Consider the following 54,926-nt stretch of genomic DNA (forward strand, 5'->3'; position numbering starts at 1 on the left):
TTGCCGTATCGGGGCTGCATCACCACCTGGTCCGGGAGGGAACCCGGACCAGGGTCAGCCTTCTGCTTGAATCGGGGGAACCGCGGGAAACACATCACTTAGCGGTCCTGCTGGGCTACGGCGCAAGCGCCGTCAATCCTTACCTGGTTTTTGAGACGCTGGAAGACATGTCCCGCCGGGGGATGCTGACCGGTATAACACCCAAGGAGGCACTGAAGAATTACATCAAGGCGGCTATTAAGGGCGTGGTCAAGGTTGCGTCCAAGATGGGTATTTCCACGATCCAGAGCTACTGCGGAGCCCAGATTTTTGAGGCCGTCGGGATTCACCAGTCGGTAATCGACAAATATTTTACCTGGACTGCTTCACGGGTGGGCGGAGTCGGGCTGGCTGAAATTGCCAATGAGGCGGCACTCCGCCACCGGAGGGCCTTCTCGCCCGGCTGTGACAACACGCTGGATAGCGGCTCGGCTTACCAGTGGCGGCATGACGGCGAGGAGCATATGTTCAATCCGGAAACTATTGCTTTGTTGCAGCAGGCCTGCCGCAATAATGACTTTCAATTATTTAAGCGGTACTCGGCGCTGATCGACAGCCAGAAAAACGCGCTGCGCAAGTATTTAGACTTTAAGACAAACCGGACGCCCGTGCCGGTAGAGGAAGTCGAACCGGTGGAGTCCATCTGCCGGCGCTTCAAGACCGGGGCGATGTCGTTTGGTTCTATCAGTAAAGAGGCACATGAGTGTTTGGCCGTAGCCATGAACCGCATCGGGGGCAAGAGTAATACGGGCGAGGGCGGGGAAGATCCGGCCCGCTTCAAGCCCCTGCCAAACGGGGATTCCCTGCGCAGCGCCATCAAGCAGGTGGCCTCAGGCAGGTTCGGCGTTACCAGTGAATACCTGGTCAATGCGGATGAACTCCAGATCAAGATGGCCCAGGGGGCAAAACCCGGTGAGGGCGGCCAGCTTCCGGGGCGCAAGGTGTATCCCTGGGTTGCCAAGGTCAGGGGGACCACGGCCGGGGTGGGCCTGATTTCACCCCCGCCGCACCATGACATTTATTCGATTGAAGACCTGGCGGAATTGATTCACGACTTGAAGAACGCCAATCCAAAGGCCAGGATCAACGTTAAGCTTGTTTCGGAAGTAGGCGTGGGCACAATTGCCGCGGGAGTATCCAAGGGAAGGGCCGATGTCGTTTTGATCAGCGGCTACGACGGCGGCACGGGGGCTTCGCCCAGAACGAGCACCACTCATGCCGGCCTGCCCTGGGAATTGGGTTTGGCCGAGACGCATCAAACACTGGTGCTGAATAATTTACGCGACAGAATTGTTGTGGAAACGGACGGCAAGCTGATGACCGGCCGGGACGTGGTCATCGCCACGCTGCTCGGCGCTGAGGAATACGGGTTTGCCACGGCTCCGCTGGTTGTCATGGGCTGCATCATGATGCGGGTTTGCAACCTGGACACCTGCCCGGTCGGCATAGCAACCCAAAACCCGGAATTGCGCAAGAATTTCCAGGGCGACCCGCAGCATGTAGTCAACTTTATGCGGTTTATCGCCCGGGAAATGCGGGAAATCATGGCGGCACTCGGTTTCCGGACAGTCAACGAAATGGTTGGCCGCACCGACGTGCTGGAGCTGAAGAAAGGTATTGAGCACTGGAAAGCGAAGGGACTGGACCTGTCTGCCCTGCTCTGGCGGCCTGATGTTGCGGAAAGCGTCGGGAGGTACTGCCAAACTGAACAATATCACGGGTTGGAGAAATCTCTGGACAGACAGGAGCTGTTAAGAATATGCGAGCCGGCCCTGGAGCGCGGGGAGCCGGTTGAGGCCAGGCTGCCCATATTAAACACCAACCGGGTGGTAGGCGCCATCCTGGGCCATGAAGTGACCAAGCGCTACGGCGGAGAGGGCCTGCCCGAGGATACAATCCGCCTTTGCTTTGATGGTTCCGCCGGGCAGAGTTTTGGCGCTTTTGTTTCCAGGGGAATTACCCTCACCCTGGCGGGAGATGCCAACGATTACTTCGGCAAAGGCCTTTCGGGCGGCAAGCTGGTTGTTTTTCCGCCGGCAAAGGCGACCTTTGCGCCGGAAGAAAATATCGTTGTCGGCAATGTGGCCTTTTACGGCGCGACGTCAGGAGAGGCATACATCCGGGGCGTGGCCGGTGAAAGATTCTGCGTCAGGAACAGCGGTGTAAAAGCCGTTGTCGAAGGGGTAGGCGACCATGGATGTGAATACATGACCGGCGGCCGTGTGGTCGTGCTTGGTGCGACCGGCAGGAACTTCGCGGCCGGCATGTCGGGCGGGGTTGCCTATGTGCTTGACGAAGACGGAACGTTCCCGGAGCGCTGCAACTACGAAATGGTAATTCTTGAAACCCTGGAAAATGCCGGCGAAATTGCCGAGGTTAAAGAAATGATGCAAAGGCATTTAAAATATACCCAAAGCGAAAAGGCCCGGGTGGTTCTGGATAAATGGGATGAAATGCTGCCGAAATTCGTCAAGGTCATTCCGAAAGATTACCAGCGCATGCTCGCGGCCATTGACCGGGCATATCAGATGGGCCTTGGCGGTGATGAAGCCATTATGGTCGCTTTTGAAGAAAATCTAAAAGACGTGTCGCGGGTCAGCGGGAACTAACCGATGAGGAGGAGAACCATGGGTAAGCCGACGGGATTTATGGAATATCAGAGGGAACTCCCGGCCGACCGCGCTCCATTGGAGCGCATTAATGACTGGGAAGAACTTCACTGCCTTTTTGCGGAGGAAAAATTAAGGATTCAGGGAGCGCGCTGCATGGGTTGCGGCACACCCTTCTGCCATAGCGGAACCGTGATCAGCGGTATGATTTCCGGTTGCCCCAACCATAATTTGATCCCCGAATGGAATGATCTGGTCTCCCGGGGCCTGTGGAAAGAAGCGTTAGTACGGCTGTTAAAAACAAATAACTTTCCGGAGTTTACCGGCAGGGTTTGCCCGGCCCTTTGCGAGGGCGCTTGTGCCGCCGGGTTATACAGCGCCCCGGTCACGACGAAAAATATCGAGAATGCCATTATTGAGCGTGCCTATGAAGAGGGATGGATAGTCCCTTGCCCGCCTTCTGTCAGGACCGGTAAAAAAGTTGCCGTGATTGGTTCCGGTCCTGCCGGCCTGGCCTGCGCGGACCAGCTCAACAAAGCCGGCCATTGGGTTACCGTTTTTGAGCGCGCCGACCGGGTGGGCGGGCTATTGATGTACGGCATCCCCAATATGAAGCTGGACAAAAAGATTGTGCAGCGGCGCGTTGATTTGATGGCGGCGGAAGGGGTTTCCTTTGCAACCGGCACGGAAGCGGGCAAGGACTATCCCGCGGAAAAGCTCCTGCAAGAATTCGACGCGGCGGTGCTTTGCGGCGGATCAACAAAACCGCGCGATCTGCCGATTGAGGGCCGGAACCTGAAGGGAATACACTTTGCGGTGGAATTTTTGGGCGCGAATACCAAGAGCCTGCTGGATTCCGGCCTTGCCGACGGAAAGCATATCTCCGCCGCGGGCAAAGACGTTATCGTAATTGGCGGCGGCGATACCGGCACGGATTGTGTCGGCACCTCCTTGCGCCACAAATGCAATAGTGTCAACCAGCTTGAGATTATGCCGGCGTTGCCCCTCGAACGTGCCGCCAACAACCCCTGGCCTCAGTTCCCGCGGGTATTTAAGGTTGATTACGGCCAGGCGGAAGCGGAGGCTCTTTACGGAGCCGATCCCCGGCATTTCTGCATTACGGCGCAAAAGTTTGCCGGAGATGAGCATGGGCAGGTCAAAGAAGTGCATACCATTCAGGTTGAGTGGATCAAGGATGATCAAGGCCGCCTTACGCCGAGGGAAATTCCCGGTACCGGGAAAGTATGGCCCGCCCAATTGGTGCTGTTGGCCATGGGGTTTACCGGTCCGGAAAACACCCTGCTCGACCAGCTCGGCGTCGAGCGCGACAAGTTTACCAACGCCAAGGCTGAATACGGCAAATTTGCCACCAATGTCAAAGGAGTATTTGCCGCCGGCGACATGCGCCGGGGTCAAAGCCTCGTGATCTGGGCAATCAATGAAGGGCGCGGCGCGGCGCGCGAGTGTGACCGCTACCTGATGGGCTCTACCATGCCGAAATGATCAGTAGAAGGAATCAGAAGTAAGGAGTCAGAATAAAAGATAGTAATTTGAGCAGGGATGATCAGATTTACCCTGCTTTTTTGTCAAGAAAAGTATACGACCGTGCTATAAACCGCATCCAGTGCTCAGAACCGCTCCGGATAAACACCCGATCCGGCAAGTCAAGCCTTTTCGAGCACGTGTTGAATGATAAGAATAATTGTTAATTTAAGTTAACAGGAGGGAATGGTTATGAATATTAGTTTTAACAGCAAAGCCGCTAGTTATGAACAGAACGCCCTTGTGCAAAAAACGGCTTCGGAGGTTTTGCTGGGTTTAATGTCGATTAAAGATGGCGAAGATGTGCTTGATTTAGGCTGCGGGTCCGGTAGCGTGACCAGGAAAATAGCCCTCCTCACAAGGGGCATGGTGGTGGGCATAGATAATTCCGACGGTATGATTAATGAAGCGGTTCGCAACAACTGCGGTCAGACAAATCTAAGCTATCTTGTTAAAGATGCCGGATGCCTAGGGTTTATTAATCAATTTGATGTTATTTTCTGTAACTCTGTTTTTCAGTGGTTTCAAAATCCCAAAAAGGTCTTGGAACAGTGCTATACAGCACTAAAGTCAGGAGGCCGAATGGGTATACAAGCTCCTGCCACTGCAAAGTATTGTCCTACCTTTGTGGCTGCTGAAGCAAAGGTCCGTACTGATTCGGCCACCAGGGAAACATTCAGTTGTTTTAACAGGCCGTGGTTTTTTGGGGACAGCGCTGAGGAATACAGGCAAATTTTTGAGGATTGCGGATTTAACGTCGTAAAATGTGAATTAATAGAGGAGTCAAATAAGTATTCAGCTGACCAGGTATATAAAATTTACCAGTCAGGTGCCGAAAACGGTTTTTTGAATCAATCCTTTTATACAGTTCCGCTAACAGACGCATATATTGAAACCTTTCGAATGTTGGTTAAAGAAGCTATAAAAGAACAATCAGATGAATTCGGCATGGTGGATTTAAAATTTATTCGAATATACCTGGTTGCAAAAAGAATTATTTAGGTCAGAGGGGTATTTTTACTCTCAATTTGCGTGCGTTCAATCAAGCAAGAGCTGTTTTTCAGTCTTCCCTGTCAAACGGGTTTTGAGCCGTTACGTTCCCATAGACCTGTCCGCTATTTAAATCTTCCGTCCAAAGGATGGTGCAGCCGGTTTTACAAGCGCTGTTTACAATCATTGCATCCCAGAAAGAAATACCGTACTTTTGCTGAAAATAAACGGCTTCAATTACATCCCCGACATCAGGGGCATGGTGAGTCCATTCACCCAAATCGGAGATAATCTTTAATGCTATCTCAAACGGCAAGGGAATTGGCACTTTTTTTGTCACCGTCACGTAGAATTCCTGCAAAACTTGTATGCTAACACATCCCATGTGGTTTTCCCAAAGATTGGTTATTAGTTTCCGGGCCAGGTTTTGTTTTGCCCCATTTCCTCTATCGTACGCATATACAAAAATATTCGTGTCAACGAATTGGCGTCCCTCATTTGCGTTCATGCAGATCCTCCCTGGACCATGAGGCTTTGCCCTTATATACTAAATCGAATCCTTTCTTCATGAGTTCCATTTGGTTGGTTTTTGCTTTTTGATAAGCGTCGTCCTTTGCAACTATATCTTCCAGATGCCGTGACAATAATCCGGAAACCGATGTGTTTTTTTCCACCGCTATATGTTTGACTTTCTTCAATATCTTCTTGGGAATGGATAGAGTAATATTCTGGTACTCCATCTCAATCACCTCCACATAATCAAGTATATCACGTGGATAAGTGGAAGACAATAGAGCTTGTGGAGATATCACCGTAATAAAAGGTAGTTCAGTGATTGTTTATTTTAGAATGGCATTTTCTTGACATGCTTTAATGCATTTGATAATCTTTAAAATGTATAAAATATCATAAAAATAAAGGAAGAACAAAAATATGGATAATTATGAGTTGATTGTAAACTTTTTTAAAGCTGCAGATAAGCCGGTCAGCGCAGGCCAAATAGCAGCTGCGACAGGTATCGAGAAAAAAGAGGTTGATAAAATTATGAAAAAGCTTAAAAAAGAGGAAAAGATAGCTTCTCCGAAGAATTGTTATTGGGAAATTAAAAAGTAAGCTGTTTACTAAAACCTGCCGGACATTTTTATAATAAAATGATAAACTAAAGGATAACCTGCCAATGAAGGCAGGTTAATTTATGGTTAATTTATGGGGTCAGCCCTTGACATTGGACAACTTTATATGCTAAGAGGCTGTCTGAGAATTACATATTGACATGCGAACACCCAACATGTTGATATATAATGATGCTGTCATAACAGCATGTAGTTAAAATTGGGATTACCTGTTAATACTTAGACAGGCTGCTAGCGGTTATTGTATTTTAATAATAAGGTTCTAGTTGTATGATCGCGCCATTATTTATTACTGTGAAAAGTTAAATTTATGCGTTTGTCCAATGTCAAGGGCTGACCCCCTCCGAGGTGGTAAGATGAGCTATAACATTGTAATTATAGGAGCCGGTCCGGGCGGCTATGTCGCCGCGATCCGGGCGGCCCGGTTGGGCGCCAAAGTCGCCGTTGTGGAAAAGGACGAAGTGGGCGGCACCTGCTTGAACCGGGGGTGCATTCCGACTAAAACACTGGCGTGCGGCGCCGAATTGCTGAATAACATCCGCCGCGCGGCGGAATTCGGTATTGCCACGGGAGAAGTAATGGTTGATTTCAGCCGCTTGATGGAGCGGAAAAATAAAGTTGTGGCGCAGCTGGTTGCGGGAGTCAATTATCTAATAAAGAAGAATAAAATAGATCTGATCAGGGGCACGGCCCGCCTGCAGGCTCCGGGTAAGGTCAGGGTGGCGGCGGCAGGCGGCGGAGAAATAATTTTAACAGCGGAGAATATTGTTATCGCTACTGGAACCGAGCCTGCGCTAATCACGGCTTTGGGTTACGACGGGGAGTTGGTGCTCACCTCAAATGAGGCGTTAAACGTCGCCGCTATTCCGGAAAAAATGCTGGTTATCGGCGGCGGGGTGATTGGCTGTGAGTTCGCCTGTATCTTCAATACTCTGGGCTCGAAAGTAACCGTGCTGGAAGTCATGCCCGCCATCTTGCCGGCACTAGATCGGGAAGCGGCTAAGACGATGCAGGGACTGCTGAAGCGGCAGGGTATCACTGTTAAAACCAAGGCGCATATTCTGGAAGTGAAGAAGTCTGCCGGAACCGTTGCCGCCGTGTTGGAATCGGGTGAAGAGATTGCTGCCGACAGGGCGCTTATTTCCATCGGCAGGACGATGAACTCCGGCGGTTTGGGGCTGGAAGAAGCTGGTGTAGCCGTGGGTGGGCGCGGTGAGGTTATTGTTAACGATAAACTTGAAACCAGCGTTCCCGGCATTTACGCGATTGGCGACATCACCGGCAAAATCCAGCTTGCCCACGTTGCTTCCGCCCAGGGAGTGGTCGCGGTTGACAATATTTTAGGCCGTCCCCGCGAGATGGACTACCGGGTAATACCCAATTGCATTTTTACCCACCCGGAAGTTGCTGGTGTCGGCTTGACTACCCAAGAGGCGCAAGAAAAAGGAATCAATGTTAAGTCCGGTAAATTTTCCTTTATCGCCAGCGGCAAAGCGCAAGCTATGGGTGAAACAAGCGGGTTTGTGAAAATCCTTGCCGACCCGGATAATGACCGGGTGCTTGGTGTTCATATTGTCGGGCCGCGCGCCACTGACCTGATTGCGGAAGCCGCTCTGGCTGTCAAGATGGGTATCACGGTTCAGCAGCTGACAGAAACCGTTCACGCTCACCCGACATTATCCGAGGCCGTGCTGGAAGCCGCCGAAGCCGTACACGGCATGAGCATACACACGTAAAGACAGGAGTCAGGAGATAGGAGTCAGGAGTCAGAATAATTTTTCGGTGCAACTCAAGGGTTTAAAAACCTTAAAGGAATGCAAGAAATTCCTACTGACTACTGACTACTGACTGCTTGAAGGAGTGTCCTATATGACCCGTCGGTGCCGGATCCTGTATCTGGGACTATATGATTACGCCAAAGCGTACACCCTGCAAAAGAAGCTGGTCAAAGAGCGAATCGCCGGGAAAATCCCTGACACGCTCTTATTGCTGAGCCACCCGCCGGTCTATACGATTGGCCGGAGCGGGTCCAGGGAGCATATCCTGGCGCCGGACGATGTGCTGGAGCGTGAGGGTATCAAAGTATTTGAAACCGACCGGGGCGGCGGTATTACTTACCACGGTCCCGGCCAGCTTGTCGGCTATCCCATCTTAAATTTAAGGCGGCACGGAAGCGATCTCCATAAGTTGCTGCGCATGTACGAAGAGGTGTTCATCCGGGTCCTGGCGGAGTACGGGGTCAAGGCAAACCGCCTGGACAGGTATCCCGGGGTTTGGGTGGGTCAGGATAAGATATGCGCCGTCGGGATTGGGGTCAGCAAATGGGTCAGTTATCATGGCTGGGCTTTTAATATCAATCCGGACATGAAGTATTTCAGCTATATTACTCCCTGCGGCATTCGGGATAAGGGAGTGACTTCTTTAACCGGACTACTTGGCCGGGATATCCCGGAATTTGAAATTATGGCAACGGCCGCGGGGCATTTCGGGGATGTGTTTAAGCTCCGGATTGAAGCCGGTTGTGCGGCGGCCGAAATGATTGAGGTGGTGGGAATATGACCGTGACCGGGCGTTATCCGCCCTGGCTGCGCAAGACAATAGTCGCTTCCGCTAAAGTGGCGCATACCAGGGAGTTGTTGTCCGGGCTGCATCTGCATACTGTCTGCCAGGGGGCGCGGTGCCCCAACCAGGCGGAATGTTTTTCCCGGAAAGTCGCCACCTTTATGATCCTGGGGGACACCTGCACGCGTGGATGCGCCTTTTGCGCCGTGCGCAAGGGGACGCCGGCGGCGCCGGACGCGGGCGAGCCGGAGCGGGTGGCGGAAGCGGCGGCCAGGCTTAATTTGAAACATGTGGTGGTTACATCGGTAACCCGGGACGACTTGCCGGACGGCGGCGCGGGGTATTTTGCCGCCACCGTCGGGTTTATTAGAAAGATAACGCCGGACGCCGCTGTTGAGGTGCTCACCCCTGATTTTCAGGGCAGACCGGAGGCGATTGCCGAAGTGGCCGCCGCCGGGCCGGATGTTTTTAACCATAATGTTGAAACGGTGCCCAGGCTCTATCCCTCGGTAAGGCCGCAGGCTGATTTTACAAGGTCGGTAAATTTTCTGGGAAAAATTAAAGATCTGGCGCCTGGCATCACCACCAAGTCCGGCCTGATGGTTGGTTTGGGCGAGAGCAGGGAAGAAGTTCTGGAAACAATGCGCGTACTGCGCTTGGCAGGCTGCGACATCCTCACCATCGGGCAATATCTTCGCCCTTCGGACATTCAACTGCCGGTTGCGGAATATGTCCTGCCGGAAACGTATGATTTTTACGTTGAAAAGGGGCTGTCCATGGGGTTCGGGGAAGTGGTGGCGGGCCCATGGGTGCGCAGTTCTTACCAGGCCGGTGAAGTATATAATAATTATAGTTTAAAAAACCAGGCAAGGGATTCATAAAGTATAATAAGGAGGGTTATCATTTGGAAGTCAGGTTGCCGTTTCTCGCCGAAGGTGTTGAGGAATGCGTCGTTACTTTTTGGCACGTGGCGGAAGGCGACACGGTGGAAGAAGATGATGATCTGGCTGAAATGCAGACTAGCAAGGCGATTTTCAATGTGCCTTCTCCCGCTGGCGGAACAATTAAGGAAATCCTGGTAAGTGAGGGTGACGTGGTTAAGGTAGGAGATACTCTTTGCATTATCGAGTTAGTCAGGTAATGAAACATCTGAAGTAACAGAAATACCGGAAAAGGCCTTTATAATTCTCATAAAAGAAAAAGGCATGGCATTATGTACGTGTTAATAGGGACATAATGTGAACCGTGGGCAGTTTTAGCGAGGCAGACAGCAGATTAAGCTGACTGCCTTTGCTGTCGCAAGCGCGGTCAATAGCCATCACTTTTTAAGTAATTCTTCAGTACTTGCAAACTTGCCATTTCCTTGAAGACTGCAAAAAATTGTTGTATACTGGCGACATAAAGTTTCTTTATTTTATGACTGACTAACTATATATTAATACCACCCGTAAAAAGCTTTGCTCAAAAGGAGGGGATGACCGTACCAAAGGCAAAAGAATACAATACCAAAAGCCTGTACTTTCCGGGCCGGATAACGAAGGCTCTGGACGGTATATGCAGTTATCCCTTAACCGTTATCGAAGCGCCCATGGGCTACGGCAAAACCACCGCCGTGCGGGAATACCTGCGCAACGCCGGAGCGGACACCTTGTGGCAGGAAGTCCCCGCCGGCGGCGACGGGTTTTGGGAGGGCTTCGCGGGGCTTTTCCGAGAATTTGACAGCGAGCGCTCCCAAAGCCTTATTCACCTGCGCTTCCCGGACAACGCGAAAACCGCGCGGGAAGCGGTAAAGCTCATCCGTGACATCAACCTGCCGGAAAACACCGTGCTGCTCGTCGATGATTATCAAAATATCAACATCCCCGGCGCAAACGGCTTTTTCGAGCAGCTTGCCGAAAGCAGAATCGAGCGCCTGCATATCGTCCTCGTCACCCGCGCCGCAAGATTTAACCGGCTTCACGAGCTTGCGCTAAAAGGCGTCCTGTGCCATATCGCAAAAGAAACCTTCGAGTTTGCCCCGCAGGAAATCGCAGCGTATTACAGGGCCTGCGGGGTGCATTTGAGCGAGAGCGAGGCGGCGAGGCTTCATACCGACACCGAAGGCTGGATCAGCGACCTCTACCTGATCATGCTCGAATATATCGCCAAAGGCGAATACACCCCGACCGACAGCATCAACAATCTTATCGAAAAGGCGGTATACAACCCCCTGCCTGAGGATGCGCGGGAATTCCTCGTCGCCATGAGCGTATTCGAGGCCTTTACCTTAAAGCAGGCGGCATTTATATGGGGCAAAAATGCTGGTATGATTTTGGACGGGCTTTGCGAAAACAATACCTTCGTCACTTACGACGGCAGGCCCAAGGTCTATCATATCCATACCCTTTTCACGGAGTTCTTGAATGACCGGCTCGAAGAAAAAGAAACGAACTACCGCCGGAAGCTTTACGCAAAGGCGGCGCGGTGGTTTATGGAAATCTGCGACTACGCTGCCGCCCGCCGCTTTTTTTACGAGTGCGGGGACTTCGACGGTCTGCTCGAAACGCTCGAAAAGGACAAGACTGTCTATTATTCCGCGGGCAGCCGCGAGCTGTTCATCAAATACATGGCCGAATGCCCGCAGGAGATCAAGGCGCGGCACCACTACGCGCTGCTCGTCTACGCCATGCACCTGTTTGTCCACAAGGAGCTTGAGCTGTTCCGCAAAACCTGCGGCGAACTGAGCGAAAACATCGAAAAGGATAAGTGCTTGGACTCCGCGGCGAAAAACCGCCTGCTCGGCGAGTTCGAGCTTTTACAGAGCTTCGCGGAGTTCAACGACCTCAAAAAAGTGTCCGGGCGGTACAAAAAAGCCTGGGCATATCTCAACCAGCCCACCTCCGTCTACGATTCCGGAATCAATTCCACCTTCGGCTCGCCATCGGTGCTGAGCCTGTATTACCGCGAGAGCGGCAGGCTCTCGGAGCATATCGCCGACCTTAAAAACGCCATGCCCTACTTTACCCGCCTGACGAGCGGGCAGGGCTCGGGCGCGGAGGACGTGATGGAAGCCGAAAACCTCTTCAACCGGGGCGACTTCGACAATGCCGCGGTTGCCGCGCAGAAGGCGCTGTTGAAAGCCCGCGACGGCAGGGACGAGAGCATCGCCTATGCCGCGCAGTATTTCCAGACGCTCATCGACTTCATGAAGGGCGACCTTGCGGGGGTGATAAGCCGCATAAACGAAATGCAGGGAATTCTGGACGAGGTCGCGGACGACGCTTTCATCCACACGGTTGAAATCTGCACCGGCTGCATCTACGCCTACCTCGACCAGCCGGGCAGAATCCCCGGGCGGCTCAAGGAATTCGACACGGCCAGCCCGCGCCTGCGCTTCCCCGCTTACCCCTTCTTCAACGTCATGTACGGCAGGCTGCTCCTCATCAAAGGCGAATACCTGAAGCTCATCGGCAGCGCCGAGCATTTTATATCCGTGTCCTCGGTGTTTTCCAACCTGCTCGGGTATATCTCACCTACATCTACCTCGCGGCGGCGTACCGCAGGATATACAGAGAGGATGAAGCGCTGGAGAGCCTCCAAAAGGCTCTCGGCATCGCCATGCCGGACAAACAGTACATGCTCTTTGCCGAAAACGCCGACTACATCGCCCCGCTGCTTGAAACCGTCGCCGCGCGGGGAGCGTACCGCGAGGAAATCCGCGAGATATTAAGGCTCGCCGAAACCTTCGCCAAAAGCAAGGACGGGATGATAAAGCTGTATTTCACAGAAGAAAAGCCCGCGCTCACCCCGCGCGAGCTTGAGATAGCGCGCCTCGCCGCCGGGGGGCTGAACAACACGGAAATAGGCAAACGGCTTTTCATATCGCCCAACACGGTGAAATCGGCCCTAAAAAGCGTCTACGCAAAACTGTCCATCAGCGGCAGGGAACTGCTGAAACAAAATTTGCCGCCCGTGTAGGGGCGGCCACCCCTCCCGTCATTGCGAGGAGTGCAGCAAGCCTGTCGCGAGCGTAGCGTGGCGGAAGCAATCCAGAAAGGAGACCCTAATGCAGAAAAAATGCGGCTATGTGTACATCCTTTTCAGCAAAAGGAACGGTACGTTATATACGGGAGTAACAACTGATTTGATCAGACGTGTTTACGAGCATAAAAACAAGATGCATGAGGGGTTCACCCAAAAATACGGAGTTGATAAGTTAGGTTATTATGAGGTTTTTGACCGTATTACTGACGCCATTGAAAGAGAAAAACAGATTAAAGCAGGTTCGAGGAAGAATAAATTGCAATTGATTGAAAAAGACAATCCCGAATGGGTTGATTTATATGGGCAAATCGTCGATCTGGATTGCCACGGGGCTAAAGCCCCTCGCAATGACGGCTGAACGGCTCGCACGGCATTAATAAGTCACCCTAAAAACTCTTTATATAAACCTGTCCAGTAAAATGTCCTCAAAGTTCCTTCTGCCGTCAATAACCGCAAGTACCCACACCTTGTCGTTTTCAAGTTTGTAAATAATCCGCCAGGGCGGGCTGATTAATTCCCTGTATGTTAAAATGCTGAAATACTTTAGTTCCGGGACAATTCTCCCTCTCTGGGGCATAGACTGCAAATCGGCGGCTTTTTGTCTGATCGCCCGGTAATTTTTTTTTGCCCTGTCTTCACTGTCGGCTGCGATATAGTCAATGATTCTTTTTAAATCCTGTTGGGCTGTTTGGGTCCAGAATACATGATATATTTGATTATTCATGATTTATGCCCAGGTCGCTGTCCAGGGCCGCGAAAAATTCATCCTGAGAAGTTATTTTTTCGTCGATAATATCCCGTTCCCCCTGGGCCAGCAGCTTTAACATACCCAAAGCTTTTTTCATATGTTCATAGGATTCCGTGTCCAGCAGTACAGCCCTGGCCTCCCCGTTTTGCGTGACGTATACCGGCCTGCGGCTCTCGTTCACCTGAGCCAGAATCTCCGCGGCATTGGCCTTGATGTAGGAAATAGGCCTGATATCCTCTTTGATATTCATTTCTTATTACCCCCTGTACAAATATAGTACTAAATTAAGACCTTGCCGTCAATAAAAACTACCCGGTGGGTAGTATACATCCATAAAAAACCACTATACCATTTAGGTAAAGTGGTTTTTTATTTTTTAAAGGAGGGACAGGCCATGGTCAGTATCAGAAGCGTCACACCCCAAAGCGGTCGCCGCCTGGAGGTGCTGTTTGACAACGGCCACAGCGTGACGCTTGACTTCACCAGCAGGCTGCGCACCGTGCGCTTCGGCCGGTTTAAGGACGAGGAGTTTTTCAAACAGGCTGCCACCGACGGCGACTTTGTGCGCTGGAACAGACTAATCGAAATTTCCGCCAACGAGGTCTTCCAGTTGGCGCAAAAGGAGTGGAATGTAAATGTGGAAAAGCACGCTTAAAAGAAAGGCATTATCCCTGTTACTGGCGGCGGTAATGGTGCGTCACTGTTCCCTCCAACATGCTGACCGGCCTCAGAAATATGGACGGACGAAAGGCGGAGGTTGTCATCAGCGAGGGCGACAAGTCCAAGCTTCCGCCGGGCATACAAAACAAGATAGGCGACAAGCCGCTTATCCAGCTCACGCTTCTCATCGACGGCAAGCAGACCGACTGGAAGAACAGCGGAGCGCCGGTGACGGTATCCATACCGTATAAGCCGACGCCGCAGGAGCTTAGAAACCCGCAGGGCATCGTAGTCTGGTACATCGACGGCGACGGCAGGGCGGTCAGCGTCCCGAACGGAAAATATGACCCGAGAACAGGCATGGTGACCTTCACGACGACGCATTTCAGCGATTATGCGGTTGCTTATAATCCCGTTGAGTTTGGCGATGTGGCGGAGGGCGCGTGGTATTACGGCGCGGTGTCCTTCATCGCGGCGCGGGAAATAACCAACGGCACCGGCGGCGGCAATTACAGTCCCGAAGCCGGGCTGACGCGCGGCGAGTTCATCGTCCTGATGATGCGCGCTTACGGCATCGACCCCGACGAAAACCCGGCCGGCAACTTCGCGGACGCGGGCGACACCTACTACACCGGCTACCTCGCTGCGGCAAAGCGGCTGGGTATCTCGGCGGGCGTCGGGAGCAACCTGTATGCGCCGGATAATCAAATCACCCGTCAGGAGATGTTCACCCTGCTGTATAACGCGCTGAAGGTCATCGAACAGCTCCCCGAAGGAATTTTGGGTAAGGCGCTGACCGACTTCGCGGACAGCGGCGATGTGGCTGCATGGGCGACGGAGGCTATGACGCTGCTTGTCGAAACCGGAACCGTATCCGGCAGCGGCGGCAGGCTTAACCCCACCGGCACGACAACCCGCGCTGAAATGGCGCAGGTGCTGTATAATTTGCTGGGGAAGTAAAAGACATTCGAAAGTAAAAAACATTCAAATGGGAAGACAGGCCGCGGGTCAATTCGCTCAGCCTGTTTTCTCTATATCGTTAGCTACGGGGTCAGCCCTTGACATTGGACAGCTTTGCGGACATGTCCGCAAAGCTGTCCAATGTCAAGGGCTGACCCCGGCCCGTATTGTCAAGAAAAGAAGCCACAATCTGTGACTTCTTTCTTTTCCGTATCAGTTTGGGGTATGGTTCAACAAGTTGCCCTGTTAAACCGTGCCTTTCGTGCCGTGCCTTTACGTAGTTTTAAGCGCGTTGATGTTATTACGGCTTAATATTGGGGGCGGAATTCACCGCCAGCGTTTTCTGCGGTTGCATACCGCCGAAGGCGTGGGCCGGGTTCTCTTCGACGTCGTAAAGCGGGTTTGTCATCAGTCCGGTGTATGCCGTGATGCCGTGTTCGTTCAAATCCAGTCCTTCGAATTCTTCCTGGGCGGATACCCGGACACCGACGGTTTTCTTCAATAGGGTAAACACCAGATAAGTGGCGGTGAAAGCCCATACCGATACTGACAGCACGCCGAGCGCCTGAACGCCCAGGAACTCGGCGCCGCCGCCGTAAAACAGGCCGCCCTGCTGAGCAAACAGGCCTACCGCAAGGACTCCCCAGGTGCCGCCCGCCCCGTGAACGGCGATGGCGCCCACCGGATCGTCGGCCTTGATTTTGTCAAAGAAGCTCACAGCCAGCACTACCAGTACCCCGGCCACCCCACCGATGATCACCGCGCTGGCCGGCTGCACATAAGCTGTCCCGGCCGTGATGGCGGCAAGTCCTGCCAACGCCCCGTTCATAGCCATGCTGGGGTCGGCTTTACCGTATTTAAACATGGTGAACAGGATACCGGCGGTACCGCCCGCCGCCGCGGCCAGGTTGGTGGTCAGGGCGATGCGGGCTATATTCATGTCCAGTCCGGAGAGGGAACTGCCCGGATTGAATCCGAACCAGCCGAACCACAGAATAAAGGTGCCCAAAAAGGCCAGGTGCAAGTTGTGAGCGGGCAAAACATTTAAAGTGCCGTCTTTGTTATATTTCCCCGTGCGCGGGCCGAGCACCAGCACGGCTGCAAGAGCGCTCCAGCCGCCTACGGCGTGCACAACCGCCGATCCGGCAAAGTCCAGCATCCCGAGTTTTCCCAACCAGCCGTTGACCCCCCACACCCAGTGGCCGGCGATAGGATAAATCAAGGCGGTTGCCACCGCGGTATAGATAATGTAAGGGCCGTATTTCATCCGCTCGGCGACCGCGCCGGAAACGATCGAGGCCATGGCCATGGCAAAGGCCGCCTGGAACAGCCAGTAAGCGTAGATGGGTATTCTCAGTTGAATGTGGCTCAAGTCCCCGCCGATCAAAAACCCGCTGCTTCCGAAAACGCCGGCCCGGTCCAGGCCGTACATTATGCCGAAGCCTATCGCCCAGTAACTGAGCATCCCGATTGTACTGTCGGTGAAAACCTTCATCACAATGTTCATTGAGTTCTTGGCGCGGATAAAACCTGCTTCCAGGAAGGCGAAACCGCCTTCCATAAAGAAGACCAGGGCTGCGCAGAGCAGTACCCATATGGTATCCACGCCGGACGCCAGATCCTGTATATTGATTTCAGCCATTGGTTTCTACCCCTCCCATTTCTTCCATGAAAATTTGCCATCGGCGGCCCACAGGCTTGCAACGCGGCGCCTGTTCCAACTCTCCCGAAAAAAATAAAAACGCTCTTTAAGACCGGTTATTATTCATACCGGTCAAAAAGAGCACCTTCGCCCTATTCAACATCCCTGTTGAATATAATTTGCGTGTGTATACCTTATATCGCGGCAGCGGCTTTCTCTTTGCCTATGGCGCGCCGCCATTTATCCACGACATCATGCTTGTGCGCGCCTGCGGATTCCTCAGCCAGGTCCAATAAAACTCTTAAATCATTGATATTAATCAGGAATACTTCGTGAGTTCCCGGTTGTTTGCACTGGTGGAAAATGCCTCTTAATTTGCTAATACGGCAGCTTGAACAATGCTGACGGGTAAGCAGACAGTTATCGCAGCATTTTTCAAACAAGCCTTCAATTTTTTTAAAATCGTCATCATCCATCAAGATAGTTCCAAACCTCCCATAAAAATAAAAACGCCCCAAATAGACATTTCAAGGGCGTCGTTGACCTTGTTTTTTTATAGCGCGTCTTGGCCTGATTCGCCGGTACGGATGCGAAAAGCGTTTTCCACAGGTAAAATAAAAATCTTTCCGTCACCGATTGCGCCTGTATATGCTGCTTCTTTGATCATGCTCACTACGTCTTCGGCCTGATAGTCACTGATAACAATCTCCAGCTTGATTTTCGGCAACAGGTTGATGCTGTATTCATTGCCGCGATATACGCCAACCCTGCCTTTCTGCAATCCGCAGCCTACTACCTGGCTTACGGTCAAACCGTGGATGTTGTACTTGCCTAGAGCGTCTTTAACTTCCTCGAGCTTTTCCGGGCGGATAACGGCTTCGATTTTTTTCACAAAACAACCTCCTTGTTGTTTTTTTGCTAAAGTAAAAGGTGTCTCAAATGCCATAAATCTCATAGCATTTAAGGACACCTTTGGCCTCAACTCGATACATCAGCGTATCTTACTATCATGTTTATCTTAAGTTATTTTAACCCGGCGGTGTATTTTTGGCAAGGGGATATATCCGTAAAAATTGCCGCTACATCACTTGCTGGTATAGATTGTCCAGGTTAATCACTTGAAGTTTTTTCCGGGTGACTTTGATTAAATTGCTCTCCTGCAATTCAGCGAGCACTTTTGTCATCGTTTCCCTGGATATTCCGACAAGCTTGGCGAGTTCCGCGTGAGTCAACTGCAGGGATATGTTGATTTCCCCTTCTTCCGGCCGGCCGTATACTTTGGCCAGGCTGATTAAGTTGTAGATCACCCGGGAACGGGCGTTTAAAAATACCAGTTCCTCAATTTGTCTGTTTGCCTGCTTTAACCTGTTTGATAAAATTTCAATAATTTTCACGGATATTTTTGGTGTTTCCATTAACAAGGACCGGAAGTTAACTTTTGGTATCACCAGTACGGTAGTATGTTCAAGTGTTTCAGCCGTGGCCGTGCGCAGGCCGAGGCCGAAAAGGGTCATTTCTCCCAAGATGTCGCCTTCGCTTAATATTGCCAGCGTTTTTTCCCTACCGTCTTTGTGCAGCTTTGAAACCTTGACATGACCGGAAGTGACGATATATATGCCGTCGGTTTCTTCCCCCTCGACGAATATGGTTGTTCCTTTGGGGTAAGTCCGCTTGGCGATCCACTTTACCACCCGGTCCAATTCACTCTGCTCCAGACCCTCGAAAATTGATATTTTATTTAAATTGATCATAATGACCTCCGGAACTTTCCGTAGCTATATAATAACATAAAATCCATTTGAAATCTTTAAGCTAACTTTATACCGGCTTTGTTTATCAGTTTAAGAAAGAAAGACTTTTATGCTTTATTTATGGTATAATATGTGCTATGAATGCTTTTATAATCTTATAAAGCTTACTTTTATACAGCATTCACATTGTTCATATTATCGGGCGGGAGGGTTGAATTTGAGACATACTCTGGCAGTGTTGGTAACCAATAAACCGGGCGTCCTGGCCCGGATATCCGGACTGCTCAGCAGGAGGGTATTTAACATTGAGAGTATCGCCGCCGGATATACCGAAGAGCTCGGAGTTACACGCATTACTATTGTTATCCAGGGAGATGATTATATCCTGGATCAGGTGATGAAGCAGTTGTCAAAGCTGGTCGACGTTATTAAGATAGTTGAACTGAAGTATGAAGACTCGGTAGCCCGCGAGCTCGCTTTAATCAAGGTGAATGTCGCAGTCGACCGCAGGTCTGACATAATCAATCTTGTTTCAGTGTTCCGGGCCAATATAATTGACGTGGGCAAGGTTACTATGATTATCGAGATACTGGGTGATGAGAATAAAATAAACGCGTTTTGCGCGGCGCTGGAGGACTACGGTATTGTGGAGATGGTGCGCACCGGGAAAGTTGCCCTGCTGCGCGGTCACGACGCGGTGAAATACTGATATTTTTAAGAGTCGGTAGCCCAAAATAAGAGAATTAGATAATGGTTTGCAGCGCCCCAAAATGCCGAATTCCGACTCCTGAATTCTGAATACTTTAACTATTACCGCTTCATGAAGGAGGTCCGGTTGGTGCCACGGGTCAAGAAAATTATAGTCAGTTTGCCCGATCCGCTTCTGGCCGAAGTGGACCGGATCGCAGCCGCCGAGCAGATCAGCCGGAGCGATGTTGTTGGCGAGGCCGTGAAGCTTTACATTGAAGACTGGAGAAGGCGGTTGTTCATTGAGCAAATGAAAAAAGGATACATTGAAATGGCTAATATAAACCTCGCGCTTGCCATTGAGCATTATCGCTTGGAATCAGAAGTAACCCAAAAGTTCGAACTACCGGGGACGGAGGTAAAGTGAGTCATGCTGATCCGCCGGGGTGATATTTTTTATGCCGATCTGAGTCCGGTTGTCGGCTCGGAACAGGGGGGGACAAGGCCGGTGCTGATAATACAAAATAACATTGGCAACCAGTACAGCCCTACCACTATTGTTGCCGCGATCACGTCCCAAATCGCCAAGGCCAAGCTTCCGACACACGTTGAGATGCCGTCTCACCCGGGTGGCATGGGGAAGAATTCAGTAATACTGCTGGAACAAATCAGGACTATAGACAAAAGCAGGCTTCTGGAAAAGATAACGTCTCTTGACAGCGAGATGATGATTAAAGTAAAACAGGCTGTGGAAATAAGTCTCGGTTTGTTGGATTTATAAAAAAGAATTTCCATAGGAGGATGTTTTTTTTTAACAAAAAGGGGTGACGGTCAGGTGCTGGCTGTTGCAGGCGGCATGATTATTACCATGGCGGGGCGCGTAATAGATAGAGGAACCCTCCTGGTAGATAAAGGCAAAATATTCGGAATTGAGCAAGGGATGGTAATTCCCCGGGGCGCGGATAGCGTTGACGCGACGGGAAAAGTGGTTATGCCCGGAATGATTGACGCGCACAGTCACCTCGGCATTGTTGAAGAGATATACCGGGAAGAAGGGGATGACTGTAACGAAAGCACCGACCCGGTCACTCCGCACTTGCGCGCCATCGACGCAGTCAACCCGGCTGATCTGGGATTTCGCGACGCTCTCGCGGGAGGGGTCACTACTGTTGTGACAGGACCCGGCAGCGCCAATATCATCGGTGGTGAAATGGCGGCGGTAAAGACGTACGGTACTGTGATAGATGATATGATCGTCCGCTTCCCGGCCGGTTTAAAGGCCGCTTTAGGTGAAAATCCCAAACGCAGCTACGGGCGTGAAAAGAAAACGCCCGCCACCCGCATGGCTTCCGCGGCTATTTTGAGAGAAGCGCTGGCGCGCGGACAGGAATACCTAAAGAAGTCTGCTGCCGGCGGTGCCGGAAATGCGGCAGCTGTCGAGAAAGACCTGAAGATGGAGGCGCTGGCCAGGGTGCTGAAACGGGAGATTCCTCTGCGGGTACACGCCCACCGCGCCGATGATATCATGACCGCGGTCCGCATCGCCCGGGAATTTCAGGTGGAGTTGGTTGTCGAACACTGTACCGAGGGCCATATTGTAGCGCGGAAACTGGCAGAGCTGGGGGTTCCCGCCGTCATTGGACCGGTGATCACAAACCGGGCCAAAGTAGAAATGCAGGGACTGACTCTGCAAACGGCCAGAGTGCTCTCAGAGGCCGGTGTACTGTTTGCCATAATGACCGACCACCCGGTCGTGCCCATTCAGTTCCTGGCAATATCCGCCGCCATGACTGTTAAAGGCGGTTTGACCGTGGACGCCGCTCTGCGGGCGGTTACTATTAACGCCGCGAAGATATTGAAGCTGGACCACCGCCTGGGTAGTTTGGAACCGGGAAAAGACGCTGATTTTATCGTATTGGACCGGCATCCCTTTGACTTTCTTTGCCGTGTGGAAAAAGTCTTTATAAACGGGGTAAAGGTTTATTCAATTGTATAGAAGTTTCTCACCGGAGAACAAAATGTTGGTTAAATTGATAAATTATTAAAGAAACAAGAGAAACTTCTTCAGAAATATTGCAATTAGTTGTCGAAATGATATAATTGAATTATTAAACTGAATTGCTATATAATGTAAATTTATTGTCGGGAGGTGATTGAAATGCAGCAAGAGCCGTTAAATGTTCTAATTGTTGACGATCAGGCCGGGGTGCGTTATTTGCTTGAAATTGTTGTTCAGGATTCAGGTCATCGGGCTTATACAGCTAGTAATGGACTTGAAGCAGTTGAATTGGCTCGTTCTATCCGTCCCGATTTAGTCTTTATGGATGTACGGATGCCCTTGATGGGGGGGCTGGAGGCTTTGGAAAAAATAAAAGCGCTGGCCCCCGAAACAAACGTGGTGATCATGACTGCGTTCAGTTCGGAACAAACGGTGTCGCAAGCTATGAAAAAGGGAGCGCTTACCTGCATCGGCAAACCGTTTGACGTGGACGAGCTAAAAGAATTCCTGCAGAGATTTGACAGGAATTGCCCAACTTTTGGTAAGACCGCGGCAAGCGGTTGAATAATTTCAATATTGTTTATTTCCTTCCGATAGCGGGAGGGGTTTTTTGTTTTTTGGGCAAACTTTTTGTTATAATGAAAAGTATAAAATGTCAGTATCTGTTATAATATTTAATGTTTAACCCTGGTCGGGGTAGAGGCGTTAAAGATATCGGGGTGAAAGTGTTGCTTGCAATTAAGACTACAACACCGGAAGAAACCGCCTGTGTCGGGGAAAAGCTAGGCGCCTTGCTGCGCGCGGGTGACGTGGTTTGTCTGAACGGTGACCTTGGGGCCGGAAAAACCCGGTTTGCCCAGGGAGTGGCCCGCGGCATGGAGGTCGCCGGGCCGGTGACCAGCCCCACTTTTACCCTCATAAATGAGTATCAGGGCCGGCTGCCTCTGTATCATATGGATTTTTACCGCCTGGAAGACGCGCTGGCATTAGAAGATCTGGGTTATGAAGAATATTTTTACGGCAATGGCGCGACGGTAATAGAGTGGGCGGAGCGCGTGGCTGAACTGCTCCCGGAAGTAAGACTGGATGTCTTCATTGACAGGATTGACAGGAGTCCGGAGAGTGAGGACGTCAGAAAGATCACTTTTGTTCCATATGGGGAGGGCATGACAGGCTTGATTGAGGAGTTGATGGACCTTGTATGTGCTGGGGATTGAATCTGCCACTCCGGTGGCCGCGGTTGCCGTCGCCGGTAGGGAGGGAATCCTGGCCGAGCGCATGGTTTTAAATAAAAGAACCCATTCGGTAAACCTGCTGCCGATGATTAAGGCGGTACTCGAAGACGCGGAGGTTGAACGCCGCAACCTGGCCGGCATAGCGGTGTCCAGCGGGCCGGGCTCTTTCACCGGCCTGCGGATTGGCATGAGTACCGCCAAGACTTTGGCCCAAGTGTGGAAGCTGCCGGTGACGGGTATTTCCACCCTTGATACCCTCGCTTACGCGCTTGACGCACATAAGCGTTTAGTATGCCCGATATTAAACGCGCGAAAGAATGAAGTGTACACCGCTGTTTATGATCATACCGGCCAGGCTCCGGTTTTGCTGGTGAGTCCAAGGGCCGTGCGGATAGAGGAATTAATCGAATTGTTGGCGGGTTATCAAAAGCCGGTGACTTTTTTAGGAGATGGCGTGCCGGTTTACGAGCTCCGGCTTATAGCCGGACTGGGGCCGTTGGCGGCATTTGCCCCGCTGGCCGCGGGCTACCCGAGGGGCGCCGTGGTAGCCGAGCTGGGCTTGGCCGCGTTCGACAACGGCAGGGGCGTCAGCCCCCTGCGGTTGCAGCCTGAATATATCAGGCTTTCCGAGGCTGAGGTAATTTGGCGGAAAAAACACTGTTCCGGGGGATAGCATAGTGAAAGTTGCTTTTTGTGAAATGAGTCCTGAACACCTGGATCAAGTGTTTAAAATCGAACAGGCGTCTTACCCTGCTCCCTGGTCCCGCCAGACTTTTTCTTCCGAAATAAAAAACAGTTTCGCCCATTATATTGTGGCGTTAGTAAATAAACAGGTGGCAGGCTACGGGGGAATGTGGCTTGTTCTCGAAGAGGCGCAGATCACCAATGTGGCGGTGCATCCCGATTACCGGATGAATAATATCGGCAAATTGCTGATGATGGAATTGATCAGGCGGGCCGCTTTGATGGGGGTCTTCAAGATGACTCTGGAAGTGCGTCCGTCAAACCTGGTCGCGCGGCATCTTTACGCTACTCTGGGTTTCATTGAAAAAGGGCTGAGGAAAAAGTATTATACCGACAACAATGAAGACGCTATCATTATGTGGAAAAATGGGCCTGACAACGGACATGGTGTATTGGTGAACCGTAAAATTTGAACGAAGCTACAAGCAAAAAAACCGGTATGAGCGGCAAAAGGACTATTGCAGGGCCGAAACATGAGCCTGCGTGTCCCTGCGTGCCATTTAAAGCAAGTTCACGAGTTAGTTGAGCTGGACGGGGATATATTGATGAATAGTTGATTAACAGGAGTATATAGGTTATACTTTTTGTTGAAATTTGCCAAAGGAAATTCAAGCTTTGAGGTGTAAAATGGCAAAAATAATTCCCTCCGCGGAAAACTCCATATTCGCCCTGGATATTGGGACAAGAACGGTAATCGGCATCGTGGCCCTGGTGGAGTCGGGCCTGCTGCGCATAGTGGCCCAGCATCTGGCTGAGCACGGCAGCCGGTCCATGTTTGACGGCCAGATTCACGATATCCCCAAAGTCGCGGACACTGTGCTGGAAGTCAAACGCGCTCTTGAAAAAATGGTTGGGTTTAAGTTGAACAAAGCGGCCATAGCCGCCGCGGGAAGGTCCCTGGCAACCAAACAGTGCCACGTGGAAATGGAAATTGATGACCATGTGGAAATAGACGGCACTATGGTAAACAGCTTGGAAATAACCGGGATCAGGAGCGCCCACCAGGAGGTTGACACGGCTATTGCCGGAAGCACAGAGAAATTTTATTGCGTGGGCTACAGTATTGTCAAATATTATTTAAACAACTACCCGGTCACCAATTTAATCGGGCATCGCGGCAAGATTATCGGCGCCGACGTTTTGGCTACTTTCCTGCCGGAATCGGTGGTGAACGGGCTTTACGCAGTGTTGGGAAGAGTGGGTCTGGAGCCGGTGAACCTGACCCTGGAACCAATCGCGGCCATCGAGGTGCTGATTCCGGAAAGTATGAGACTGTTAAATCTGGCGCTGATTGATATCGGCGCGGGCACATCGGATATCGCCATCACCAGAAAGGGGGCGGTGGTGTCGTACGGCATGGTGCCGGTGGCCGGTGACGAAATAACCGAGGCTGTGGCCGAAGCTTTATTGGTTGACTTTAACTGGGCGGAAAAAATTAAACGGTCAATGGAAAAAGGCGGGAAGATAGTTTACAAAGATGTTCTGGGGGTCGAGAACACGGTTACCGCCGCTGAGGTGGCTGCCGTGATCGAGCCGGTATTGGACAAGATGGCCGGTGAGATAGCCGGGTCCATTATTAACCTCAACGGCGGAGAACCGCCGCGCACAGTCTTTTGCGTGGGAGGCGGCTCGCGTTTGCCGGGGCTGACCGGCAAACTGGCGGAAAAGTTGGGCATAGACGCGCAAAAAGTCGCCGTCCGGGGGAGAGCGGCCGTCCAGAACCTGACTGTCGACGAGGAAGGCCTGGACGGACCCGAAGGGGTTACGGTAGTGGGGATTGCCACAGTGGCCATCAAAAAACTGGGGCAAAATTTTGTTACTATTAAAGTTGACGGCAAGGAATTCCGCCTTTTTAATTCAAAGGACCTTAATGTGTCAAACGCCCTCAGCCTGTTGGAGTTCAATCCCAGGGATTTAATCGGGCAAAACGGCAAGGATTTGAAATTTACCCTGAACGGCAGGCCCGAGGTGGTTTACGGGAGCTTGGCCAGTCCGGCGGAAATATACATAAACGGTGAAAAGGCCAATTTGAAATCAACTATAAAAGACGGAGACGAGATTAATGTTTTAAAAGCCGGGACCGGTGCGGACGCCAGGGCTTACGTCCGGGATTTCCTGGACGGCCTGGAAGGAGTCAGCATTACTTTGAACGGCGAACCCAGGGCAATCGAGCCGGTTTTTATTATCAACGGGGAAACAGCTTCTTATGATTGCGAGATAATGGATGGCGACCATCTGGAGATAAAAACGGTCAAAACCGTGGGAGAGCTTTTTGAGACAGCCGATCCGGCGGATCAGCCAATCAAGGTTAACGGTGTTGCAGCAACCTTGGAACAAGTTTTAAAGGACGGGGACTATGTAACGTTTGTCAAAAAAAAACTCCCGGGCTCTGAGAGTGATGACCCGGCGGTAGACGGGAGCGGTACGGGCCGGTTGTCCGGCGAAGCAATTTCCGTCACGGCAAACGGGAAAAAAATCAACCTGACTGGGAAAAAGCATTATATCTTTGTGGATGTGCTTAACCATATCGAGCTGGACCCGGCGGCGCACACCGGCCCGCCGGTGTTGCGCCTGAACGGCGCCGCCGCCGGATTTACCGACGCGCTGAAAGAAGGGGACGTCATAGAAATATACTGGCGCTAAGTGGAAAGTCAAAGCGGGCATGCGCCACATTACCCGTTACGGTTATAGCGCGCTATGTTAATTATATATTGACGCAAGTATATACTATGTATATACTTATGTCGGAGGTGACGCACCGTGTATACTACTATTCAAAAATGGGGAAACAGCCAGGCGGTCCGTTTGCCAAAAGTTGTATTAGAGGATGCCGCCATGCGCGAGAACGACAGGGTGGAAATAAGAGCGGAAAAAGGATGTATCATTATTAGTCGTGCAAATAAAAAACATAAAACGATAGAAGAACGCTTGGCCGGTTATAGTGGTGATTATAGGAGCAGGGAGTGGGATACAGGCAACCCGAGGGGAAAAGAGGTGTAGGTAATGCCCTACACACCTGCACAGGGAGATATCATAACCCTTGAGTTTGACCCACAGGCGGGACATGAACAAAAAGGCAGGCGTCCGGCGTTGGTGGTCAGTAATGATACTTTTAACAACTTTACCAAAATCGCGGTTGTCTGTCCGATAACAAACACCAGTCGCGGGTTTCCATTGCATGTGCCCCTTGATGAAAGAACTGCCACCACAGGTGTTATAATGTGCGAGCAGGTAAAGGCATTAGACATGCTCGCCAGGAAGGCAAGGTTTAAGGAAAAAGCTCCGGCGGATATTCTTGAAGAAGCAGTTGATATACTGGTTGGGTTTTTTGAAAAATAAAAACAATAACAGGCCTTAGTTGTTTCTGTCACAGTAAACGAGAAGAAAATAAACGGCGGCGCCTTTATTAATAATGCAACCACATGCTGATGATTTTTACGACACGTTCTTTGCCGAGCACGAAATAAAAGAGCCAGGGGAAAAATAAAATTGAATAATATTTAAATCCGCTTTTGGGCAGCAGGAATAATTCATAACCATAGAGATAATCAGCTAATTGAAAGTAAAAAGTTACCACGAACGAAACAGCTAATATTAGCTTTTCATGTTCCTTGATAAGCTTATGCAATATTGGATACAAATCCAACTCTCTCAAACGTTCCTTCAATTAAGCCCTCCGCCGCAACCTATTTTTTCATTTGCTAATTTTATTATAACTGTCAACAGTAGTCAAATAAGGACGGTCATGCAGGCAAATAGGGATAGGATAGTTCTTGCCTGGCTGGTAAAATATTCTATGGTAACCACACCTTGATGGAGTGGTATTATAATTATAACTGTCACAAAAATACTTTTGTCTCTGTTATATATAATGAAATCACCCAGTCTGGAGGACCCGGATGAACTCGCCGGAAAATGATGGACACAGAATAAAACCAGCTGTTTTCAAGGTGCTTTTCGACCGCTATTACCCGGCCGTGTGCAGGAGGCTGATCGGCCTGCTGGGCAGCCGCGCCGCCGCGGAGGACGTTGCCCAGGAAACGTTTATCAAGCTTTACCTGACACCGCCCCGGGAGTCCGCCAACCTGAACGGTTGGCTCGCTAAAGTGGCGACAAACCTGGCCTACAACCAGTTGCGCAGTGAGAACAGCAGGCGACAGCGGGAAAGCCGCACCGGGCGGCAGTGGGACGCTTCAGTGGCAGAGGGTCCGGAAGAAGCGTTGGTGCGGGAGGAGGAAGCGGCCTTCACCCGGCGCGTCCTGGAGAACCTGCCGGAGAGAGACCGGGCTTGTTTGCTTCTGAAGTTTTCCGGGATGAGTTACGCCGGCTTGGCCGAAGTGCTGGATGTGCGGGAATCATCAATCGGCACCCTGCTGGCGCGGGCTCGCGCCAGATTCAAGACCGAATACACCAGGCTCAAGGAGAGTGATGGCGGTGTGTTATGATACCGGCGCGCTGCAGGCTTTCCTGGATGGGGAAGTTGCCGGCAGTAAACGAGCTGCGCTTGAAAAACACTTGACGGAATGTAGTGCGTGCCGCGATGCTCTGGATCAATTAAAGGAAAACCAGGTCTTTACCGATGCCAAGATGGCCGGTTACCTGCGGACCCTCGGCCAGGCCGGTATTGACGCCGGCAACGCCTGGCACCGGTTCAGCAACGGCCGGATCCAAAGGCAAAATAATGTTGAAGTGAAGAAAGGAGTCTTGCAGATGTTGTCAAGATACCGGGTGGCCGCAACCGCGGCGTCATTGGTTTTGGCGGTGGCGATAGCCCTTAGTTTCAGTTCGGTGCGCTCCGTGGCGGGCGAGTTGCTCACTGTTTTCCGGGTGGAAAAAGTTAAAACTATCAGCATTGCCCCCGCTGATTTAGCGAACATTGAAAAGGCGATTCGCAGCGGGGCCGGTCAGGTTGATATCGAAAATTTCGGCAAATTAGAGTTTATTGGTAAGCAAACCACGAGTAAAGTGTCAGTGGAAGAGGCGCGCGAAGCGGTTGATTTCCAGCTCAAGCTGCCTGAACCGCCGCCGGCCGGTTACCGTTTGCAGGAAGTTAGTCTGAACTCCGGGGGAACCCTGAACCTGACCTTGAATACCGATAACACCAACCAGGTTTTAAAATCTCTTGGCAGTGAAAAACTCCTGCCTGATGAACTGAACGGCAAGATGTTCACGGTAAAAGTGCCCGCCGTGGTTAGCGCGCGGTATGCCGGTTCAGGTGACGCGAGTGTTTTTGTGATGCAGGGCCGGAGTCCCGAATTGGCGGCGGACGGCGCGGACGTGAGCACCATCCGGGACGCGCTGCTGGCGTTGCCGTTCCTGCCCGACAGCCTGCGCGGGCAAATAGCTTCCATTAACGATTGGCAGCATACCTTGCTTGTGCCTGATGTCGGCGGCACCACCCTGGATGTTAACGTGGCCGGGGCGCAGGGCGTATTTATCACGCCAGCCACCGATGCAAAAGACAGCGGCAGCCATTCTCCATATAACAGCTTGATCTGGCAAAAGGACGGCGTTGTGCACGCAATCAGTGGCAGCCTGACCCTGGAACAAGCCTTGGACGTGGCCTCCGCAATGCAGTAGCGAGGTAAAAAAAATGATTCTGGAAACCGAAAACCTGACCAAGATGTACGGCGCCAAAGCCGCGTGTTCAAAGATTTGCCTCTCGGTGAACGAGGGGCAAATCTTCGGTTTTCTCGGACCCAACGGCGCGGGGAAAAGCACCCTGGTCAAGATGCTGGTGGGACTTCTTTTTCCTACTTCCGGGACGGCGCGCATCCTGGGACGGCCGCTGGGCGATCTTGGAGCAAGACGCAAGATTGGTTATCTGCCGGAAAACTTTCGCTATCAGGACTGGCTGACGGGCGAAGAACTGCTTTCCTTCCACGCCTCCCTGCGCGGGATGAGCGGAACGGAAAGGAAGCAGCGCGTTCCGGCGGTGCTGGAGCAGGTGGGGCTGGCCGGCAAAGAGAAACAAAAGGTCGGGGCTTACAGCAAGGGCATGCAGCAGCGGGTGGGGTTGGCCTGCGCCTTGCTGCACGACCCCGCCCTGCTCTTCCTGGACGAGCCGGCTTCCGCCCTGGACCCCCTGGGAAGGCGTGAGGTGCGTGAAATTATGCTGGAATTGCGCGGCAGCGGCAAAACCATTTTCCTGAACAGCCACCTCTTGAGTGAGGTGGAGATGATCTGCGACCGGGTGGCGATAATTAATAAGGGGAAAATAGTGGCTGGCGGGACGCTGGATGAACTGCTTGCCCAGACAGTAGAAGTGGAAATGCAAGCGGAGGGCCTCACCAGGCCGGCGCTGGCGGAGCTTGCCGCCCTGAGCAAAAAGATTGCCGTGGAAGGCCGGTATGTCAATGTTGTCCTGGAACACAGCGGACAGATCCCGGCCCTGGCCGAAGCGGTGGTTAAAAACGGCGGCCGGCTTTACAGTCTTGGCGCCAAGCACAATTCTCTTGAAGATTTATTTGTAGACCTCATTCAAAGAGGTGATCATTAGTCATGCTGACCATTATTTTGTTGACTTTTAAGGAGATAGTCCGGCGCCGGATACTCCTGGTAACCGTCATCTTAGCCGCTGTTTTTCTGGCGTTGTACGGCGCCGCTGTTCACTATGGCTACCAGGAGATGAGCCGCGGCGCGGGGCCGCTAAAGGCTTTGATCGCGCCGCAGTTTCTTGCCCTGGGCCTGTATTTCGGCAGTTTCATAATCTCATTTTTAGCTGTCATGGCCGCGGTCGGCACTATTTCCAGTGAAATTGAGAACGGAATAATGCACGCTATCGTGCCGGGGCCGGTGAGGCGCTCAACGATCATCCTGGGAAAATTCTGCGGCTACAGTTTGATGCTGACTGTCTTCGCGGCCTTGTTTTACATCGCCGTACTGCTTATCGTTCATTATAATACAGGGCTGGACATCCCGGTTAAAGCGGCGGCGGCCGGTCTTTTCTGCCTGCAGCCGTTAATTCTCCTGGCGGTGGCCATGCTGGGCTCTACTTTTCTCTCCACCTTGGCCAACGGCATCGCCGCGTTTATGCTTTACTCGGTAGGAGTTGTCGGCGGTATGCTGGAACAAATAGGCTACCTGGCCGGCAGCAATATGATGGTGAACATCGGTATTGCGTCCAGCCTGCTTATGCCCGCCGACGCCGTTTACCGCAAAATCGTTTATTCGCTCTTGTCCGTGCCGGGCGCGTCTTTATCCATGACGATGCTGGGTCCGTTCGGCAGCGGCGCGGAGCCGAGTGTCTGGATGCTGGCGTACGCGGCTTGCTATATCCTGGGGTTCTTGCTCCTCGCACTGCGGATCTTTAGTAAAAAAGATATTTAGAAAACAAATATATTAAATGACAAATATATTAAATATTGTAGATGTTGAAGAACCAATTTTAGATTATAATGATATTAAAATATGAACCTCCCCTGCTTGTTAGTCGTCTAACAGTTAAGAAAGAAGCGTTTGGACATATGGGAACGAAGGTGGTTATGAGCGAGCGCGATTTGGTGCGGGCCGCTCAGGCTGGCGATAAAGAAGCTTTTTCGGAGTTAACCGGCAAATACTTGAGCTACGCTTTCAGGATCGCTTATACTGTCCTGCAAAGCCACAGTGACGCGGAGGACTTGGTGCAGGAGTCCTTTTTGCTTTGTTATCGTAAACTGGCGGGATTTCGCCTGGAGTCGTCTTTTAAAACATGGCTCACCCGTATTGTAATAAACCTGTGCCATGACTGCCTGCGGAAAAAACATCGGGAAGGAGTCTTGCTCGAAAGAATGGCGGATTGGGACACTGCCGTTACTGAGGACTGGACTGGCGAATGTGACCGGGCACTGGAATTGAGGGATGCCTTAGGGTTATTGAATAACGCGCACAAGACCGTCCTGGTGATGTATTACGAGATGGATTTGGATATTAAAACGGTGGCTAAAATGCTGAGGATACCGGTGGGAACGGTAAAATCACGATTGGCTAACGCCCGCGCGACATTAAAAGAGGTTTTGGAAAGAGGCCAAGAAAATGCGTTGTGACAGCATAAAAGATTGGTTTAACGACTACCTTGACGGTGACTTGACCCGGGAAAGAAAGGAAGCTGTCGACAATCACCTGGAGCAGTGCAGCCATTGCCGCCGGGAATTCAACAAGTTGAAGCAGGCGGACGACTTTCTGCGCCTGGAAGTCAGGCGCATGTTTGCGGAGATCCCTTTGCCTGAAGGCCTGCAATCGAAAATTGACGATGAAATTAAGAAGCGCGGCAGGCGGTTGCCTTTCTACAAGCGACTGCAGAGAGGCTACGCCGGCATTGCCGCCGCGCTGCTCATTTTTGCCGCCGCTTACGGCATGTTCCACCAGCAATTTGGCGGCCGCCCGGATAGTAATGTCATGAACGGGGAATCATTACCTGAAGCAACTGAGCAAGCGAGTCCGCCGGAAGCTGCTGACCAGAGCCAAGTATATCAATTAGACGCGGATGAGGATGTTCAACCTGTAATTACCGAGGACCCCGTTGGTGAAAGTAACCCGGATGTTCAGAAGCAATCTGCAAATATAAAGAAATCCTCAAGGGTGATGGAGAAGCTGCCGGCTGAAACGCTGGTTGGCGATGCAGATAGCGCTACCGGGATTAATCCTTGTTCTTTCACCGAGACTTCTTTAAAGAAGGAGGAACCAGCAAAAAGAGCGAATGAAATTGAAGGCGCGGCAGCGGCAGAGAATGATGCCGCGGCAACCAGCGCCGGGAAAGAGATTGACAAGGTCAATGCCGATAATAAGCTGGTGCCGCTGCTGCCTTCTTATCTACCGGAGGGAACGGTGATGGAAAGCCTCTCCCGCAGTGAGAACACGGTAAATATTAATTATAAAGCCGGTAACCTGATATTCGGGATCGAAGAGAGGCTGGCGCCTGAAGCGAATGTTTCAGAAGATAGTCCAGCGAAGGGGAAAGAAATAAAAATAAACGGGCAGAGCGGCGCCTTGTTGGAATCCACCCCGCCCGGACGGTTTACTGTTATTTTCCAGCAGGACCGTTTGCTGATCACCATAGAAGGCACTCTGCCGGTTGAAGAAATTCTGAGCATCGCTGAGTCGCTGCGGTAGAATACTATATTGAATTTGACTTTCCCGACGGAAGGGAGTACCATAATATTGCTTTTGATAATGCAAAGCCTTAAAAGGAGCGGACTATGAAGAAGTACCCCATTTCAATTTTTTTTCCTTGTTACAACGAAGAAGAAAACGTGGAGAGAGTGGCTCTGGAAGCCCTGGCCGTTGCTCCTAAGATATCAGATGACTTTGAAATCATTATCGTCAACGACGGCAGCCGGGACCGCACTGGTGAAATTGCTGAGCGACTGGCCGGTGAACACCCGGAAATAAGGTTAATTAACCATGAAAAGAATAAAGGCTACGGCGCCGCTTTGCAAACCGGGTTTAAAAACGCCGCCAAAGAGCTCGTTTTTTATACCGACGGGGATGGTCAATTCAGAATAGAAGATATTACAAAACTTCTGCCGTTAATTGAAAAGTATGATATAGTTTCGGGCTACCGGATTAACCGCCGGGATCCTTTTATCCGCAAAATAAACGCTTTTTTATGGGGCGCAATGGTGAATTTGCTATTCAAGTTCAAAGTATCAGATGTGGATTCCGCATTCAAGCTCTACCGCCGTAAAATATTTGACGAAATTACCCTGGAATCACAGGGGGCTCTCATTGACACTGAAATTTTGGCTAAGGCAAAGGCGCGTGGGTATCTCATAACCGAAGTGGGCGTAAACCACTACCCGCGCATTGCCGGAGAGCAGACAGGAGCAAAGCTTACGGTGATCCTGAGAGCGTTCAAAGAACTTTTTAAGCTGAAAAAGAGTTTTTCCTAGAATCTAACGATGCGTTATAAAAAGATAAAACCCACTGCTGGCCGAGAGTAGGTTAGAGTGGGTTTTATCATTATTCTATCTGCTTGTATTCTATCCGTTTGCCGTTAAACTATCTGCACATTGGATGCTTGCTGCCCGCGCGGGCCGGGGTTAATGTCGAATTTTACCTTCTGGCCTTCGCTCAGGGTTTTAAAGCCGGAATTTTGTATGGCTGAATAATGGACAAAAATGTCCGTTCCGTCCTCTTGTTCAATAAACCCGTACCCTTTACTGTCGTTAAACCATTTGACCGTGCCAAACATAATATTAATTCCTCCTGTAAAATATATCCATCTATTTAATAGACTACCTATAGTATTGCCAGCATCAGTAATTTAATTACCTTGCCCAACAATTTTTATTTTAGCGATTATCGCCTGATTGCCTAACAATAAAAAGGAGCGTGACGAAAACCGAAGTTTTGCAACGCCCCTTTTTTACAGATTTACCGCGCGTAGCTGGAATTGCTGCGGAAACAATCGCTGCAATAAACCGGCCTGGAACCGTCCGGCTGAAATGGCACCCGCGCTATTTGGCCGCAGCCGTCGCAAGTAACTTCATACATCTGGCGGTTTTTCCTGTTGCCGGACCAATTGCCTTGATCGCGGTTGCGGTTTTTTCGTGCCTGACGGCAGGAAGGACACCTGGAAGGTTCATTGGTAAAGCCTTTTTCGGCGAAAAATTCTTGTTCACCTACCGTGAATTCAAATTCTTCCCCACAGTCTTTGCACGTTAAGAACTTGCTTGAAAACAATAAAAACATCTCCTTACCTTTAAGAGTGCTCTGCATGGACGAAGTACCAACCCCGGTCAGGAGATGTATATCGATCTTTAGCAGGCTTTAATCATTATATCATTTCTATATGATTTAGCAAGCGCATATCTAAGCAAACCTTTTAATCCAAGAGAAGCATAAAAAATATTCCGGCCAAACACTTTACTTTTTTGCGGCAATGGTTTGTAATAATTTATAAAGGGGGGGAATAAATGATTTCCTGTATTATCAGACGAATTAGTTTACTATTAGCGTTACTATCCGCAACGGTAGTTTGCGGGGGGATAATGCCGGCTGCACCCGCCTGCGCCAGCCCCGGCGAAGAGGGTTACGCGTGGAAACTTACGCAGGCTTTTAGCAAAGCGATGAATGAAATGACCACGCAGAATCAACGTTATTTGTGGTTATGGCTGGGTTTGGTTCTTCTGCTGATGGGATTGCTCATTATCCGGTATCGTGCTCAACAAAAATTGAATGAAAAAAGGTATTATTTTGACAGCGCAGTTTCAGAAAGCAGCACCCAGAGAAATTGGATGCGTCTTTCCATCGAGCAGGAATTGCTTTACGCGCGCGGTGAGGACAATAAATACAAGCGGGCAAAGGTTATAAATATGAGCGGCGGCGGAATTCTTTTTGCCACAGGTGAAGAACTTCAGCAAAATGATGAATTAGAAGTGATATTAGAATTGTCTCCGGGCGAAGAATTGAATTTAAAAGGCCGGGTGGTGAGGGTTACGGAAAACAGTGACAGTGAAAAGAAAGAACGCTTTATGATCGGCCTGCAATTCACAAATATTAAAAAAGGTGAGCAGGACAAAATCGTGGGAAGGATACTTCAGGAACAACAGGGATCAGTTCTTGAAGAGAAAAGGAAATCAAAGGGTGAGTGCATTTTATGCGGCAAGCCTTTGCCTGAAGGCGATAAGGGAGTAAAGCTGTACTGTCCGAAATGCAGCGCGTATGACGACCAAAAGTAATTATTCGGGAGTCAGGAGTCAGAATCCAGGAGTCAGAATGAGAAAAATGATTAATGGTTTACTGACTACTGAATTCTGATACCTAAATAGTTTATTTGTTCTTAAATATTTTTTTCCACCACGGTAATGGGGATTTGTTTTGCTGTACAATCACTTGGGCTTGAATTCTGCGGATCGTTCGCATAACTTCCTGGTCTCTTCTTTCAATATTTTTTTCCAAGGCGGAAACGCGTTTGTCAACGGTATCCTCGATCATTTTTTGAGTCAAGCTGAACAGCACCTTGGCGGTATATACATCAATCGTCGGCACAACGGCCTGCGAGTAAGGCCCTTCGCATCCATGACTGCTGCCTGATAAACCGTTTTTATCTTGTTTTCTGGCGTATATAAGATTTCCCATGCCACACTCCCCCTATTGGCCAATTCTTTTTCTAAAATATATATTCGCCGTATTGTCTGGCAAATCCTTCCAACGACAATAAAATTAATAAAGATTTTTTCAAAACACCAGTAAAAATTTATTAAAAATAAATATTTTATACAAAAAAAAGACCAGATCGACAGAAATCGACAATATCTCTAAAGGATTTATTTAAATTGACGCAGAAAAAAAGATTAATTTTTCCAAAAAATATATTGTTTGAAAATTAGCATTGGAGATGAGTCGATTTTGCGTAAAATTGAAATCTCTTCTCTCCGGCCGGGAATGATACTCAGCAGCGGAATCTACAACAGTAGAGGTGAAGAACTAATAATGGCCGGGAAGCAACTCACCGACGCCTACGTGCAACAGTTGCTCAAACAGGGTGTTACTGTTGCCTGGGTGGACGATGCGGCGCCGCTTGGTCAACAGGTTAATGACGTAATTAAATGGCAGACGCGCTTGGCGGCTGTAAACCAGGTAAGAAATATCCTGCTTGACGCGAAGGATTCCGGACGCTTGGTGATCGAACCACAGAACCTTTATAATACCGTCGGTGAATTTACCGAGCAGCTCCTTGCCAGGAAGAATTTAATATTTAACCTGGTTGATTTGCGTTCACAGGATGACTATACTTTTGCTCATTCCGTCAATGTCTGCACGCTGTCCCTGATGACCGGCATTACCATGGGATACAGCCGCGAAGATTTGGAAGTGCTGGGGGTTGGGGCGCTCCTGCATGACCTGGGCAAGGTTAAAATACCGGACCAAATTTTGAACAAACCGGGAGCGTTAAGCAAGGAAGAATTTGATATAATGAAAAAGCATACAATATTCGGTTACGAGCTGATTCACGAGGCTGGAAATATCGGTGAGGTGCAGGCCCTCATGGCGCTTCAGCACCACGAAAACTATGATGGTTCAGGTTACCCGGTGGGGATTCAGGATAAAAAAATCCATGAATTCTCTCAAGTTGTGGCCATTGCCGACAGGTTTGACGCGATCACGGCGGACAGAGTCTACCGGAAGGCCTTCCCGCCTCATGAGGCTTTCGAGATGTGTTCCGCCGCAGGCGACTATTTTGTCAAGGATAATATCTCCAAAGCGTTTATGCACAACATCGCCGCTTATCCCGCCGGAACGCTTGTTGAGTTAAATAACGGCATGATTGGTATGGCGGTCGACACCCCGAAAGGTTTTTCGCTTTTTCCTCTGGTGCGTGTTTTCTATAACAGTGAATTTCAGCCGGTGCCGAAACAGTTTAACCTGCCGCTCTATAAGAAACCGGGGCTTTGCGTGCTCCGAGTCTTGCAGGATTCCATGGGGTATAAATTTAAGGAGTTGCGTTAACGTGATGAATGTGAAAGATATCATTGTTGTGAAACAAGAGGTCAATTTGCAGGTTTCTGATAAAATTGAATTTAAAGCTGTGCTCACGGAAGTTGATGAAAAACTTTTCTGGATAGGCCTTCCAAGAATAAATGGACAAGTTTTGATGCTGCAGGAAAATCAGAAGGTTAAGGTAAGTGTGCCATTGCAATATGCGTTTTACAGCGCAGAAACAATATTAGTGGAAACAGGAAAAGATTATTCAAAATTTTACGGGCTGGCCATACCGGAACATTTTGACCAAAAAAGAAGAAATTATGTGCGCGCTAAATACGCGACAAATGTTAAGTTTACTTCCGGCGCTATGGCCGTGCAAACCTCGCTGGTGGATTTTTCGGCCGGCGGCTTGATGGTTTACATGGTTCCCATGCTGGCGAAAATGCTGCAGAGCGGTGATGATACCTACGCGAGCTTTAAAATAAATAATGTTTCATTTAATGTTAAAGTGCGCTTTGCCTGGCTGAAATATTATGATAATATTCCTTATGGCGGCTTTGAATTTCTTTATTTGCTGCCGGGTGTCCGAAAGGAACTGGAAACAATGGCGCATGCTTATTCCAGGATTTCGGTTTAATCAGCATAAATTTGGGGAGTGATTCGGTCGATGGGCGTTCTTGTCTGCAACGGGGCTAACTTGCAATGCAGTTTCGGAGTCGCGCCGTCCACGTTGATGGTGCTGCCGGTCAACCGTGTGTTGGCAACTACGCCTGCCGCTACGATAATGGATTTTGCGCCGATGGTTAACATAATGCCGTTCGGGATGTGCAATTCCTTGGCTAATCCTACAGTCGCATCTGCCACAGCGGCGGCTTTGGGCGTTTTAACCCCCATGCCCTGCGTGCCGGTTACGCCTGCTCCATGGGCGCCCGGCAGCCCGCAGGTGCTAATTGGAAATATGCCGGCGCTGAATAATTCATCGAAATTAATGTGCGCTTGGGGTGGGGTAATTCAAATAATCAGCCCGGGGCAGTTTAAAACGCAGGTGCCATGAAAACCGCTGACCCAAAATCTGTTCTGCGATGGGATAGATCCTCATGTATGGCTTAACTTATTCCCATATAATCAGTATCGTGCTTACGTTGACTTTCGTATCCTTGGTGGGTGTTTACGCGGGCAGACGGGTTGCCAGCGCCGCTGATTTCACGGTGGGCGGGAGAAAAGCCGGGGCAATTTTAATAATAGGAACAATTACCGGAACGCTGGTGGGAGGAGCTTCAACCGTAGGAACAGCTGAACTGGCTTTTAAGTATGGCCTGTCGGCCTGGTGGTTTACCCTCGGCGCCGGAGCGGGCTGTTTCTTGCTTGCCTTATTATTGGCCAGGCCTCTGCGGGAGTCGGCATTAGAGACGGTGCCGCAGTTTCTTGCTAAAAGCTATGGCCCGGCGGCAGGGCCTATCGCCAGTATTTTTAGTTCAACGGGTATATTTTTAAATATCATTGCCCAAATTTTAGCGGCCATCGCCTTGATCGCGCCGATATTTCAGCTTAGTTCTTTTAACGCCGCCTTGATCGCCATAGTGCTGGTAATATGCTATGTTTATTTTGGGGGAGTGATCAGTACCGGCATTGTAGGAATTGTTAAGCTGGCTATCCTTTATAGTTCTTTGATTGTCATAGGCGTGCTGGCTTACCTCAAGGCGGGGGGAGCGGCCGGCCTCGCAGGCTCATTTCCCCCGTATCCCTGGTTCAGTCTTTTGGGCCGGGGATTTTCAACAGATATAGCCGCGGGCTTTTCGCTAATTGTCGGGGTGATGTCCACACAAACTTATTTGCAGGCGATGTTTTCCGGCAAAGATGTAAGAATATCCAGATTCGGCGCTTTGTGCTCAGGAATGCTTGTGCTGCCGAGTGGCTTGGCGGGAATTCTTGCCGGCATGTACATGAAATTGAACTACCCGGATATGCCTGCTTCTGAAGCCTTGCCGATGTTTGTGATCAACTATTTGCCCCCCTGGCTCGGCGGGATTGTCCTGGCTGTGCTATTAGTGGCCGTTGTAGGAACCGCCGCCGGTCTTACTTTGGGAATCAGCACTATGTTTACCAGGGATATTTACCAGAAATATATCAATACCCGGGCCGACGACCGCCAGATGCTGATGACATCAAGGATAGTATTGGTGACGGTGGTAGGTTTGACCATTCTCTTTGTCACCGGAAACCTGAAATCAATGATCCTGCAGTGGAGCTTTCTTTCCATGGGGTTGCGCGGAGCCTGCATATTCCTGCCACTGCTGGGGGCGATTTTCTTTAAAAAATTTGTCAGCCCCGTAGGCGGAGTTTTAGCCCTGGCGGTAGGACCATTGGCTGATTTGTTTTGGAAGCTAGCCGTTCCCCAAGGTATTGACCCGTTATACGCAGGTTTGCTGGCAAGCTTCATTGTTCTTTTGATTTGCTCCATATTGTTTCGCCGGCCAGATGTGCAAAAATAAACTAACCTGCTTTATTGCAGGTTAGTTTCATCAATACTTACATAAAGGGCGTTTTCGTTTTCATCATAAACAGCTGCGAATCTTCCCTTTTTGTTTATATCAAAATAATTGAAAAACCCTTTGGCAAAAACCTTTGTTTTTTTAACATTTAGCCCGTCTTTTGATGATTTGATTCTAATTGTGTTGCTATTCTTGTCATACGCTAATTCAACAGTTTCAGGTTTGTTTAATTTCTCGCGTGCTTTGTTGTTCATCACCAGGGAATTCTTTGACAATGATACAAGGGGTAATTTTTCAGCCCGTTCCCCTCTCGGCTTATAAATTTCAAATGCCATTTTTGGATAGACCACCTTTTGCTTTTTTTAGAAACTATTATATATAAGTCTTGTGATAATGTCAAATGTTAAGCTGTAATTTATTTATCAGCTATATATTATCTAGTTATTTGATATGTTCCATGTAAATTTTTCCGAAATCATGTTGCCGGACGTCAAATTATTTTTATTTTCATGAGAACTATCCTTAATGCTTTAATCTTGCAGAAGGTTGTAAAGGTTGTATTAATAACGGCATTTTATTCCCACTCTATTGTCGCCGGCGGTTTAGAAGTAATATCATAAACCACCCTGTTGATTGCCCTGATCTCGCTGACAATGCGGGAAGAGACAGTCTCCAGCACCTCGTAGGGAAGGCGGACCCAGTCGGCGGTCATGGCGTCCTGGCTATTTACCGCTCTAAGCGCCACAGTATAAGCATAGGTGCGCTCATCTCCCATTACTCCCACACTTCTCATGTCGGGCAGTATGGCGAAAGACTGCCAGATCTTCCGGTAAAGGCCGGCCTTTCTGATTTCTTCTTCAAATATCGCGTCCGCTTCTTGCAAGATCGCCACCTTTTCAGCGTTAACCTCGCCGGTTATGCGGACTGCCAGGCCCGGTCCGGGGAACGGCTGGCGCCAAACCACTTCTTCCGGCAGGCCCATCTCTTCGCCGAGCGCTCTCACTTCATCCTTAAACAGCCAGCACAATGGCTCAATCAATTTCAACCGCATTTCCTCCGGCAGTCCGCCCACATTGTGGTGCGACTTGATCACAGCCGCCGTGGCGGTGCCGCTTTCCACCACGTCGGGATACAGTGTTCCCTGCACCAGGAAATCTATTTGGCCCAGCTTGTCGGCTTCTTCTTCAAAAACGCGGATAAATTCTTCCCCGATGATTTTCCTTTTACGTTCGGGATCGGTTACATCTGATAATTTCGACAGGAAGCGCTCATGCACGTCAACCCCGATCAGGTTGATTTTAAATTTATCCCGGAAAACTTTCAGAACCCGCTTCGCCTCGCCTTTGCGCAGCAGGCCGTGATCCACAAAGACGCAGGTGAGACGGTCGCCCACCGCCTGATGGACCAGAACCGCCGCGACGGATGAATCCACCCCGCCGCTCAGGCCGCAAAGCACTTTCTTTTCTCCCACCTGCCGGCGTATTTCAGCCACGGCTTGTTCAAGAAAAGATGACATGGTCCAGAGACCGTGGCAGCCGCAAATGTCAAAAAGGAATTTTTTAAGTATATCCTGTCCTTTTGGCGTATGGACCACTTCCGGGTGAAACTGCACCGCGTATAAGTGCTGCTCCGTCCGAGCCATGGCCGCCACAGACGCCTTGCTGGTAGTCGCCGTGACAGTAAACCCCGGTGGTGGTGATTCCACCGTGTCGCCGTGACTCATCCAGCATTGTTCGGTTGGCTCCAGGCTTGAAAAAAGCTTGTCCCGCTCGAGCACGGTCAATTCTGTCTTGCCGTATTCCCGGTGCGCGGCAGGTGATACGACGCCTCCCAACTGGCGGCCCATCAGCTGCATACCATAACAAATGCCCAGTATGGGGATGCCCAGTTTATAGATGCCCGGGTCGCAGGAAGGAGCGCCTTCGCTGTAAACGCTGGAGGGCCCGCCGGAAAAAATAATCCCTTTGGCCCCCCTGGCGACAATATCTTCAAGTGGCGTTGAAAACGGCAGCATTTCACAGAACACCTTCAGTTCCCTGACGCGGCGCGCGATCAGGTGGCTGTATTGGCCGCCGAAATCCAGCACAATGATCATTTCTTGCTCATGCAGTGACATTTTGTTTTCCTCCACCGTAAATTTTCGGACTTAAGATCATGATATAAGGTAGGTTCCGGTAACGCTCGTTGTAGTCAAGGCCGTATCCGACCACAAATTCGTCGGGAATGGTGAAGCCGCAGTAATCAATATTAATATTCGCCGGTTTGAGCCGCCTGGACGGCTTGTCGAGCAGGGCGCATAATTTAATACTGGCAGGGTGGCGGGAGCTTAGGTTTTCCAACAGGTAATTCAGGGTCAAGCCGGTGTCGATGATGTCTTCCACGATCAGAACATGGCGGCCTGTAATACTCCGGTCCAAATCTTTTAGAATCCGGACCACCCCTGATGATTTGGTTGAGCTTCCATAACTTGACACAGAGATAAAATCAAAATAAGTCGGCACGGTAATTTTGCGCACCAGGTCGGCAAGAAACACCATGGCGCCTTTAAGTATGCCGACCACCAATATTTCTTTGCCCGCGTAGTCTTGTGAAATCCGCCTGCCTAATTCAGCTACCTGCAGCTCTAATTGCTCTTCTGTCAGCAATATTTTTTCACCGTCTGGATGCAAAGCCAACACCTCCCGGAGAAAATATGCTTTAAAATCCGGCATATTATAACAATATGTAATCGTCATGTCAATCGCCCCGTGAGCATTGTGTGCATCGTGTAATTATCGTTGTGATATCAAATAATATCTTCAGTAAAATAAAAGAACCCGTGTTGTCAGTAACGGGTCCTGAAATATTTAGTTTACATCAGGCGGTGTTATTGATATATTTTTGTCATAATCCCAAAAGCTCAAATTGATCTCGATACCGCTTTGGGGACTATTTTTATCCTTCGCCTGTATCGATGCCTGCTGAATCCGGTAATCTTCAGGATTTAACCAAATCCTGTAAAAAAAGTCGGTTAACCGGAGTTCAAGGAAAGGATCCTGCAGGGTGGGGCGGATTTCCATTTGCAGCATTCTTTCACCGTTTACTTTTACGAGACCTTTATACTTCAGCTCAATGATATCTTTAAAATTAAAATAGGCTAATGGGTTCAGTTCGGCATAAAAGATCTCCATATCCGAGAGCTTGTTCCCGGACAAAGAAACCCACTGGCCGGAAGGTTGGTCTTTAAAATATGAACTGTTCCCCACCTGGATGAAATCAACTGGTGTATTCATGATGGCGCCTCTTATCTGCACCTGGTCGGGAGCTACTCTCTCGCCTTCAACCTGGCTGAAAAAGTCTATATTTGCTTTGCCGCTTGCGGTTAGCCTGGTTTCTGCCTGGTAGCGGAAACTCCCGCTGGCAATTGTTCTTTCCAGTCCGGTCTTGAGCATCTCCTGGGGAGGCGCTTTCACGGTGCCGCGGGATTTAATGGTAATGTGCGCCAAAACGCAAAGCAGTAAAATAAAAAATACCGCCAGCAAAATAATAGAAATTCTTTTATTTAATACAACCCAGCAAGGACGACGCAATACGCCAACTCCCGTCTATTTGTCGTATTTATTTAATATACTTTTTAACCCGGTGGAATATGACACATAGAAACGTTCAATAGTATAAATAATTAGAAAAACCGTCTTTGGAGGAATACTATTATGGATATTAAAGAAATGCAAAATGAAGTGGACCAATGGATTAGCCAGTTTGAAGAAGGCTATTGGAATCCACTCTCCATGCTGGCCCGTCTAACTGAAGAGGTCGGCGAATTGGCGCGCGAAATAAATCACCAATATGGGGAAAAAACCAAAAAACCGGATGAGCCGATCGGAGACCTGGCCCTTGAACTGGCTGACATATTGTTTATCCTGATTTGCTACTCCAACTCATTAAATATTGACCTGGAGGACGCCTTTAAGCGGGTGATGGCCAAGTACCGGTACCGGGACAGTGAGCGCTGGACCAGAAAAGACAATACTTGATATATATGTCGTTATATGTCGTTGTATTTTTATCACTATTATAATACAATTTAACAGTATTGCGTAATAATATTGCTATTCTTGCTAATAAAGACACCGGCGTTGTGCTTCAGTGCCTGTTTAATGAGGAGGTTTACTTTATGGCGACGATAATGCCTTTTAAAGGCTTACGCTACAACCAAGGAAAAATTAAAAAAATGAACGAGGTGGTCACCCCGCCTTATGATGTTATTGACCCTGATGCTCAAGACCGCTATTACAAGCGTCATTCATACAACATTATCCGCCTGGAGTACGGAAAAACTTATCCGGGAGACAATGAAGCAAATAACCGCTATACGAGAGCAGCTGAGGATTTTGGCGCTTGGATCGGAGAAGGCATTCTCGTTTCCGAAGCTGAGCCGGCCCTATATCTCTATGAGCAAGGGTTTGTTGCCGGCGGGCAAAAGAAAATTCGCAGCGGCTTCATTTGCGGGGTTAAGCTTGAACCTTACGATAAAGGTATCGTATTGCCTCATGAAGAAACCATACCCAAGCACAAGGCAGACCGCCTGGACTTGATGCGTGCCTGCAAGGCTAATTTCAGCCCGGTTTTCGGTTTGTACGCCGATAAAGAAAAGAAAGTGGAACAAGCATTGCGCGAAGCGGTAAAAGGGGCGCCGCCGGATATAGACTTTACGGATGAAATTGGCGAGACGCACCGGATGTGGGTAATTACTGAGAAGACAGTGATCAGCAAGGTGCGGCAAATAATGGCCGATAAACAGATCTTTATTGCCGACGGCCACCATCGATACGAAACTGCTTTGAATTATAAAAAAGAAAGAGAAGCGCCGAATACGCAAAGTGAGCCCGCCTACTGTTACATGATGATGACCCTGGTAAATTTATACGACTCCGGATTAGTAGTCCTGCCCACTCACCGGCTGATAAAAAATGTTGCTGGTTTGGATATCAGCCGGCTGATCAGTAAGGTTAAGGACAGTTTCATGGTGGAGGAACACCGCCTGGGACCGGACGGGAGCGGTTTGCAGGAACTCATAAAACTCATGGCCGAGCGTGGACAAGTATCCTCCACACAGGCCGCCCTTGCTTCTCGCCCGCATGTTTTCGGCTTATATGCCGGGGATAATATTTTTTATTTATTGCAGCTAAAGAGCGAAACAGGACTTTCTCAAATAATGCCTCAAGAGAAGTCTCCCGCCTGGCAGGGACTGGACGTTTCCATACTGCACACGCTGGTTATTGACAGGCTTTTAGGTATTGGCGGCGAGCTTATGGCAAGAGCTGAACATATTACGTATACTCGTGAAGAAGAAGCCGCCCTGTCCCTGGTGGACAAAGGAGAATGCCAGCTGGCCCTGTTCTTGAACCCCACTTTGGTGGAGGAGGTCACCAAAGTGGCAAACAACGGTGAAAAGATGCCGCAAAAAAGCACTTTCTTCTACCCGAAACTGATTACAGGTCTGGTGATAAACCAGTTATAGCATGCCATTTGCATACGGGCGATAGCGGCCGATTGATTCCCCTATATAACCCTGTTTATCTTGCCTTTTGGGCGCCTGTATGTTAGAATATGTTTAATAGGTTGCGGGGGTGTAGCTCAGCGGGAGAGCGCTTGACTCACATTCAAGAGGCCACTGGTTCGAAACCAGTCATCCCCACCAGTAAAACCGCTATCTGTAGGGATTGGCGGTTTTTTTATTTTCTCAGAAATCGTTGAAAATCGCCTAAAATTTTGTCGGTGACTAACACGTGACACACAAAAAAAACCCAAAAAACGGGAGTTATTAGCTCCCGTTAAATCATTTTTATGGCTTTTTTCAATTGCCTCGTTAGTTGACACCATTTTAAAAACCCAACGCGAGGTAGGGATTCAATTAAATACCAACTATAGCCTGTTATGAAAGATTAAATAAATTAGAACGGGAAGTAAGTGAGCTAAAAAACATCATAAAGAATCGCTCTTAAGCACTAAATCAAGATTCATCATATTACAAACTTTGGTGAACGAGTCAAACCATTCTGTTTGAACATAAATGCTTTTATCAATATTATCTAGTGCTCTCAGTTGATTCATCACTTTAGAGAATTCTAACAGACTATTGCGAGTTAATGTGTACCAAGGCTTCAATACAGGTTTTTGTAAAGCGAGCGGAAGAAAAAATAAAGCTTGTCATACGAAAGCAAACTATAAGTGAAGGGGTAATTTATAAGCAGCCCGGTTAGGGCTGCCTTTCTATTCCGAGGCGGGTTTTTAATCCTTCTTGGAGGACCTGAGAAAAATTAACCCCAGCTTCATCACCAAGGACTTTGAGATATTTAGGAATTGATACGTTGATTCTCATAGTGGTTAAATCGTTTGCTTTGCGGTATTTTGCAAAGTCGATGTCCACCCACGTAACAAGTTCATTAGCTTTATGCAGAGGTTCAGAAGTGGACGGTTCTGGGATTATGCGTCCGTCGTCTTGCTCGCATATTCCCCAAAGGCCAATAGCGTCGCGTGCCATATAAATTGCTTCTGCCAGGTCTTTACCTTGTGTATTAATATCGAGGTCAGGAACAGTTACAACATATCCCGAATTGGTGGGGGTAAGGATTACAGGATATACTTTTGTCATCTAGCAACACTCTCCTTTATGGTAATAGGCTGAGGGCTATTTCAGCCCTCGCCGCTTGATTAACTTATACACATTAGATGTGTATAAGTCAACACATTTTTATGAGATAGTTTATAATTTTTTAATATTTGGAGCCCGTGAGGCTCTTTTTGTTTGGGGTTGATTCGATGCCACAACGACCCTTGAAACCTTGCCGGCAGCCGGGTTGTCCGAACCTGACTGACAGAGGTTACTGCGATAAACTTGTCCATGACGGAAATCCAGAACTTTATCAGCTGGTACCAGAGTAAAGCATCCGGCGGCGTGGGAGCTCCGTTCTATACCTTCAGCAAAACCCCAATATCACCGTACACCAGTAGAATGGATTATTTGGTTTTTAATCAGATTGTTTGCTGGAAGGTAAATCAGTATTAGTTATCTGGTTAATGAAAGCCCTGCTCTTCGGAGTGGGGTTTTTGTTTTTGGGGGATAATAAATTAAAGCATTCAGTAAATGGAGGTCTATCTATGCTCTTCGCACTACCGTTAGTGAGATCGGAATGGAACAGTAACCCTGTTTTTGGCGACAACGGCCTGATTATATTGTCAGTAATTTTCGCAGTTGTAATCTTTGTTGCGGTGCTTTACTTCATAGCGAAGCGAAAGATATTGAAAAAATAATTTCATTATGCTCTGTGGTGGGGCGTTATTATTTGGTTCACAAAACCTTCAAATTATTTTCATGGAAATCACAGCCGGCATTCAGCTTGCTTTCAGCAAACAGTGTTAATATAAACCAACAGAACCGAATGATAAAAATAACCGGCCAATTGCCGGATTACATACTGAATTTTCTCTCTCCTTGTACCCGTCTATTAAGGCGGGTTTTTGTTTTGCCGGGCTGCCTTCCAGGCTACAGCGCCGTAAGCCAGAGCCGCCGCGCTACCGGTGCGAGACGGAGCAGGGGTTGGTGTGCGATTTGGCGAAGGAGCGGGTTGGGTGGGTGAACTACTACTCCAGCTCCAGAGGGTCCATCCCATACCCATCGTATATATAACAGGACCACTACAGAGCAAAAGCATGACCATCTGATGGATGTTGAAACCGGACCGCCAATACCGATCCAATGGGGGCATGTACACTATTTTAGCGGAGTAACCAGTATTAACGGTATTCGCCCGCATTCACACCAATTTGGAAATGTTACAAGCCCTTCAAGATGAGATAGCCACCTTATAAACCACTCTTCCTGAAGGGCTTTTTCTTCCCTTTGCAGGACAACCTCCTCTCCCCGCCGAACTACTCCCCGGGGCGATCCCATGACCCGCCAACAACTTATGCATAACGTCTTTATGATAAGTAACTCTTTAACTACAGTTTTATTGAATATAATATAATGTAAAATATTATTATTCTGGATTGCAACCGTTAAGGTCCTTAAGGAGAGTAAATGTTAGATTATAGAGGGAGGAATCAATTTGAATAATAAAATTAAAATAAACGAGGAAAAAAGACAGGAAATGATTTCAGCAATTCAAACCTATTTTCTCAATGAGAGGGAGGACAAATTGGGAGATTTAGCTGCATCTCTCATCTTAGATTTCTTTATAGAGAAACTAGCGCCAGAATTTTATAACCAAGGTGTTTATGATTCATATATTTATATGTCCGATAGAATTGAGGACTTATTAGGTATTCAGAAATACTAATAATTTAATTTCTTTTCGCAGGAAAGGGTGCCGCTAAACGGCATCCTTTTTTGTTTGTATCTTTTCCTAACCCTTACAAAATATTCCTTTGACTAGTCTTTCAATAGCAGACCCCAGAAACCCACCTGTTACTCCGCCTAAAATCCCGCAGAATATTGGACCGATACCGTAACTATATATAACGCCCAATGTTCCTCCCATTGCAGACCCCACAAAAAACCCGTTATATTGTGTGTTGGTAAATATTCTGCCTTTTTCAGCCTGGCTAAGACCATGGTTAATCTCCATGGCCCTGTTATAAGCCTGCCAGATGGAATAGGCGTATATGCACGGATAAAACAACATCCACTGAAAATTAGCCACGTCGGAAGCATTCTGAAACTGTCCTCTTAATGAATACAAGATAGATAGATTTATGCCTGCTTTTACACTGATTATTAACTCCAATACAACCAGTAATACACCGATGAGGTAATCACCGATATAAAGCTGCCCAAAACCAGGTATGGCTGTCGACCATAAAGCCGACATCAAGGGTGAACGGTATTTCCTCATTTCCGCTAACCCCCGAATCCCAATATCTCCTTTATTATTAACGTTCCATTGAATCCTAATCATCAGTTGAGGCTAAGCGCTTCCGAGAATTATCACAGGAACTAACGCCAAAAAATTTTTTCATTATCATGACATTATCTCTCAAGGAGATTTATCAGTTGGTGTCGAAAGAATTAGCTTATGGCAAGGTTAATATTGGAAATGCCAAGAGGAGTGTTTTTTATGATTAAAGATTCAGCAGCAGGGGTGATCGCTGGTTCATATTTTACCGCGCTGACTAAATTATTAAGTTCTAATCAAAACATAGCTGTGAACATAATTAATTCAATTCCCGCCGGAATAGCTATCACTACAGATCTCACATGCAAAGAAATAAGACACAACCGGAAAGCGGCTGAATTCCTTAGAATTCGGCCTTGGGATAGCCTTTCTCATACCGTTTGCGAAGAGCGGTCTGTGAAATTAATTCATAATGGGAAAGAACTTACTCCCGCAGATCTGCCGATTCAGCGGGCTTGTTGGAATGGTGAGGTAGTAAAAGACTTTGAGCTTGAATTTATCTGGGACGACGGAGTTCGTAAAATCTCTGTATGGAATTCCAGTCTTTTATATGATGAAAGAGGTTCTATTATAGGAGCCATCGCTACCTTTGAGGACATCACCAAATACAAACTGGCCGAGGAAAAAAACCATCTTCAAAAAGCGGTGCTGGATGGGATCAACCGGATTTTTCATGAGGCTCTTGCTTGTGAAACCAGGGAGGGACTGGGAAAAATCTGCCTGCAAGTAGCTCAGGAACTGACTCAGAGCATGTTTGGTTTTATCGGTGAGGTAGACTCCGCCGGTGATTTAGACAATATTGCCATCAGCGACCCTGGGTGGGCCGCTTGCTGGATGCCCAGCGGCAGTAGCCGCGGGCAACTGCCTAAAGACTTGAAAATACACGGCATCTACGGGCGGGTACTCCGTGACGGTAAATCCATATTCACTAATGAACCTGCCGCGCATCCGGACAGTAGCGGCCTGCCGGAAGGTCATCCTCTCCTGCATTCTTTTATTGGGGCGCCCCTGATTCACAGCGGCGGGATAATCGGAATGATCGGATTAGGTAACAGGGAAGGCGGCTATAGTCTTCAGGAAGTGGAAATCTTAGAGGCCTTAAGTGAGGCCATAGTTCAAGTTTTGCTGAAAAAACGGGCGGAGGATGCTCGCCTGGAAGCTGGCCGTTTAGCAGAGAAGCGTGCTAACGAGCTTGACGCCGTAATCATGTCCATGCCCGATGGTCTCACTATCTACGATAAATTTGGAAACCGAATCTTCGCAAATGATTTTTCAAGAAATCTTTGCGCAGATCGGGTGAGGGCATCTGAGACATTAACTGCCGAAGGAAAGGTGCTTGCTTTTGAAGAATTACCGGTGCAGCGTGCCTTGAAAGGAGAGGTCGTAAGAGATTATGAACTGGTTTTTAACAGCGAAGCAGGCGAGTGTACGTATGTATCGATCAACTGCACACCTATACGCGGCAGTAACGGTGAAATAACCGGAGCAGTAGCCACGCATAGGAATATCACCGAACGAAAACAGGCAGAGGAAATGCTGAAGCTGCATCAGCAGCAGCTTGAGAAACTTGTGCGGGAACGTACGCGAGAACTGAAGGAAGCTAACCTGCAGATAACTTATATTCTTGAAAGCATAAAAGACCCTTTTTTTACTTTGGACAACCAATGGAGATTTATTTATGTGAATCATCAGGCGCAAGAACAGTTTTCTTATTTTGGAAACCTGATCGGGCAAAACATCTGGTGCAAGTTCCCCAAAATGGTGGGCTCCATTTTCTGGAATAAGTATCATGAGGTGATGAACAATAATAGACCCCTTGTTTTTGAAGTGAAAACTTCAGATACAGGGTTATGGTCGAAGGTTAGCGTCTACCCGTTTGGAGAAGGAATTTCTGTACTTTTCCAGGATATAACTGAACGTAAGTTGGCAGAAAAAAATCTCCGTCTGTCCGAGGAACGATTCTGCAAGATATTCCAAAACAGCCCTGATTCGATCGCCATTATGCGCATGAGGGATAACCGTTATATAGATGTAAACCAGAAGTTCCTGGAGCTTACCGGGTACACCCGTGCAGAGGTTTTAGGCGGCACGCCTGTAAAACTGCGTCTATGGGTCGAGAATAAGCATCACACGGAATCCCTTTTAAAAGAATTAAGTGAAAAAGGAGAAATTCATAACGTTGAATATAAAATCAGGACAAAATCCGGTAATATAGTCACCGTATTATTATCAGCTGTAATAATGGACCTTAGCGGTGAAGCATGCCGGATAACCTTGATGAGAGATATGACCAAAGAAAAGAAAATGGAAGTCGAAATGGCCCGTCTGGACCGGCTGCACCTCGTTGGAGAAATGGCTGCCGGCATTGGTCACGAAATTAGAAATCCGATGACAACCGTGAAAGGGTTTCTCCAATTGCTGTCCAAAAAAAAGGAATTGGTAAAACATATTAGACATTTTAATCTTATGATAGAAGAACTGGACAGGGTGAACTCAATAATTACTCAATTTCTATCGTTGGCAAAAAATAAGGTTGTGGATATGAAAAAGGAGAATATAAAGACAATAATCGAAACAATTTTCCCATTGATTCAAGCCGACGCCATAAAGCAGGATAAAAATATTGAAACAGCTTTAGATGACGTGCCTGAAATAATACTGGATGAAAAAGAGTTTCGCCAGTTGCTCCTTAACCTTATTCGTAACGGACTGGAGGCAATGTCCCCTGGCGGGAAAATAACAATCAAAACATTTATCGAAAATGGAGAAATAGTTTTAGCCGTTCAGGATGAGGGAAAAGGCATTTCACAGGAAATACTTGATAAAATCGGCACCCCGTTCCTGACCACGAAAGATAATGGCACCGGTCTGGGGCTTGCAACGTGCTACAGCATAGCAAACCGGCACAACGCTATAATTGATATAGATACAAGTCCCAGCGGCACAACCTTCTTTGTCAGGTTTAAAGCCAGTTAGAAACTGCCTGAAGGGAATATGCCTCTTATGTTGAATTAGATAATATGGGAGGGTATATAAAGTGAATGATTTAAAAGAAAATATGCTTGATGAATTTAAATACCGTGAAAGAGTTACAGCTTTCATTGATATATTAGGGTTCCGGAAAAAAGTTAACGAGAGCTCTCATGATCATGAAAAAACGCTTCGAATTTGTTCAGCGTTAAAATTTTTAACATATGATTATAAGAAATATAATGACTTTTGTAATAGTACTGATGAGTTTGTTAAAAGTGGCAGGAGAGTAACGGCTTTTTCGGATAGTATTGTCATATCATATCCCAAGAAAGAGGAAACGATGGTTTTTCTTTTGTTGGATGTCATGTTGTTGCAGGCTCATTTGGCGTTTCTTGGTTTCATGCTTCGTGGAGGGATTGTCTGCGGAAAGCTGTTCCATAGTGGCAATATAGTTTTCGGCCCTGCTTTAGTTAAAGCTTATGAGTTGGAATCAAAGGCTGCAATTTACCCGCGTATTATAATTGAAAGAAAGTATTTAGAAGAATATGATTTTAATATGCAATATTTACACCCTAAATTATGTGAAGTACATCCGAATCTTAAAAAACGAAAACATCTTGCCCATTTAGTGAAAAAAGATAACGATGGTTTATACTATGTGGATTTTCTTTTGGTTTGCAGAAGCGAAATTATAGAAAAACTATTAATTCTATGTGATGAAATGCTTAATAGCACTGAAGAACCAAATGAAATTGGTAAAGTAAACTGGTTAATAAATTATATTCGAAGTTATGAGGAACTTCCTTCAGCGCTCACGTCTACAACGCCAAGTGCGTAAAGCTGAAGCTGAAGGGAAAAAGGTTGTGCTAAATAAACAGGACTATGGTCCTATTTACAACAATATCAACGTGAAAATAATTTTCATCTTTAAAAAAGCTGTCGAGGATACAGTATATGATGTTTTTCTGTCAGGCGGAAACGCGTTGCTTGTTCTTCCGATAAGCAGAGAGCGCCTGTTAGATGAATTCTCAAAAACAGATACCAGGCCGCTTTCTCCCGCGTGGTAAGTCATAAGTTCATTTTTTCTTTTGCCTTTACAAGCGAAACGATGAAATCATTTACCGGTGTGCTTACTCCGTGTTTCTTCCCCATTTCCACGACGGCGCCGTTTAACGCGTCTATTTCCGTCCTCCTGCCTCTCTGGATGTCCTGCAGCATCGACGGGTGGTGCGAGGCGGTGGCGGGTAATAATTTTTCATAAAAATCCTTCAGATAAGCCTCCGGATTAGGCCACAGGACCTCCTGACCTATTTTCTCCAGCAGGGCGAAAATCTCCCTGATAACGCTTTCCATTAACTTCCTGGAGTGCTCCACTTCGCCCAACCTTCCGTAATTTACTTCAAGAATGGCTCCCATGGAATTCAAGGCCGAGTTATAAATTATTTTACCCCATATATACTTCATCACCTGTTCCGAAAACCTGGTGGGGATTCCCGCTTCTCTGAAGACACCGGCAAGCGTCTCCATCTTATATTGATCAATTAAGTTTTTCGGTGATCCCAGAATAACGTCGTCGGCTATGACCGTTACCTTTGAAGCTCCGGGGCCGGTTGTTTCCGCGCCGAAAATTACCCGTCCAAGGATCAACCGGTGCTCAAGGATATGTTTGGCCGCCGCTTCGAAGTTTCCGTAACCGTTTTGGGCAAGAACGACATATGTGTCAGGTGACAGGATCCCGGCAATTTCCGCGGCCGCCTTTTCCGTGTCGTATGATTTAACTGTGACTAGAACGAGGTCGAAGTCACAGACGCTGATTTTATCCACACCGGTTACTATTTCGTCCAGCATGGCGTGATGTTCGCCCCAGATGCCGGTGACCCGAACGCCCTTCTCCCGAACCGCTTCCTGGACGGGCTTTCTCGCCAGACCGGTGACCCGGTGTCCTTTTTGCTTCAGTAAACACGCGTAGACAGTGCCAAGAGCGCCGAGTCCAAAGATCAGGATATTCATTCTTGCTCTCCTCGTAAGTTGATAATGTGAGACTTCTCCAAAATATGCTAAAATCCTTTTTGAACAATATGTAAAACCTACTCCCCGGCAAGAATTTCAGTTAATAAAACGACGCATGACAATTCTTGAGAATCTTCATAGCTAATGCGGCAAGTCCTCTTTACCAGGCCCATTCCTTCAACGTACCAATCCTCCCCTTTGCTGAAGAATGGCGCCGGACCCCACTCGGAATACAAAGATTGCCGTGCTGCGGTACACTCTTTCTCCCATATTACTTTCGCCGCCTGAACGTCCTGTCCCAGGATGTTTATTTTTTCCAAACCCATGTATTGGCAAGCGCATTTATACTCTGTAATGTTGTTATAGCTGTCTATGGTTTTATATTGGCTGACCCAAATACCGCCGGGTGATTGCCTCTGAAAAACAAAATTGGTTCCTGCTATAGTTTTTTCAATACTGCCTTCACCGTTCGCTAATGCGAAACCGCTTTCAGACCCTACGATAGTATCTTCATTAACTTGATATATCGCATAGTCTTGAGAGCCGTCTTTGTTGTTATGAGTCTGCCGGTATATTCCGGGGGCCGGTTCTTGCCAATCGGTAACAAAATCATAGTAATGGCTGTTGTTTAAAAATGACGTGTAGCTATATCTGCCGCCTATGTGAGGAATGATGTGGTCTATGGTGAATTCGCCGGCGTCGTTTGTCTCCGCGTTATTAATGGAAGCGGTGAAAAGCAAATGAATTATGATGAAACATGAAAATATACAAAATGATAAACGAAATCTCAAAAGAGATACCCCCTCCCGGTTCATTTCCAAAATTAACCATATAAAGATTATACCACCATAGTAAAGAAGCATACAGCGTCTTCTAAAGAATATATTTCTCGACACAATGCGATAACTATTGCCAATATTCTAATTTTTTTCCATTGTTAGAAGGTAATGCTTAATATATGTCGTATATTTATATAACAGGGAGATGATTGATTTTATGGGTATGATTGATGCCGCCAGGAAAACTCTTTCAATTTATCCGCTCGTTGAGAGTCATTGCAGGAGAGTTGCCAATCTGACATTCGCAGTTTCTTCGCTTCTGAGTGTGCCCAATCATAAAAAAATAACCTTGGCGGCTTACCTGCATGATTTAGGGAAAACAACGTGGCCGACTGAATTATTTACCAAATACCCGATAGATTCTTCTGATTGGGCTTTGATCACGGCTCATCCCATTGTGTCTGTAAATATACTTGATGAGATATGGCCAAAATCACCTGAATACATTAAAGCCCTTGTGCGTGGCCATCATGAGAGACCCGGCGGCGGCGGTTATCCCGACGGCCTTATGGAACCGACTTTAGAGATGCTGATAATCGGCGCTTGTGATGTCTACGATGCCATAATCAATAGGCGGGAATTCATTCCCGGCAAAGCGTTGTCCCCCGAGTTCGCCTTGTCACAGGTGGAGCAGTTCGCGCCGGCGCCGATAGTGGACGCGTTAAAAAAAGTGGTGCAAAAATAATTGCTGATAATAAAAGAAGAATGCCTTTAAACGGCATTCTTCAGGCTGAGAAAATCATAACCCAACTTTGTCAGGCTGCATATTTTGCTTTTTCCTTCGGTGTTTACGTCCACTATGCCAAGTGCGTAAAGCTGCATGACGACGTGGTCCAGCACGGCTCTTTTTACTTTAGCGGTCAGCGATAAATCCTCTTTGTTCATGGGACCTATGTCTTCCAAGGATTTTATCACTCTTTCCGCTTCCTCAGGCAAACGGCT

At 48.6% G+C, this 54,926-nt stretch carries 66 protein-coding genes, 1 tRNA gene and 1 pseudogene (1 of these 68 running past the window's edge); 47 read left to right on the forward strand and 21 right to left on the reverse strand.

Annotated elements, in window-relative coordinates:
• From gltB to A4E54_RS01330, 3 genes are all read left to right on the forward strand, one after another.
• Positions 1-2,648: glutamate synthase large subunit (gltB, locus tag A4E54_RS01320; RefSeq protein WP_286723881.1), on the forward strand; the 2,648-nt coding region annotated here is incomplete at its 5' end.
• A gap of 18 nt (positions 2,649-2,666) precedes the next feature.
• Positions 2,667-4,151 carry a glutamate synthase small subunit gene (gene gltD, locus A4E54_RS01325; RefSeq protein ID WP_286723884.1) on the forward strand — a complete coding sequence of 495 codons (1,485 nt, stop codon included), beginning with the start codon at positions 2,667-2,669 and terminating at the stop codon, positions 4,149-4,151.
• A 231-nt stretch (positions 4,152-4,382) separates the two neighbouring features.
• Positions 4,383-5,192 (forward strand): class I SAM-dependent methyltransferase, encoded by an 810-nt coding sequence (locus tag A4E54_RS01330; protein ID WP_240081981.1) that lies wholly within the window; start codon positions 4,383-4,385, stop codon positions 5,190-5,192.
• Between the two features lie 58 nt (positions 5,193-5,250).
• Here A4E54_RS01330 and A4E54_RS01335 read toward each other — a convergent pair whose 3' ends face one another.
• Both A4E54_RS01335 and A4E54_RS01340 read right to left on the reverse strand, forming a co-directional pair.
• Positions 5,251-5,688, reverse strand: coding sequence for a PIN domain-containing protein (locus A4E54_RS01335; RefSeq protein ID WP_240081980.1), 438 nt, complete (start codon positions 5,686-5,688; stop codon positions 5,251-5,253).
• Positions 5,675-5,920, reverse strand: a complete 246-nt coding sequence (locus A4E54_RS01340) for a DUF6364 family protein (protein WP_240081979.1) — start codon at positions 5,918-5,920, stop codon at positions 5,675-5,677. The genes A4E54_RS01335 and A4E54_RS01340 overlap by 14 nt, the downstream gene beginning before the upstream one ends.
• A gap of 193 nt (positions 5,921-6,113) precedes the next feature.
• Between A4E54_RS01340 and A4E54_RS01345 the strand changes: the two genes are divergently transcribed.
• From A4E54_RS01345 to A4E54_RS01380, 8 genes are all read left to right on the forward strand, one after another.
• Positions 6,114-6,293 (forward strand): helix-turn-helix domain-containing protein, encoded by a 180-nt coding sequence (locus A4E54_RS01345; protein ID WP_240081978.1) that lies wholly within the window; start codon positions 6,114-6,116, stop codon positions 6,291-6,293.
• A 376-nt stretch (positions 6,294-6,669) separates the two neighbouring features.
• Positions 6,670-8,049 (forward strand): dihydrolipoyl dehydrogenase, encoded by a 1,380-nt coding sequence (lpdA, locus tag A4E54_RS01350; protein WP_240081977.1) that lies wholly within the window; start codon positions 6,670-6,672, stop codon positions 8,047-8,049.
• Between the two features lie 133 nt (positions 8,050-8,182).
• Positions 8,183-8,872 (forward strand): lipoyl(octanoyl) transferase LipB, encoded by a 690-nt coding sequence (lipB, locus tag A4E54_RS01355; RefSeq protein ID WP_240081975.1) that lies wholly within the window; start codon positions 8,183-8,185, stop codon positions 8,870-8,872.
• Positions 8,869-9,756, forward strand: a complete 888-nt coding sequence (lipA, locus tag A4E54_RS01360) for a lipoyl synthase (RefSeq protein WP_240081974.1) — start codon at positions 8,869-8,871, stop codon at positions 9,754-9,756. The genes lipB and lipA overlap by 4 nt, the downstream gene beginning before the upstream one ends.
• Before the next feature lie 23 nt (positions 9,757-9,779).
• A complete protein-coding gene (locus tag A4E54_RS01365; RefSeq protein ID WP_240081973.1) occupies positions 9,780-10,016 on the forward strand; it encodes a biotin/lipoyl-containing protein in 237 nt (78 codons plus the stop codon).
• A gap of 333 nt (positions 10,017-10,349) precedes the next feature.
• Positions 10,350-12,584, forward strand: a complete 2,235-nt coding sequence (locus tag A4E54_RS01370) for a winged helix-turn-helix domain-containing protein (RefSeq protein WP_240081972.1) — start codon at positions 10,350-10,352, stop codon at positions 12,582-12,584.
• Entirely contained in the window at positions 12,491-12,832 is a 342-nt protein-coding gene (locus A4E54_RS01375; protein ID WP_286723891.1) for a helix-turn-helix domain-containing protein, read from the forward strand. Before A4E54_RS01370 ends, A4E54_RS01375 begins: the two co-directional genes overlap by 94 nt.
• Positions 12,833-12,920: 88 nt before the next feature.
• On the forward strand, positions 12,921-13,256 hold the full coding sequence (locus tag A4E54_RS01380; protein ID WP_240081970.1) for a GIY-YIG nuclease family protein: 336 nt from the start codon (positions 12,921-12,923) through the stop codon (positions 13,254-13,256).
• 39 nt (positions 13,257-13,295) lie between these two features.
• Here the strand turns inward: A4E54_RS01380 and A4E54_RS01385 are convergent, their stop codons facing one another.
• Entirely contained in the window at positions 13,296-13,622 is a 327-nt protein-coding gene (locus A4E54_RS01385) for a type II toxin-antitoxin system RelE/ParE family toxin (RefSeq protein ID WP_286723894.1), read from the reverse strand.
• Positions 13,615-13,896 carry a type II toxin-antitoxin system Phd/YefM family antitoxin gene (locus A4E54_RS01390; protein WP_240081968.1) on the reverse strand — a complete coding sequence of 94 codons (282 nt, stop codon included), beginning with the start codon at positions 13,894-13,896 and terminating at the stop codon, positions 13,615-13,617. Before A4E54_RS01390 ends, A4E54_RS01385 begins: the two co-directional genes overlap by 8 nt.
• A gap of 144 nt (positions 13,897-14,040) precedes the next feature.
• On the opposite strand from A4E54_RS01390, the gene A4E54_RS01395 reads away from it, so the two are divergent.
• Positions 14,041-14,301 (forward strand): DUF2442 domain-containing protein, encoded by a 261-nt coding sequence (locus tag A4E54_RS01395; RefSeq protein ID WP_240081967.1) that lies wholly within the window; start codon positions 14,041-14,043, stop codon positions 14,299-14,301.
• A gap of 80 nt (positions 14,302-14,381) precedes the next feature.
• Entirely contained in the window at positions 14,382-15,266 is an 885-nt protein-coding gene (locus A4E54_RS01400) for an S-layer homology domain-containing protein (RefSeq protein WP_286723897.1), read from the forward strand.
• A 301-nt stretch (positions 15,267-15,567) separates the two neighbouring features.
• Here the strand turns inward: A4E54_RS01400 and A4E54_RS01405 are convergent, their stop codons facing one another.
• From A4E54_RS01405 to A4E54_RS01420, 4 genes are all read right to left on the reverse strand, one after another.
• Positions 15,568-16,908, reverse strand: a complete 1,341-nt coding sequence (locus A4E54_RS01405) for an ammonium transporter (RefSeq protein ID WP_240081965.1) — start codon at positions 16,906-16,908, stop codon at positions 15,568-15,570.
• Between the two features lie 194 nt (positions 16,909-17,102).
• Positions 17,103-17,387, reverse strand: a complete 285-nt coding sequence (locus tag A4E54_RS01410) for a hypothetical protein (RefSeq protein ID WP_240081964.1) — start codon at positions 17,385-17,387, stop codon at positions 17,103-17,105.
• 74 nt (positions 17,388-17,461) lie between these two features.
• A complete protein-coding gene (locus tag A4E54_RS01415; protein ID WP_240081963.1) occupies positions 17,462-17,800 on the reverse strand; it encodes a P-II family nitrogen regulator in 339 nt (112 codons plus the stop codon).
• A gap of 187 nt (positions 17,801-17,987) precedes the next feature.
• Positions 17,988-18,659, reverse strand: coding sequence for a Crp/Fnr family transcriptional regulator (locus A4E54_RS01420; protein ID WP_240081962.1), 672 nt, complete (start codon positions 18,657-18,659; stop codon positions 17,988-17,990).
• 217 nt (positions 18,660-18,876) lie between these two features.
• Between A4E54_RS01420 and ilvN the strand changes: the two genes are divergently transcribed.
• The 11 genes from ilvN to A4E54_RS01475 all read left to right on the forward strand — a co-directional run bounded on the left by ilvN (position 18,877) and on the right by A4E54_RS01475 (position 26,663).
• Positions 18,877-19,368 carry an acetolactate synthase small subunit gene (gene ilvN, locus A4E54_RS01425; RefSeq protein WP_240081961.1) on the forward strand — a complete coding sequence of 164 codons (492 nt, stop codon included), beginning with the start codon at positions 18,877-18,879 and terminating at the stop codon, positions 19,366-19,368.
• A gap of 129 nt (positions 19,369-19,497) precedes the next feature.
• Positions 19,498-19,773, forward strand: a complete 276-nt coding sequence (locus A4E54_RS01430; RefSeq protein ID WP_240081960.1) for a CopG family ribbon-helix-helix protein — start codon at positions 19,498-19,500, stop codon at positions 19,771-19,773.
• Between the two features lie 3 nt (positions 19,774-19,776).
• Positions 19,777-20,127 (forward strand): type II toxin-antitoxin system PemK/MazF family toxin, encoded by a 351-nt coding sequence (locus tag A4E54_RS01435; protein ID WP_240081959.1) that lies wholly within the window; start codon positions 19,777-19,779, stop codon positions 20,125-20,127.
• Between the two features lie 54 nt (positions 20,128-20,181).
• Positions 20,182-21,342, forward strand: coding sequence for an amidohydrolase (locus A4E54_RS01440; RefSeq protein ID WP_286723902.1), 1,161 nt, complete (start codon positions 20,182-20,184; stop codon positions 21,340-21,342).
• A gap of 162 nt (positions 21,343-21,504) precedes the next feature.
• Positions 21,505-21,909 (forward strand): response regulator, encoded by a 405-nt coding sequence (locus A4E54_RS01445; protein WP_240081957.1) that lies wholly within the window; start codon positions 21,505-21,507, stop codon positions 21,907-21,909.
• A 164-nt stretch (positions 21,910-22,073) separates the two neighbouring features.
• Entirely contained in the window at positions 22,074-22,562 is a 489-nt protein-coding gene (tsaE, locus tag A4E54_RS01450; protein ID WP_286723904.1) for a tRNA (adenosine(37)-N6)-threonylcarbamoyltransferase complex ATPase subunit type 1 TsaE, read from the forward strand.
• Positions 22,549-23,253: a tRNA (adenosine(37)-N6)-threonylcarbamoyltransferase complex dimerization subunit type 1 TsaB gene (gene tsaB / locus A4E54_RS01455; RefSeq protein WP_312038051.1), complete on the forward strand. Its 705-nt coding sequence runs from the start codon at positions 22,549-22,551 to the stop codon at positions 23,251-23,253. The genes tsaE and tsaB overlap by 14 nt, the downstream gene beginning before the upstream one ends.
• A gap of 4 nt (positions 23,254-23,257) precedes the next feature.
• Complete coding sequence (rimI, locus tag A4E54_RS01460; protein WP_312038046.1) at positions 23,258-23,737, forward strand: ribosomal protein S18-alanine N-acetyltransferase; 480 nt, start codon at positions 23,258-23,260, stop codon at positions 23,735-23,737.
• A gap of 214 nt (positions 23,738-23,951) precedes the next feature.
• On the forward strand, positions 23,952-25,967 hold the full coding sequence (locus A4E54_RS01465) for a cell division protein FtsA (protein WP_240081954.1): 2,016 nt from the start codon (positions 23,952-23,954) through the stop codon (positions 25,965-25,967).
• A 117-nt stretch (positions 25,968-26,084) separates the two neighbouring features.
• Positions 26,085-26,324 carry an AbrB/MazE/SpoVT family DNA-binding domain-containing protein gene (locus A4E54_RS01470; protein WP_240081953.1) on the forward strand — a complete coding sequence of 80 codons (240 nt, stop codon included), beginning with the start codon at positions 26,085-26,087 and terminating at the stop codon, positions 26,322-26,324.
• Positions 26,325-26,327: 3 nt separating this feature from the next.
• The gene (locus tag A4E54_RS01475; protein WP_286723909.1) at positions 26,328-26,663 is read left to right on the forward strand and encodes a type II toxin-antitoxin system PemK/MazF family toxin; all 336 of its coding nucleotides are present in this window, start codon (positions 26,328-26,330) and stop codon (positions 26,661-26,663) included.
• Positions 26,664-26,730: 67 nt separating this feature from the next.
• On the opposite strand, the gene A4E54_RS01480 is transcribed toward A4E54_RS01475, so the two are convergent.
• Positions 26,731-26,991, reverse strand: coding sequence for a hypothetical protein (locus A4E54_RS01480; RefSeq protein WP_286723911.1), 261 nt, complete (start codon positions 26,989-26,991; stop codon positions 26,731-26,733).
• A 232-nt stretch (positions 26,992-27,223) separates the two neighbouring features.
• Here A4E54_RS01480 and A4E54_RS01485 point away from each other — a divergent pair, with 232 nt between their 5' ends.
• The 7 genes from A4E54_RS01485 (at position 27,224) to A4E54_RS01515 (ending at position 33,193) form a co-directional block, all read left to right on the forward strand.
• The gene (locus A4E54_RS01485; RefSeq protein ID WP_286723913.1) at positions 27,224-27,769 is read left to right on the forward strand and encodes an RNA polymerase sigma factor SigX; all 546 of its coding nucleotides are present in this window, start codon (positions 27,224-27,226) and stop codon (positions 27,767-27,769) included.
• The gene (locus A4E54_RS01490; RefSeq protein ID WP_286723916.1) at positions 27,759-28,904 is read left to right on the forward strand and encodes a zf-HC2 domain-containing protein; all 1,146 of its coding nucleotides are present in this window, start codon (positions 27,759-27,761) and stop codon (positions 28,902-28,904) included. Before A4E54_RS01485 ends, A4E54_RS01490 begins: the two co-directional genes overlap by 11 nt.
• Before the next feature lie 13 nt (positions 28,905-28,917).
• Positions 28,918-29,823 carry an ABC transporter ATP-binding protein gene (locus tag A4E54_RS01495; RefSeq protein WP_286723918.1) on the forward strand — a complete coding sequence of 302 codons (906 nt, stop codon included), beginning with the start codon at positions 28,918-28,920 and terminating at the stop codon, positions 29,821-29,823.
• 2 nt (positions 29,824-29,825) lie between these two features.
• Positions 29,826-30,653, forward strand: a complete 828-nt coding sequence (locus tag A4E54_RS01500; protein WP_240081947.1) for an ABC transporter permease — start codon at positions 29,826-29,828, stop codon at positions 30,651-30,653.
• Between the two features lie 155 nt (positions 30,654-30,808).
• A complete protein-coding gene (locus A4E54_RS01505; RefSeq protein ID WP_240081946.1) occupies positions 30,809-31,348 on the forward strand; it encodes an RNA polymerase sigma factor in 540 nt (179 codons plus the stop codon).
• Positions 31,338-32,414, forward strand: a complete 1,077-nt coding sequence (locus A4E54_RS01510; RefSeq protein ID WP_286723921.1) for a DUF4367 domain-containing protein — start codon at positions 31,338-31,340, stop codon at positions 32,412-32,414. Before A4E54_RS01505 ends, A4E54_RS01510 begins: the two co-directional genes overlap by 11 nt.
• Positions 32,415-32,500: 86 nt before the next feature.
• Entirely contained in the window at positions 32,501-33,193 is a 693-nt protein-coding gene (locus A4E54_RS01515) for a glycosyltransferase family 2 protein (protein WP_240081944.1), read from the forward strand.
• Positions 33,194-33,297: 104 nt separating this feature from the next.
• Here the strand turns inward: A4E54_RS01515 and A4E54_RS01520 are convergent, their stop codons facing one another.
• Positions 33,298-33,495: a cold-shock protein gene (locus A4E54_RS01520; protein ID WP_248285778.1), complete on the reverse strand. Its 198-nt coding sequence runs from the start codon at positions 33,493-33,495 to the stop codon at positions 33,298-33,300.
• A gap of 182 nt (positions 33,496-33,677) precedes the next feature.
• The gene (locus A4E54_RS01525; RefSeq protein ID WP_240081943.1) at positions 33,678-33,986 is read right to left on the reverse strand and encodes a zinc-ribbon domain containing protein; all 309 of its coding nucleotides are present in this window, start codon (positions 33,984-33,986) and stop codon (positions 33,678-33,680) included.
• Positions 33,987-34,294: 308 nt separating this feature from the next.
• Here A4E54_RS01525 and A4E54_RS01530 point away from each other — a divergent pair, with 308 nt between their 5' ends.
• The gene (locus A4E54_RS01530; protein WP_286723925.1) at positions 34,295-34,984 is read left to right on the forward strand and encodes a PilZ domain-containing protein; all 690 of its coding nucleotides are present in this window, start codon (positions 34,295-34,297) and stop codon (positions 34,982-34,984) included.
• Positions 34,985-35,075: 91 nt separating this feature from the next.
• On the opposite strand, the gene A4E54_RS01535 is transcribed toward A4E54_RS01530, so the two are convergent.
• Positions 35,076-35,384 carry a hypothetical protein gene (locus A4E54_RS01535; RefSeq protein WP_240081941.1) on the reverse strand — a complete coding sequence of 103 codons (309 nt, stop codon included), beginning with the start codon at positions 35,382-35,384 and terminating at the stop codon, positions 35,076-35,078.
• A 270-nt stretch (positions 35,385-35,654) separates the two neighbouring features.
• Here A4E54_RS01535 and A4E54_RS01540 point away from each other — a divergent pair, with 270 nt between their 5' ends.
• From A4E54_RS01540 to A4E54_RS01555, 4 genes are all read left to right on the forward strand, one after another.
• Positions 35,655-36,755: an HD-GYP domain-containing protein gene (locus A4E54_RS01540; RefSeq protein WP_286723927.1), complete on the forward strand. Its 1,101-nt coding sequence runs from the start codon at positions 35,655-35,657 to the stop codon at positions 36,753-36,755.
• 4 nt (positions 36,756-36,759) lie between these two features.
• Positions 36,760-37,368 carry a PilZ domain-containing protein gene (locus tag A4E54_RS01545; protein WP_240082161.1) on the forward strand — a complete coding sequence of 203 codons (609 nt, stop codon included), beginning with the start codon at positions 36,760-36,762 and terminating at the stop codon, positions 37,366-37,368.
• Between the two features lie 96 nt (positions 37,369-37,464).
• On the forward strand, positions 37,465-37,785 hold the full coding sequence (locus A4E54_RS01550) for a DUF4280 domain-containing protein (RefSeq protein ID WP_240082160.1): 321 nt from the start codon (positions 37,465-37,467) through the stop codon (positions 37,783-37,785).
• 43 nt (positions 37,786-37,828) lie between these two features.
• Positions 37,829-39,223 carry a sodium:solute symporter family protein gene (locus A4E54_RS01555; protein WP_240081939.1) on the forward strand — a complete coding sequence of 465 codons (1,395 nt, stop codon included), beginning with the start codon at positions 37,829-37,831 and terminating at the stop codon, positions 39,221-39,223.
• Between the two features lie 11 nt (positions 39,224-39,234).
• On the opposite strand, the gene A4E54_RS01560 is transcribed toward A4E54_RS01555, so the two are convergent.
• From A4E54_RS01560 to A4E54_RS01575, 4 genes are all read right to left on the reverse strand, one after another.
• Positions 39,235-39,558: a hypothetical protein gene (locus tag A4E54_RS01560; RefSeq protein WP_240081938.1), complete on the reverse strand. Its 324-nt coding sequence runs from the start codon at positions 39,556-39,558 to the stop codon at positions 39,235-39,237.
• 239 nt (positions 39,559-39,797) lie between these two features.
• Positions 39,798-41,339 (reverse strand): glutamine-hydrolyzing GMP synthase, encoded by a 1,542-nt coding sequence (gene guaA, locus A4E54_RS01565; RefSeq protein WP_286723930.1) that lies wholly within the window; start codon positions 41,337-41,339, stop codon positions 39,798-39,800.
• The gene (hpt, locus tag A4E54_RS01570; RefSeq protein WP_240081936.1) at positions 41,326-41,892 is read right to left on the reverse strand and encodes a hypoxanthine phosphoribosyltransferase; all 567 of its coding nucleotides are present in this window, start codon (positions 41,890-41,892) and stop codon (positions 41,326-41,328) included. The genes guaA and hpt overlap by 14 nt, the downstream gene beginning before the upstream one ends.
• 177 nt (positions 41,893-42,069) lie before the next feature.
• Positions 42,070-42,792 (reverse strand): hypothetical protein, encoded by a 723-nt coding sequence (locus A4E54_RS01575; protein WP_286723934.1) that lies wholly within the window; start codon positions 42,790-42,792, stop codon positions 42,070-42,072.
• Between the two features lie 123 nt (positions 42,793-42,915).
• On the opposite strand from A4E54_RS01575, the gene A4E54_RS01580 reads away from it, so the two are divergent.
• The 3 genes from A4E54_RS01580 to A4E54_RS01590 all read left to right on the forward strand — a co-directional run bounded on the left by A4E54_RS01580 (position 42,916) and on the right by A4E54_RS01590 (position 44,906).
• Positions 42,916-43,239 carry a nucleotide pyrophosphohydrolase gene (locus A4E54_RS01580; protein ID WP_240081934.1) on the forward strand — a complete coding sequence of 108 codons (324 nt, stop codon included), beginning with the start codon at positions 42,916-42,918 and terminating at the stop codon, positions 43,237-43,239.
• Between the two features lie 140 nt (positions 43,240-43,379).
• Positions 43,380-44,726 (forward strand): DUF1015 domain-containing protein, encoded by a 1,347-nt coding sequence (locus A4E54_RS01585; RefSeq protein WP_286723937.1) that lies wholly within the window; start codon positions 43,380-43,382, stop codon positions 44,724-44,726.
• Between the two features lie 105 nt (positions 44,727-44,831).
• Positions 44,832-44,906 (forward strand) — tRNA-Val (locus A4E54_RS01590).
• Between the two features lie 558 nt (positions 44,907-45,464).
• Here the strand turns inward: A4E54_RS01590 and A4E54_RS01595 are convergent.
• Positions 45,465-45,860, reverse strand: coding sequence for a type II toxin-antitoxin system HicB family antitoxin (locus A4E54_RS01595; RefSeq protein WP_240081932.1), 396 nt, complete (start codon positions 45,858-45,860; stop codon positions 45,465-45,467).
• Between the two features lie 167 nt (positions 45,861-46,027).
• Between A4E54_RS01595 and A4E54_RS15860 the strand changes: the two genes are divergently transcribed.
• The 4 genes and pseudogenes from A4E54_RS15860 (at position 46,028) to A4E54_RS01605 (ending at position 47,547) form a co-directional block, all read left to right on the forward strand.
• Positions 46,028-46,150, forward strand: coding sequence for a DUF8602 domain-containing protein (locus tag A4E54_RS15860; RefSeq protein WP_502687911.1), 123 nt, complete (start codon positions 46,028-46,030; stop codon positions 46,148-46,150).
• 216 nt (positions 46,151-46,366) lie between these two features.
• Positions 46,367-46,519 (forward strand): hypothetical protein, encoded by a 153-nt coding sequence (locus A4E54_RS01600; protein ID WP_286723939.1) that lies wholly within the window; start codon positions 46,367-46,369, stop codon positions 46,517-46,519.
• A 350-nt stretch (positions 46,520-46,869) separates the two neighbouring features.
• A pseudogene (locus tag A4E54_RS15720) lies at positions 46,870-47,061 on the forward strand (YmaF family protein); the annotation flags it as partial.
• 249 nt (positions 47,062-47,310) lie between these two features.
• Positions 47,311-47,547: a DUF2164 domain-containing protein gene (locus A4E54_RS01605; protein WP_286723975.1), complete on the forward strand. Its 237-nt coding sequence runs from the start codon at positions 47,311-47,313 to the stop codon at positions 47,545-47,547.
• A 66-nt stretch (positions 47,548-47,613) separates the two neighbouring features.
• Here the strand turns inward: A4E54_RS01605 and A4E54_RS01610 are convergent, their stop codons facing one another.
• Positions 47,614-48,102: a hypothetical protein gene (locus A4E54_RS01610; RefSeq protein ID WP_286723940.1), complete on the reverse strand. Its 489-nt coding sequence runs from the start codon at positions 48,100-48,102 to the stop codon at positions 47,614-47,616.
• A gap of 222 nt (positions 48,103-48,324) precedes the next feature.
• Here A4E54_RS01610 and A4E54_RS01615 point away from each other — a divergent pair, with 222 nt between their 5' ends.
• From A4E54_RS01615 to A4E54_RS01625, 3 genes are all read left to right on the forward strand, one after another.
• On the forward strand, positions 48,325-51,138 hold the full coding sequence (locus tag A4E54_RS01615) for a PAS domain S-box protein (RefSeq protein WP_286723942.1): 2,814 nt from the start codon (positions 48,325-48,327) through the stop codon (positions 51,136-51,138).
• A gap of 61 nt (positions 51,139-51,199) precedes the next feature.
• The gene (locus A4E54_RS01620) at positions 51,200-51,973 is read left to right on the forward strand and encodes a hypothetical protein (RefSeq protein ID WP_240081929.1); all 774 of its coding nucleotides are present in this window, start codon (positions 51,200-51,202) and stop codon (positions 51,971-51,973) included.
• Between the two features lie 25 nt (positions 51,974-51,998).
• Positions 51,999-52,202: a hypothetical protein gene (locus A4E54_RS01625; protein WP_286723944.1), complete on the forward strand. Its 204-nt coding sequence runs from the start codon at positions 51,999-52,001 to the stop codon at positions 52,200-52,202.
• A 1-nt stretch (position 52,203) separates the two neighbouring features.
• Here A4E54_RS01625 and A4E54_RS01630 read toward each other — a convergent pair whose 3' ends face one another.
• Positions 52,204-53,145 (reverse strand): ketopantoate reductase family protein, encoded by a 942-nt coding sequence (locus A4E54_RS01630; RefSeq protein WP_240081927.1) that lies wholly within the window; start codon positions 53,143-53,145, stop codon positions 52,204-52,206.
• 77 nt (positions 53,146-53,222) lie between these two features.
• Positions 53,223-53,936: a hypothetical protein gene (locus tag A4E54_RS01635; protein WP_286723947.1), complete on the reverse strand. Its 714-nt coding sequence runs from the start codon at positions 53,934-53,936 to the stop codon at positions 53,223-53,225.
• Positions 53,937-54,141: 205 nt separating this feature from the next.
• Here A4E54_RS01635 and A4E54_RS01640 point away from each other — a divergent pair, with 205 nt between their 5' ends.
• The gene (locus A4E54_RS01640; RefSeq protein ID WP_286723951.1) at positions 54,142-54,669 is read left to right on the forward strand and encodes an HD-GYP domain-containing protein; all 528 of its coding nucleotides are present in this window, start codon (positions 54,142-54,144) and stop codon (positions 54,667-54,669) included.
• A 26-nt stretch (positions 54,670-54,695) separates the two neighbouring features.
• Here A4E54_RS01640 and A4E54_RS01645 read toward each other — a convergent pair whose 3' ends face one another.
• On the reverse strand, positions 54,696-54,926 hold the 3' portion of the coding sequence (locus A4E54_RS01645; RefSeq protein ID WP_502687912.1) for a transcriptional regulator. 39 nt of this gene lie beyond the right edge of the window; only the last 231 of its 270 coding nucleotides appear in the window; its start codon lies beyond the right edge, outside the window — the gene reads right to left on this strand; the stop codon is at positions 54,696-54,698.

Source organism: Pelotomaculum sp. PtaB.Bin117 (genome assembly GCF_002067195.1).
Lineage (GTDB): Bacteria > Bacillota > Desulfotomaculia > Desulfotomaculales > Pelotomaculaceae > Pelotomaculum_D > Pelotomaculum_D terephthalicicum.

Excerpts from the sequence above, each read along its gene's own strand:
- A4E54_RS01580 (WP_240081934.1), top strand. The coding sequence starts at position 42,916 with ATGGATATTAAAGAAATGCAAAATGAAGTGGACCAATGGATTAGCCAG.
- A4E54_RS01615 (WP_286723942.1), top strand. The coding sequence starts at position 48,325 with ATGATTAAAGATTCAGCAGCAGGGGTGATCGCTGGTTCATATTTTACC.
- A4E54_RS01510 (WP_286723921.1), top strand. The coding sequence starts at position 31,338 with ATGCGTTGTGACAGCATAAAAGATTGGTTTAACGACTACCTTGACGGT.
- A4E54_RS01385 (WP_286723894.1), bottom strand. The coding sequence starts at position 13,622 with ATGAATAATCAAATATATCATGTATTCTGGACCCAAACAGCCCAACAG.
- A4E54_RS01530 (WP_286723925.1), top strand. The coding sequence starts at position 34,295 with ATGCCGGCTGCACCCGCCTGCGCCAGCCCCGGCGAAGAGGGTTACGCG.
- A4E54_RS01545 (WP_240082161.1), top strand. The coding sequence starts at position 36,760 with ATGAATGTGAAAGATATCATTGTTGTGAAACAAGAGGTCAATTTGCAG.
- lipB (WP_240081975.1), top strand. The coding sequence starts at position 8,183 with ATGACCCGTCGGTGCCGGATCCTGTATCTGGGACTATATGATTACGCC.
- A4E54_RS01630 (WP_240081927.1), bottom strand. The coding sequence starts at position 53,145 with ATGAATATCCTGATCTTTGGACTCGGCGCTCTTGGCACTGTCTACGCG.
- A4E54_RS01550 (WP_240082160.1), top strand. The coding sequence starts at position 37,465 with ATGGTGCTGCCGGTCAACCGTGTGTTGGCAACTACGCCTGCCGCTACG.
- A4E54_RS01500 (WP_240081947.1), top strand. The coding sequence starts at position 29,826 with ATGCTGACCATTATTTTGTTGACTTTTAAGGAGATAGTCCGGCGCCGG.
- A4E54_RS01435 (WP_240081959.1), top strand. The coding sequence starts at position 19,777 with ATGCTGATCCGCCGGGGTGATATTTTTTATGCCGATCTGAGTCCGGTT.
- A4E54_RS01375 (WP_286723891.1), top strand. The coding sequence starts at position 12,491 with ATGCTCTTTGCCGAAAACGCCGACTACATCGCCCCGCTGCTTGAAACC.
- A4E54_RS01390 (WP_240081968.1), bottom strand. The coding sequence starts at position 13,896 with ATGAATATCAAAGAGGATATCAGGCCTATTTCCTACATCAAGGCCAAT.
- A4E54_RS01475 (WP_286723909.1), top strand. The coding sequence starts at position 26,328 with ATGCCCTACACACCTGCACAGGGAGATATCATAACCCTTGAGTTTGAC.
- A4E54_RS01370 (WP_240081972.1), top strand. The coding sequence starts at position 10,350 with ATGACCGTACCAAAGGCAAAAGAATACAATACCAAAAGCCTGTACTTT.
- A4E54_RS01335 (WP_240081980.1), bottom strand. The coding sequence starts at position 5,688 with ATGAACGCAAATGAGGGACGCCAATTCGTTGACACGAATATTTTTGTA.
- guaA (WP_286723930.1), bottom strand. The coding sequence starts at position 41,339 with ATGTCACTGCATGAGCAAGAAATGATCATTGTGCTGGATTTCGGCGGC.
- A4E54_RS01520 (WP_248285778.1), bottom strand. The coding sequence starts at position 33,495 with ATGTTTGGCACGGTCAAATGGTTTAACGACAGTAAAGGGTACGGGTTT.
- A4E54_RS01560 (WP_240081938.1), bottom strand. The coding sequence starts at position 39,558 with ATGGCATTTGAAATTTATAAGCCGAGAGGGGAACGGGCTGAAAAATTA.
- A4E54_RS01515 (WP_240081944.1), top strand. The coding sequence starts at position 32,501 with ATGAAGAAGTACCCCATTTCAATTTTTTTTCCTTGTTACAACGAAGAA.
- A4E54_RS01400 (WP_286723897.1), top strand. The coding sequence starts at position 14,382 with ATGGACGGACGAAAGGCGGAGGTTGTCATCAGCGAGGGCGACAAGTCC.
- A4E54_RS01465 (WP_240081954.1), top strand. The coding sequence starts at position 23,952 with ATGGCAAAAATAATTCCCTCCGCGGAAAACTCCATATTCGCCCTGGAT.
- A4E54_RS01445 (WP_240081957.1), top strand. The coding sequence starts at position 21,505 with ATGCAGCAAGAGCCGTTAAATGTTCTAATTGTTGACGATCAGGCCGGG.
- A4E54_RS01485 (WP_286723913.1), top strand. The coding sequence starts at position 27,224 with ATGAACTCGCCGGAAAATGATGGACACAGAATAAAACCAGCTGTTTTC.
- A4E54_RS15860 (WP_502687911.1), top strand. The coding sequence starts at position 46,028 with ATGCCACAACGACCCTTGAAACCTTGCCGGCAGCCGGGTTGTCCGAAC.
- A4E54_RS01345 (WP_240081978.1), top strand. The coding sequence starts at position 6,114 with ATGGATAATTATGAGTTGATTGTAAACTTTTTTAAAGCTGCAGATAAG.
- A4E54_RS01505 (WP_240081946.1), top strand. The coding sequence starts at position 30,809 with ATGAGCGAGCGCGATTTGGTGCGGGCCGCTCAGGCTGGCGATAAAGAA.
- A4E54_RS01600 (WP_286723939.1), top strand. The coding sequence starts at position 46,367 with ATGCTCTTCGCACTACCGTTAGTGAGATCGGAATGGAACAGTAACCCT.
- A4E54_RS01555 (WP_240081939.1), top strand. The coding sequence starts at position 37,829 with ATGTATGGCTTAACTTATTCCCATATAATCAGTATCGTGCTTACGTTG.
- A4E54_RS01595 (WP_240081932.1), bottom strand. The coding sequence starts at position 45,860 with ATGACAAAAGTATATCCTGTAATCCTTACCCCCACCAATTCGGGATAT.
- A4E54_RS01640 (WP_286723951.1), top strand. The coding sequence starts at position 54,142 with ATGGGTATGATTGATGCCGCCAGGAAAACTCTTTCAATTTATCCGCTC.
- A4E54_RS01405 (WP_240081965.1), bottom strand. The coding sequence starts at position 16,908 with ATGGCTGAAATCAATATACAGGATCTGGCGTCCGGCGTGGATACCATA.
- A4E54_RS01585 (WP_286723937.1), top strand. The coding sequence starts at position 43,380 with ATGGCGACGATAATGCCTTTTAAAGGCTTACGCTACAACCAAGGAAAA.
- A4E54_RS01535 (WP_240081941.1), bottom strand. The coding sequence starts at position 35,384 with ATGGGAAATCTTATATACGCCAGAAAACAAGATAAAAACGGTTTATCA.
- gltD (WP_286723884.1), top strand. The coding sequence starts at position 2,667 with ATGGGTAAGCCGACGGGATTTATGGAATATCAGAGGGAACTCCCGGCC.
- A4E54_RS01330 (WP_240081981.1), top strand. The coding sequence starts at position 4,383 with ATGAATATTAGTTTTAACAGCAAAGCCGCTAGTTATGAACAGAACGCC.
- lpdA (WP_240081977.1), top strand. The coding sequence starts at position 6,670 with ATGAGCTATAACATTGTAATTATAGGAGCCGGTCCGGGCGGCTATGTC.
- A4E54_RS01380 (WP_240081970.1), top strand. The coding sequence starts at position 12,921 with ATGCAGAAAAAATGCGGCTATGTGTACATCCTTTTCAGCAAAAGGAAC.
- A4E54_RS01340 (WP_240081979.1), bottom strand. The coding sequence starts at position 5,920 with ATGGAGTACCAGAATATTACTCTATCCATTCCCAAGAAGATATTGAAG.
- A4E54_RS01420 (WP_240081962.1), bottom strand. The coding sequence starts at position 18,659 with ATGATCAATTTAAATAAAATATCAATTTTCGAGGGTCTGGAGCAGAGT.
- A4E54_RS01495 (WP_286723918.1), top strand. The coding sequence starts at position 28,918 with ATGATTCTGGAAACCGAAAACCTGACCAAGATGTACGGCGCCAAAGCC.
- A4E54_RS01395 (WP_240081967.1), top strand. The coding sequence starts at position 14,041 with ATGGTCAGTATCAGAAGCGTCACACCCCAAAGCGGTCGCCGCCTGGAG.
- lipA (WP_240081974.1), top strand. The coding sequence starts at position 8,869 with ATGACCGTGACCGGGCGTTATCCGCCCTGGCTGCGCAAGACAATAGTC.
- A4E54_RS01610 (WP_286723940.1), bottom strand. The coding sequence starts at position 48,102 with ATGAGGAAATACCGTTCACCCTTGATGTCGGCTTTATGGTCGACAGCC.